Source organism: Nocardioides lentus, assembly GCF_039529515.1.
In the GTDB taxonomy this organism is placed as follows: Bacteria; Actinomycetota; Actinomycetes; order Propionibacteriales; family Nocardioidaceae; genus Nocardioides; species Nocardioides lentus.
Genome location: NZ_BAAAMY010000007.1, coordinates 123,578 through 180,033, shown reverse-complemented (window position 1 = coordinate 180,033; position 56,456 = coordinate 123,578). Strand labels below are relative to the sequence as shown.

The window sequence follows — 56,456 nt, the reverse complement described above, 5'->3', positions numbered from 1 at the left end:
CGGCGCGACCACTACAGTGAGCCGGTGCCCTCGCGAAGCCCCGCACGCCTCGTCGTGCTCGTCTCCGGCGCCGGCACCAACCTCGCGGCGCTCCTGGACGCCTGCGCCGACGACGCCTACGGCGCCCGCGTGGTCGCGGTCGGCGCGGACCGCTCCGGCATCGCCGCCCTCGAGCGCGCCGAGGCCGCCGGGGTGCCGACGTTCGTCCACCGGGTGCGCGACCACGACGACCGCGCCGCGTGGGACGCCGCGATGGCCGACGCCGTCGCCGCCCACGAGCCGGACCTGGTCGTCTCCGCCGGGTTCATGAAGCTCGCCGGGGAGGCCTTCCTCGCCCGCTTCGGCGGGCGCTACCTCAACACCCACCCGGCGCTGCTGCCGTCGTTCCCCGGGATGCACGGCGTCGCCGACGCCCTCGCGCACGGCGTGAAGGTCACCGGCGCCACGCTCTTCGTCGTCGACGCGGGCGTCGACACCGGCCCGATCGTCGCGCAGACCGCCGTGCCCGTCCTCGACGACGACGACGAGTCGACGCTGCACGCCCGGATCAAGGCCGCCGAGCAGGTGATGCTCGTCGACCACGTGGGCCGCCTGGCCCGCGAGGGCCTCCACCTCCTCCCCGCCCGGCCCGACAGGAAGGTCACCACCGCCCCATGAGCACCCTCACCCCCCGCACCGGAGAGGCCCGGGTGCCGCTGCGGCGGGCCCTGGTCTCGGTCTACGACAAGACCGGGCTGGAGGACCTCGTCCGCGGGCTCGCCGACGCCGGGGTGGAGCTGGTCTCGACCGGCGGCTCGGCGCGGCTCATCGAGTCCCTGGGGCTGCCGGTGACGCGGGTGGAGGAGCTGACGGGCTTCCCCGAGTGCCTGGACGGCCGCGTGAAGACGCTGCACCCGCGCGTGCACGCGGGGATCCTCGCCGACCGCCGGCTCGAGGACCACGTGGCCCAGCTCGCCGACCTCGACGTCGCGCCGTTCGACCTCGTCGTGGTCAACCTCTACCCGTTCGCCGACACCGTCGCCTCCGGCGCGGGCGACGACGAGTGCGTGGAGCAGATCGACATCGGCGGGCCCTCGATGGTGCGCGCCGCCGCGAAGAACCACCCCTCGGTCGCCGTCCTGACCAGCCCCGCGGCGTACGACGAGACGCTGACGGCGCTCGCCGACGGCGGCTTCACCCTCGAGCAGCGTCGACGCCTGGCCGCGCAGGCATTCGCCCACACCGCGGCGTACGACGTGGCCGTCGCGCAGTGGTTCGCGGGCTCCTACACCGCGGCCGGCGACCCCGACGGCGCCGGCTGGCCCGCGTTCGCCGGGACGCCGCTGACGCGCCGCGCGGTGCTGCGCTACGGCGAGAACCCCCACCAGGCGGCCGCGCTCTACGTCGACGGCACCGGCGGGCTCGCGGAGGCCGAGCAGCTGCACGGCAAGGAGATGTCCTACAACAACTACGTCGACACCGACGCCGCCTGGCGCGCCGCGCACGACCACCGCGACCCCGCGGTCGCGATCATCAAGCACGCCAACCCCTGCGGGATCGCGGTCGGCACCGACGTCGCCGACGCGCACGCCAAGGCGCACGCGTGCGACCCGGTCTCGGCGTTCGGCGGCGTGATCGCCGTCAACCGACCCGTCAGCGTCGCGATGGCCCGCCAGGTCGCGGAGGTCTTCACCGAGGTCGTCGTCGCCCCCGACTACGAGGACGGTGCCGTCGAGGTGCTGGCCGCCAAGAAGAACATCCGCCTGCTGCGCTGCGCCGACGCGCCGCCGGCCGCGACGGAGCGCCGCCCGATCTCCGGCGGCGAGCTGGCCCAGCGGCGGGACCTGCTCGACGCGGCCACCGACGGCGGCGGCGACGACCCGTCCTCGTGGACCCTCGCCGCCGGCGAGGCCGCCGACGAGGCGCTGCTGGCCGACCTCGCGTTCGCGTGGCGCGCGGTGCGCGCCGTGAAGTCCAACGCCATCCTGCTCGCCGCCGACGGCGCCTCGGTCGGTGTCGGAATGGGGCAGGTCAACCGCGTCGACTCCTGCCGCCTCGCGGTCGAGCGGGCCGGGGACCGCGCCGCGGGCTCCGTGGCCGCCTCCGACGCCTTCTTCCCCTTCGCCGACGGCCCGCAGGTGCTGCTCGACGCCGGCGTGCGCGCCATCGTGCAGCCCGGCGGCTCGGTGCGCGACGAGGAGACCGTCGCCGCCGCGCAGGCCGCGGGCGTGACGATGTACCTCACCGGCACCCGCCACTTCGCCCACTGACCGCCCCGGCCCCCCGGCCGTCCCGCACCCGCAGGAGCCCCCGATGACCGCAGCCACCCTCGACGGCACGGCGACCCTCGCCACGATCATGGACGAGCTGCGCGTGCGCGTCGCGGCGCTCGCCGAGCGCGGGGTCGTGCCCGGGCTCGCGACGGTGATGGTGGGGGAGGACCCCGGCAGCCAGTGGTACGTCGGGGCGAAGCACAAGGACTGCGCCAAGCTCGGGATCGCCTCGTTCCGCCACGACCTGCCGACCGGCACCACGCAGGCCGAGGTGGAGGCGGTCATCGACGACCTCAACGCGGACCCGGCCGTCCACGGCTTCATCGTGCAGCAGCCGACCGGCCTCGACGAGTACCGGCTGCTGTCGCGGGTGGCGCCCGAGAAGGACGTCGACGGCCTGCACCCGGTCAACCTGGGCAAGCTCGTGCTGGGCGAGGACGGTCCGCTGCCGTGCACGCCGGTGGGGTGCCTGGAGCTGCTGCGGCGCCACGGGGTGGAGCTCGCCGGCGCCGAGGTGGTCGTCGTCGGTCGCGGCCTGACCGTCGGGCGCCCGCTCGGGCTGCTGCTGACCCGTCGTACGGAGAACGCGACGGCCACGCTGTGCCACACCGGCACCCGCGACCTCGCCGCCCACGTGCGCGGGGCCGACGTCGTCGTCGCCGCGGCGGGCGTGCCGGGGATCATCACCGGCGACATGGTCAAGCCCGGCGCCGCCGTGCTCGACGTGGGCGTCTCGCGGGTCGACGGCAGGATCGCCGGCGACGTGGCCGCCGACGTGTGGGACGTCGCCGGCTGGGTCTCGCCCAACCCCGGCGGCGTCGGCCCGATGACCCGCGCGATGCTGCTGGCCAACGTCGTCGCCTCGGCGGAGCAGGACGCCGGCTGAGGCGTCCATGACCGATCCCGACGAGGCGCCCCCGCCCGACGAGGCCTCCCCGGGCGACGGCACGTCCCCGCCCGGTGGTGGCGACGAGCCCGACGAGGAGCCCCGGCGCTACCCCTCGACGATCGGCGGGGCGCTGTACCTGGTCGTCCTCGCCGTGACCGCGGCCGGCGTCGTCGTCGCCGGGATCGGTCCCTGGCGCACGGGGCTGCGCGTCGTCGCCGGTGCCCTGGTCGCGGCCGCCCTGCTGCGCCTCGCGCTCCGCACCCGCGACGCCGGCATGCTCGCGGTCCGCCACCGGGCCTTCGACGCCGCGCTCCTGCTGGCCCTCGGCGGCGCCATCGTCTTCCTCACCAGCAGCATCCCCGACCAGCCCCTGTGAGCAGCCGGCCCCGCCGGACGGGGATAGTCCCTGACGTTCTGGCCCGGCGGGGGCATAGTCCCTGACGTTCGGGCCCCGCGGGGGATGGTCCCCGACGTTCTGACCGCGGATCCGGCCGAATCGGGGTCCGAACGTCAGGGACTGTCCCGCGACCTGACCCGACTGCGGTCCGAACGTCAGGGACTATCCCGCGACCCGACCCGACCCGACCCGACCCGACCCGACCCGGGCCGGGCGGCGGCGACTTGCGGACGTACGACGGCCCGGGCCGGCGGTGGTCCGCCGGGCCCGGGCCGTCGTGGGGGCTCAGATCAGGCCGAGACCCTTGACCGCGTCGCGCTCCTCGGCGAGCTCGGCGGTCGAGGCGTCGATCCGCGAGCGGGAGAAGTCGTCGATCTCGAGACCCTGGACGATCTCCCAATCGCCGTCCCGGGTGGTGACGGGGAACGAGGAGACCAGGCCGGCGGGCACGTCGTAGGAGCCGTCGGACTGCACGGCCATGGACACCCAGTCGCCCTCGGGGGAGCCGGTCAGCCAGTCGCGGGCGGCGTCGATGGTGGCGCTCGCCGCGGAGGCGGCGGAGGAGGAGCCGCGGGCCTCGATGATCGCGGCGCCGCGCTTGGCGACGGTGGGGATGAAGTCGTTCTCGAGCCAGGCCTGGTCGCCGACGACCTGGGCGGCGTTGCGGCCGCCGACCTCGGCGTGGAACAGGTCGGGGTACTGCGTCGCGGAGTGGTTGCCCCAGATCGTCATCTTCGTGATGTCGGTGACGGGGGAGCCGGTCTTGGCCGCCAGCTGCGAGATGGCCCGGTTGTGGTCCAGGCGCGTGAGGGCGGAGAACCGCTCGGCCGGGATGTCGGGGGCGTTGCTGAGCGCGATCAGGGCGTTGGTGTTGGCCGGGTTGCCGGTCACGCCGATGCGCACGTCGTCCGCGGCGACGGCGTTGAGGGCCTTGCCCTGGGCGGTGAAGATCGCGCCGTTCGCCTCGAGCAGGTCGCCGCGCTCCATGCCGGGGCCGCGGGGCCGGGCGCCGACGAGCAGGGCCAGGTTGACGCCGTCGAAGACCTTCTCGGCGTCGTCGCCGATCTCGACGCCGGCGAGGGTGCCGAACGCGCAGTCGTCGAGCTCCATGACGACGCCCTCGAGCGCCTTCAGCGCCGGGGTGATCTCCAGCAGGCGCAGCTCGACCGGCCGGTCCGGGCCCAGCAGCGCGCCACTGGCGAGCCGGAACAGCAGGCTGTAGCCGATCTGGCCGGCGGCGCCGGTGACGGCGACCTTGAAGGGGGTTGCGCTCACGACATGCTCCTCAGAGGGGGTCAGGGACGACTCCGGCCGAACCTAGCAGCGCGCCCACCCGTCGACGCCGCGCGGCCCCGGGGCCTGCGATGCTCGGGGCATGCGTGGGGTCGGGCGACAGGACGGGACCGCAGCGGGCACGACGGCCGCGGCGTCGCGGCGGGCACCGCGGCTGACGCCGGGGGTACGGCGGGTGGCGGGGCTCCTCGCCGGGCTGGCGCTGCTCGCCGGCTGCGGCAGCACCCCCGCCGAGAGCCCCCCGACCGGCGTGGACGGGCTGAGGGTCCCCACCCCCGAGCCCGACCCCTCCGACTTCGTGGCCGAGGTCGACCACCCGCTCTTCCCGCTCGCCGAGGGCGGGGCGTGGCGCTACCGCGCCGCGGACGGCAGCGAGGTGGCCGTCGAGGTGGTCGGCGGCGACGTGGTCGCCGGGGTCGACGTCACGGTCCTCGACCGGGTCACCACCGACGCCGACGGCGAGGTGGTGGGGGAGCGACGCTCGGCGTACGCCGAGGACGCCGCGGGCAACGTGTGGTCCTTCGGCCGGCAGGTCCTCAGCGGACCGGGGGAGTCCTGGCGGGCGGGCGTCGACGGGGCCGAGGCCGGCCTGCTGGTGCCGGCCGCGCCGCGGGTCGGCGACGCCTGGCTGCAGCAGGAGTCGCCCGACCTGACCACCCGCGTCGAGGTGCTCGAGACCGACGCGGTGGTCGACGGACCCGACGGCGACGCCGCCGGGACCCTGGTCACCGAGGACACCGAGCGGACCGACGCCGGCGAGGAGTCGGTCGTCCGCTCCTACGCCCCCGGGCTGGGAGTGGTGCAGGTCGCGGACGCCGGCACCGGCGCGGTCCTGCTCGAGCTCGTGGAGCGCACCGGCTGAGCCGACGCCGGGGGCGATGGCCCCCGGCGCCCGCGGGACTCAGCCCTGGTCGCCGGGCCGCATGCGGGTGTGGCCGCCCTCGCCCTCGCCGGGCTGCTCCGGCTGGCCGTACGGCGGGGTCCGGCCCGGCTGCTCGTAGGGCTGCTCGTAGGGCTGGCCGCCCTGCTGCTGGCCGTCCCAGCCGCCCTGGTCGTAGGGCTGGCCGCCGTACTGCTGCTGGCCGTACTGCTGCTGGTCGTAGCCCTGCTGCCCGTACTGCTGGTCGTAGCCCTGCTGGCCCTGCCACCCCTGCTGCTGGCCGGGCTGCTGGCCGGGCTGCTGGCCGGGCTGCTGGTAGGCGTCGTAGCCCTGCTGGTCGTAGCCCTGCTGGCCCCAGCCGGCCTGACCCTGCTGGCCGGGCTGGTCGCCGTAGTAGCCCTGGTTCCAGCCGGCGTACTGCTGCGCGGGGTCCTGCTTCGAGCGCGAGCGACGCGGGCCGCTGCTCCGCAGCGCGGCCAGGCCGGAGCCGGCCACGGCGTCGCCGTCGCGGCCGAACAGCAGCGGGTAGAGCAGACCGGCGGCGACGGCCCCGAGGAGCGGCGCGAGGATGAACAGCCACAGGCTCAGCACCGGGTCGACGCCGGCGAACAGGTTGGTGCCGATCGAGCGTGCCGGGTTGGCCGAGCCGCCGGTCGCGCCGGCGCCCGCGTAGACCACGGCGCCGTAGCCGAGGCCGACGGCCAGCGGGGCGAGGCCCGCGAGCTGGTGACGGCGGTCGGTCACGGCCAGCACGAGCAGGGCGAAGAGCAGGGTGAGCACCAGCTCGAGCAGGAACGCCGCCCACCAGGCGAAGCCGCTGAAGCTGTCGCCGAACCCGGTCTGCCACAGGCTGTCCTGCGCGTCGGAGCGGTCGAAGCCGAGGATCAGGACGAGCAGGACGAGCCCGGCGACGACCGCACCCGCGACCTGCGCGGCGGCGTACAGGCCGGCGTCCTTCCAGGCGGTGCGCCCGGCGAGGGCGCTCGCGACGGTGACGGCCGGGTTGAAGTGGCCGCCGGAGACGCGGGAGAACGCGTAGCCGACCACCACCAGCGCGAAGGCGAAGGCCAGCGCGTTGGCGCCGAACCCGCCGAAGCCGCCCGCGTCGGAGGACCCCAGCGACGCCGCGGCGAAGGCCACCGAGCCGGCGCCGAGGAAGAGGAAGGCGAAGGTGCCCAGCGCCTCGGCGGCCAGGCGCTGCACGAGCACCGGGGAGTCGTCCGCGGGGGCCGCGGGCTCACCCGGGGAGGGGGTGGAGCTCGGGTTCGTCGTCATGGCCCGACCCTAGCGTTGCCCGGGCCCGCCGCAGGCTGGAAGGCTGAGGAGCGCGCGCGTCGACGCCGTCCGGTATCTTGACGTCAAGATGTCTGGCCGTGCCGCCCGTCGGCGCCGCGAGACCAGGGTCAGACCACCGATCGCCGATCATCAGGAGCCGTGCTGCGCATGTCCACGATCATCTACACGCACACCGACGAGGCGCCGCTGCTGGCGACGTACTCCTTCCTCCCGATCATCGAGGCGTACGCCGCGCAGGCGGGCGTCGAGGTGGAGACCCGCGACATCTCGCTCGCCGGCCGGATCCTCGCGGCCTTCGCCGACCGCCTGCCCGCCGACCAGCAGGTGCCCGACGCCCTCGCGGAGCTCGGCGCGCTCGCCGAGCGGCCCGAGGCCAACATCATCAAGCTGCCCAACATCTCCGCCTCCGTGCCGCAGCTCAAGGCCGCGATCACCGAGCTCCAGCAGCAGGGCTTCGACCTGCCCGACTACCCGGAGAGCCCGAGCACCGACGAGGACCGCGAGACCCGCGCCCGCTACGACACGGCGAAGGGCTCGGCGGTCAACCCCGTGCTGCGCCAGGGCAACTCCGACCGCCGCGCCCCCGCCGCGGTCAAGGGCTACGCCAAGAAGTACCCGCACCGGATGGGCGCCTGGAGCAGCGACTCCAAGACCGCCGTCGCCACGATGGGCAAGGACGACTTCCGCTCCAACGAGCTCTCGGTCGTCGTCGACGCCGACGACACGCTGAGCATCGTCCACGTCGCGGCCGACGGGACCGAGACCGTCCTCAAGGACGACGTGAAGGTCCTCGCCGGCGAGGTCGTCGACTCCACCTACATGGACGTCGCCGCCCTGCGTCGCTTCCTGACCGAGCAGATCGCCCGCGCCAAGGCCGAGGACGTCCTGTTCTCGGTGCACCTCAAGGCCACGATGATGAAGGTCTCGGACCCGATCCTCTTCGGCCACGCCGTGCAGGCGTTCTTCCCCACCCTCTTCGACCAGTACGGCGAGCAGCTGCGCGCTGCGGGCATCTCGCCCAACGACGGGCTGGGCGCCCTGCTCAACGCGACGAAGGACCTGCCGGACGGCGAGGCCATCGCGGCCGCCGTCGCGCAGGGCCTCGAGGACGGCCCCCGCATGGCGATGGTCGACGACCGCAAGGGCATCACCAACCTGCACGTGCCCTCCGACGTCATCATCGACGCCTCGATGCCGGCGATGATCCGCACCTCGGGCCACATGTGGGGCCCGGACGGCCAGGAGGCCGACTGCCTCGCGGTCATCCCCGACTCCTCCTACGCCGGCGTCTACCAGACGGTGATCTCCGACTGCCAGGCCAACGGCGCCTACGACCCGGCCACGATGGGCTCGGTGCCCAACGTCGGCCTCATGGCGAAGGCGGCCGAGGAGTACGGCTCCCACGACAAGACCTTCGAGGTCCCGGCGGCGGGCCGGATGGAGCTGCGCGCGTCCGACGGGACCGTGCTGACCGCCCACGAGGTGCAGCCGGGCGACGTGTGGCGCGCCTGCCAGACCAAGGACGAGTCGATCCGCGACTGGGTCAAGCTCGCCGTGACCCGGGCCCGCGCCAGCGACACCCCCGCGGTGTTCTGGCTCGACGAGACCCGCGCCCACGACACCAACCTGATCGAGAAGGTCCGCACCTACCTCGGTGACCACGACACCGACGGGCTGACGATCGAGGTCATGGCGCCGGCCGAGGCCTGCGCCTACTCGCTGGAGCGCATCCGCCGGGGTGAGGACACCATCTCGGTGACCGGCAACGTGCTGCGCGACTACAACACCGACCTGTTCCCGATCCTCGAGGTCGGCACGAGCGCCAAGATGCTCTCCGTCGTCCCGCTCATCAACGGCGGCGGGCTGTTCGAGACCGGCGCCGGCGGCTCGGCGCCCAAGCACGTGCAGCAGCTCGTGTCGGAGAACTACCTGCGCTGGGACAGCCTGGGCGAGTTCTTCGCCCTCGCCGCGTCGTTCGAGCACCTCGCGGGCTACGCCGACAACCCGCGCGCGCAGGTCCTCGCCGACACCCTCGACCGCGCCACCGGCACGTTCCTGGACCGGGACAAGTCGCCCACCCGCAAGATCGGGGGCATCGACAACCGCGGCTCGCACTTCTACCTGGCGCTGTACTGGGCCCAGGAGCTGGCCGGCCAGTCCGACGACGCCGAGCTCGCCGCCGCGTTCGGTCCGCTGGCCGAGAGGCTGACGGCCGCGGAGGACCAGATCGTCTCCGAGCTCAACGCCGTCCAGGGATCGCCCGCCGACATCGGGGGCTACTTCCGCCCCGACGGCGAGAAGGCCGACCGCGTGATGCGCCCCTCGGCGACCCTGAACGAGGCCCTCGCCTCGCTCTGATCGTCCGCCCGCCACGAGGCCCGGTGACCGTCAGGTCACCGGGCCTCGTCGCGTCCGCCCCCACCGCTCCCGCGGAGGCTCGGGACGGTCCGGCACGCCGCCGGGGGACCGGTCCCGACGACCCGAGGTTCGGTCAGCGGCGCCAGCGGGCGCGGCCGGTACGGCGGTCGCGCAGGCGGCCCGTGACGGTCCAGCCGCCGCGTTCGCCCTCGCCCTCGGGACGGGGGTCGAAGACGTTGCCGGGGCCGTCGGGCACGTCCGGGCCGCGCAGCAGCACGCGGTCGACCAGGGGCCGCGACAGCCGGTCGTACAGACCGGGCAGCAGGCGGTAGCCGGTGCGGGCGAGCAGCGCGCCGGGCCCCACGTGGACCGTGCGGCGCGGCCGCTCGAGCGCGGCCAGGCAGGCGCGCGCGACCCGCTCGGGCGGGACGACGGGGGGCGGCGCGTTGCCGGCGGCGCCGGCGTACGACCCGGCCTGGCGGTAGACCGGCGTGTCGATCGCACCGGGCACGACCAGGCTGACGTGGACGTCCTTCTCGGGGGAGGTCTCGATCTGCAGCGCGCGCACCAGCGCCGCCTGGCCCCACTTCGCCGCGCAGTAGGCGCTCATCCGGGGCACCGAGATCTCCGCGAGCAGGGAGCCGACGACGACGAGGTGACCGCCGCCGGAGCGTCGCATCGCCGGCAGCGCGGCGCGGGCGACGTTGGCGGTGCCGGCGACGCCGACGGTCACCATGCGCTCCAGCACCTCGGGGGGCAGCGCCTCGACGGCGCCGTACGCCATGGCCTGGGCCGTCGTCACGACCCCGTCCAGGCGTCCGTGGGCCCGGACGCAGAGGTCCACCGCCGCCTGCACGGCATCGGCGTCGGCCACGTCGGCCACGGCGTGGTGCTGCTCGCCGGGCAGGTCGGCGGCGACCGCCGCGAGCCGCGCCGCGTCCCGGGCGACCAGGACGACGTGGTCGCCCCGTTCCGCGAGCAGCCGGGCCGTGACGAGACCGATGCCGGAGCTCGCGCCGACCACCATGACGACGCGGGGCTGTGACATGACGCCCACGGTAGTGGCGCATCCCGCGCCCCCCGCCGGGGCACCGTCCACCTGTGCCCCGTGTCTGCCTCGTCACCGGCGCGTCGAGCGGCATCGGCCGCGCCGTCGCGCACGTCCTCGCCGCGTCCGGCGAGATCCTCGTCCTCGCCGCGCGCCGCGAGCAGGTGACCGAGGAGGTCGCCCAGGAGTGCCGCGACCGGGGCGCCGCGTCGGTCACCGTCTGCGCCACCGACGTCATCGACGACGACGCCGTCGCGCGGCTGGTCGCCACCACGACCGCGGCGTACGGACGGATCGACGCGGTGCTGCACTGCGCCGGCCTGGTCACCTACGGCACGTTCCTCGACACCGACCCGGCCGACTTCGACACCGTCGTCGACGTCAACCTCAAGGGTGCGGCCAACGTCGCCCGCCACACGCTGCCCGTCCTGCGCGAGCAGGGCCGCGGGACGCTGCTGCTGACCGGCTCGCTGCTCGGGCACGTCGCCGTGCCCGAGATGACCGCGTACGTCGTCAGCAAGTGGGGGGTGCGCGCCCTCGCGCGCCAGCTGAAGATCGAGAACGCCGACCTGCCCGGCGTGCGCATCGCCTACGCCGCCCCCGGCAGCGTCGACACCCCGATCTACGACAAGGCCCTCGACGACGGTGGGGCCACCAGCAAGCCGCCGCCGCCGGTGATGAGCGCCGAGAAGGTCGCCGGCCGCATCGTGCGCCACCTCGACGCCTACCGCCACGAGCTGCAGACCGCGGCGACCAACAACGTCGTGATCGCCGGGTTCGAGATCATGCCGTGGGTCTACGACCGCGCCATCGGCCCGGCCTTCCGGCTCCTGTCGCGCCGGTCCTGAGCCGACCCCGGGGCCGCGCCCCGGGAGGCCGCGGGCCGGCTCGTGGCCCCGTGATCACGCCCACACCCGCCGGGGTCGTCGGCGAATCGCGGAATGCGACGGCCCCCGGGCACGCTGGAGGCGGAGTCTGCTGCGTACGCCGTCAGCGCACCCGTCCTCCTGCTGTGCCCCCGGAAGGCTGCCCATGACGACCGTCACCCACGAGCGCCCGAGCGCCTCGACCCCCACCCCCGGCCCCCGCCGGGTCGCCCTCGCGATCCTCGCCCTGGCGACCGGCGGCTTCGCCATCGGCACGACCGAGTTCGTGACGATGGGCGTGCTGCCCGAGATCGCCGCCGGCGTCGGGGTGTCCATCCCCTCGGCGGGACACCTCGTGTCCGCCTACGCCCTCGGCGTCGTCGTCGGCGCCCCCGTCCTGGCCTACGTCGGGGCGCGACTGCCGCGCCGGTCCCTGGCGGTGGCCCTGATGGTCGCCTTCGTCGTGGGCAACGTCGGCAGCGCGCTCGCCGCGTCGTACGGGCTGCTCATGCTGTCCCGGTTCGTGGCGGGCCTCCCGCACGGCGCCTTCTTCGGCGTCGCCTCGCTGATCGCCGCCGGCCTCGTCGCGGACTCCCGCAAGGGCCGCGCGGTGGCGATGGTCATGCTCGGCCTGTCGGTGGCCAACGTCTTCGGCGTCCCCGCCGGCACCTGGCTCGGCCAGAACGTCGGGTGGCGCGAGGTCTACTGGCTCGTCGCGGTCCTCGGCCTGGTCACGGTCGTGCTGACCGTCGCCTGCGTGCCGCACACCCCCGGCGACCCGCACGCCTCGGGCCGGCGCGAGCTCACGGCGTTCGCGCGGCCCCAGGTCTGGCTGACCCTGGTCGCCGGGGCCGGCGGCTTCGGCGGCATGTTCGCCGTCTACACCTACATCGCCGAGACCGTGCGCACCGTCGGCGGCCTGGGCAGCGGCGCGGTGCCGCTGTTCCTGCTCGCCTACGGCCTCGGCATGGTCGCGGGCACCTGGGTCGCCGGCGAGCTCGCCGACTGGTCCGTGCTGCGCTCCCTGTTCATCGGCAGCGCCGGGATGGGCGTCTCCCTGCTCGCGTTCTTCGTGCTGGCCCCCGGCGGCTGGTGGGGCGTGCCGGCGGTCTTCGCGATCGCGGTCATGGCCTCGGTGCTGGCCGTGAACCTGCAGCTGCGACTGATGTCGGTCGCGGGGGAGGCCAAGACGCTGGGCGCGGCCATGAACCACGCCTCGCTCAACATCGCCAACGCCGCCGGCGCCTGGTTCGGCGGTCTCGTCATCACCGCCGGGCTCGGCTACCGGGCCCCCGCCCTCGTGGGCGTGGCGCTGTCGGTGTTCGGGCTCGTCGTCCTCACCGCCTCCGCCGCCCTCGAGCGGCACCAGACCACCGAGCGCGCCCGCATCGACGAGTGAGCGCCGCCGGGGCCTAGAGGCGGATCGAGCCCATCGCCTCGCGGACCTCGGCGAGGGTGGCCTCGGCGATCTCGTTGGCCCGGGCGTTGCCCGCCGCCAGCACCCCGTCGACGTACGACGGGTCCGCCTCGAGCGCTGCCCGGCGCTCGCGCAGCGGCGCGAAGTAGGTGTTGAGGGCGTCGGTGACGCGCTTCTTCAGCGCGCCCCCGCCGCCGTCGCCGATCTCCTCGGCGATCGCGGCCGGGTCGCCGCCCTCGCAGAGCGCGGCGAGCGTCAGCAGGTTCGACACCTCGGGGCGGTGCTCGGGGTCGAAGGTGATGTGCCGGTCGCTGTCGGTCTTGGCGCCCTTGACCTGCTTGGCGGTCTGGTCGGCGCTCATGCGCAGCTCGACGACGTTGCCCTTCGACTTGCTCATCTTGGTGCCGTCGGTGCCGAGGAGCAGCGGCACGCTGGACAGCAGCGCCTCGGGCTCGGGGAACGTCGGCCCGTAGCGCTCGTTGAAGCGGCGCGCGATCACCCGGGTCTGCTCGATGTGGGGCAGCTGGTCGCGGCCGACCGGCACGATGTTGCCCTTGCAGAAAAGGATGTCGGCCGCCTGGTGCACGGGGTAGGTGAGCATCAGGCCGCTGATCGAGGTGATGCCGGCGGTGGCCGCCTCGTCCTTGACGGTCGGGTTGCGCTGCAGCTCGGCGACGCTGACCAGGCTCAGGAACGGCAGCATCAGCTGGTTGAGGGCCGGGACGGCGGAGTGCGCGAAGACCGTCGACCGCTCCGGGTCGATGCCCGCGGCCAAGCCGTCGAGGAGCAGGTTGCGGGTGTTGCCGGCGAGGTCGCCGGCGACCTCGCGGTCGGTGATGACCTGGTAGTCGGCGATCAGCACCATGATGTCGGCGCCCGACTCCTGCAGCCGCAGGCGGTTGGCGATCGAGCCAAAGTAGTGCCCGACGTGCAGGGCGCCCGTGGGCCGGTCGCCCGTCAGCATCCGGAACTCCTCCGGGTGCTCGGCGAGGCGCTGCTCCAGGGCCTGGCTGCGGGTCAGGGACGCCTCGTAGGACTCGGTCACGAGGCACCACCCTACAAAGGCCGCGACCCTGACCGTCAGGTGAGGCAGTAGGGTTCGGCAGGTGCCCACCATCGGCGTCGCCGTCGCGATCCCGGAGCCCTGGGCGGGCCGTCTGCAGGACTACCGGGCGGCTCTCGGGGACCTGACCGCGACCTCGATCCCCACCCACATCACGCTCGTGCCGCCGACCGCGGTGGCCGGGGCGGACCTCGACGACCTGCACGCCCACCTCGAGTCCGCGGCCCGCACCGCGACCGGGTTCCGGGTGCACCTGCGCGGCACCGGCACCTTCCGTCCGGTCTCGCCGGTGGTCTTCGTCGCGCTCGCCGCGGGCATCTCGGCGTGCGAGCAGCTCGCCGACGCGGTCCGGCGCGGCCCGCTGGCGGGGGAGCTGAGCTTCCCCTACCACCCGCACGTGACCGTCGCCCACCACCTGCCCGAGGACCGGCTCGACCAGGCGTACGCCGAGCTGGCGTCCTTCGAGTGCGAGTTCGAGGTGTCCGACTTCCACCTCTACGTCCACGACGACGCGACCGGCTGGCAGTCGGTGCGGGCCTTCCCGCTCGGCCGCGTGGCCGTGAGGACCTGACGTGGCCGGCATCGGCGAGACCGTCCGGGTCCGGCTCAACGAGACCCGCATCCGGCGTCCCGCGGTCGACCACCTGCTGCGCACCCTCCAGCACTTCGGCCAGGTGCAGGGCACCGCGCAGGCCGGCGGCGTGACCTTCTTCGGCTTCCTGTCGGTCTTCCCGCTGCTGGCGCTCGCGTTCGCCGCGCTGGGCCTGATCGCCCGCACGACGGGCGCGTCGTTCGACCTGGTGCAGACCGTCAACGGCGTGCTGCCGGGCCTCCTGGGCAGCCGGCCGGGCCAGGTGCCGCTGTCGACGATCGAGACCGCCGCCGGTGCCGCGGCGGGCATCGGTGCCGTCGGGCTGCTGTACGCCGGGCTCAACCTGCTCTCGGGCATGCGCACGGCCCTGCTGATCGTCTTCGAGCAGCCGGTCGACGAGCGCCCGAACTTCTTCCTCGGCAAGGCCCGCGACCTCGTCGCCCTGCTCAGCCTGGGCGCGATCCTGCTGCTGAGCGTCGCGGTGTCGAGCATCGTCAACCTGCTCTCCAGCTACCTGCTGAGCCTGGTGGGTCTCGACGACGACCTGCAGTGGGCGCTGCGCCTGCTGACCGTGCCGATCGGCATCGCCGTCTCGACGGTGCTGTTCTACGCGCTCTTCACGCTGCTGGGCCGTCCGCTCGCCCCCTCGCGGGCCCTGTGGCAGGGCGCCCTGCTCGGCGCGGTCGGCTTCGAGCTGCTCAAGCAGCTCAGCAGCCTGCTCATCGGCTCCACCCAGAACCAGCCGGCGTTCGCGGTCTTCGGCGTCGCCCTGGTGCTGCTGGTGTGGATCAACTACTCCGCGCGCCTGACCCTGATCGCCGCCTCCTGGGTCCACACCAGCGACGGCGCGCGGCTGCTGCGCGAGCAGCGCGACGCCGCGGAGCAGGCCCGCAACGCGGCCACCGCGGTGCAGCTGCGCAAGCGCCCGCCGGCGGCCCCCAGCCCCGGCCCGCGCTCCTTCGCCGCGGGTGCGCTCAGCACGCTCGGCGCGACCCTGCTGCTGCAGCGCCGCCGACGCTTCCGGGCGAGGAACCGATGACGTTCCAGCGTCGCCACGCCGTCCTGCTGCTCGCGGTCGCCGCCTGGACCGTCCTGTCCTTCGGCAACTTCGCCGTCACCCTCTACGACGCGTGGTCGGCCGGCGAGGACCGCGCCACGTCGTACTGGGTCGCCCACACGGTGCTGATCGTCGTCAACATGGTCATCGCCGTGCTCCTCGGCTCGCTGGGCTGGCGGGCCTGGCGCGCCACCCGCCGCTGAGCGACCCCTCGCCCCGCCGTACGGCGGCGACACGGCGGGCCCACACGCACGACGACCCCGACACGCCGGCGATGACGGCGTGTCGGGGTCGGAGCGTCGTACGGCGCGGCTCAGTAGCCGTGCTTGATGGCGGTGCGCAGGTCCTTGTTGAGCTGCGAGATCACGTCGAGCGGGATCTCCTTGGGGCAGGCCGCGGTGCACTCGCCGATGTTGGTGCAGCCGCCGAAGCCCTCGTGGTCGTGCTGGGCGACCATGCTGACCACGCGGCTGTCGCGCTCGGGCTGGCCCTGGGGGAGCTCGCCCAGGTGGGTGATCTTGGCGCCCATGAACAGCGAGGCCGACCCGTTGGGGCACGCCGCGACGCAGGCGCCGCAGCCGATGCAGGTCGCGACGTTGAAGGCGCGGGTGGCCTTGTCGCGGGGGGCCGGGACCGAGTTGGCCTCGGGCGCCGAGCCGGTGTTGGCGGAGATGTAGCCGCCGGCCTGGATGATCCGGTCGAAGGCGCTGCGGTCGGTCACCAGGTCCTTGATCACCGGGAACGCGTCGGAGCGCCAGGGCTCGATGGTGATCGTGTCGCCGTCGGAGAACGAGCGCATGTGCAGCTGGCAGGTGGTGGTGACCTCCGGGCCGTGGGCCTGGCCGTTGATCATCAGGCTGCAGCTGCCGCAGATGCCCTCGCGGCAGTCGTGGTCGAACGCGACCGGCTCCTCGCCGGCGGTGTTCAGCTGCTCGTTGAGGCTGTCGAGCATCTCGAGGAAGCTCATGTCCTCGTCGACGTCGTCGACCTGGTACGTCTTGATCCCGCCCTTCGCCGACGGGTTCTCCTGGCGCCAGATCTTCAGGGTGAGGTTCACTTGTAGCTCCGCTGCTTCATCTCGATGGCGGTGTAGATCAGGTCCTCCTTGTGGAGCACCGGCGAGCCGTCCTCGCCGCCGAACTCCCAGGCCGCGACGTAGGCGAACTCCTCGTCGTGACGCAGGGCCTCGCCCTCGTCGGTCTGGGACTCCACCCGGAAGTGGCCGCCGCAGGACTCGCGACGGTTCAGCGCGTCGATGCACATCAGCTCGCCGAGCTCGATGAAGTCGGCCACGCGGCCGGCCTTCTCGAGGCTCTGGTTGAGGGAGTCGGCGGTGCCGAGCACCTTCAGGTCGGTCCAGAAGTCCTTCTTGAGCTCCCGGATCATGTCGATGGCCTTGCGCAGGCCCTCCTCGGAGCGCTCCATGCCGCAGAACTCCCACATGATGTGGCCGAGCTCGCGGTGGTAGGAGTCGGCCGACCGGGAGCCGTTGATCGACAGGAAGGTGTCGATCCGCTTCTCCACCGAGCGACGGGCCTCGACGACGGCCTCGTCGTCCTCGGTGATCTTCGTGAACGGACCGTCCGCGAGGTAGTCGCGGATCGTGTTCGGCAGCACGAAGTAGCCGTCGGCCAGACCCTGCATCAGCGCCGAGGCGCCGAGGCGGTTGGCGCCGTGGTCGGAGAAGTTGGCCTCGCCGGTGACGAACAGGCCGGGGATGGAGGACTGCAGGTGGTAGTCCACCCACAGGCCGCCCATCACGTAGTGCACGGCGGGGTAGATGCGCATCGGCACCTGGTAGGGGTTCTCACCCGTGATCCGCTCGTACATGTCGAAGAGGTTGCCGTACTTCTCGCGGACCGTGTCCTCGCCCATGCGCTCGATCGCGTCGGAGAAGTCGAGGTAGACGCCGCGGCGGAAGTCGCCGACCATCGGGCCGACGCCGCGACCCTCGTCGCACATGTTCTTGGCCTGCCGCGAGGCGATGTCGCGGGGCACCAGGTTGCCGAACGACGGGTAGATCCGCTCCAGGTAGTAGTCACGGTCCGCCTCGGCGATGTCGCGGGGGTCCTTGTCGCAGTCCTCGGCCTTCTTGGGCACCCAGATGCGGCCGTCGTTGCGGAGCGACTCGCTCATCAGCGTCAGCTTGGACTGGTGCTCGCCGGAGACCGGGATGCAGGTGGGGTGGATCTGCGTGAAGCTCGGGTTGGCCATGTAGGCGCCCTTGCGGTGCGCGCGCCAGGTGGCGGTGACGTTGCAGCCCATCGCGTTGGTCGACAGGAAGAACACGTTGCCGTAGCCGCCGGAGGCGAGCACGACGGCGTCGGCGAGGTGGGTCTCGACCTCGCCGGTCATCAGGTTGCGGGCGATGATGCCGCGGGCCACGCCGTCCTTGACGATCAGCTCGAGCATCTCGTGGCGGGTGTACTGCGTGACCGTGCCGGCCGCGACCTGGCGCTCCATGGCCTGGTAGGCGCCGAGCAGCAGCTGCTGGCCCGTCTGGCCACGGGCGTAGAAGGTGCGGGAGACCTGCACGCCGCCGAACGAGCGGTTGTCGAGCAGGCCGCCGTACTCGCGGGCGAAGGGGACGCCCTGCGCGACGCACTGGTCGATGATGTTGGTGCTGACCTCGGCCAGGCGGTAGACGTTCGACTCGCGGCTGCGGTAGTCGCCGCCCTTGACCGTGTCGTAGAAGAGGCGGAAGACGGAGTCGCCGTCCTCCTTGTAGTTCTTGGCCGCGTTGATGCCGCCCTGGGCGGCGATCGAGTGGGCGCGGCGCGGGGAGTCCTGGTAGCAGAAGGACTTCACGTTGTAGCCGGCCTCGCCGAGCGTGGCGGCGGCGGCGCCGCCGGCCAGGCCGGTGCCGACGATGATCACGTCGAGCTTGCGGCGGTTGGACGGGTTGACCAGGCGGTTCTCGAAGCGCCGGGTGGTCCAGCGGTCGGCGATCGGGCCGGTCGGGGCGACCGGGTCGACGAGCGGCTCGCCGGCGATGTAGTAGCCGTGGGCGTCGTCGGAGGTCTGCCGCGCCGCGTCGTTCAGCGGCGTGGAGCCGTCGTGGAGGGTGGATCCGGCCATGTGCGTCGCTCCCTAGGTGGTTCGACCAGCGAGTGTTCGTGGTGCGGGTGGTGCGGTGCTGCGGGTGCCGTGCGCCGGAGGGCTAGGAGATCAGCCCGGTGAGCACGCCGATCGGGATCAGCGAGTAGCCACCGGCGACCACCACGGCCACCAGGTACCCCGCGAGGTTCGCGTTGCGACGGGCGGCGGCGGAGTTGGTGAGGCCCAGGGTCTGCGCCGCGCTCCAGGTGCCGTGGCGCAGGTGCATCGCCAGCGCGGCCATCGCGACCAGGTAGATCGCGGCGACCCACCAGATCTCGAAGCTGCCCACCAGCCGCTCGTAGGGCGAGTCGGAGTTGCTGCCGGGGGTCACGACGCGCAGCGTGAAGTGGAGGATGTGGAAGACGATGAACAGCAGCAGGGCGGTGCCGCCCCAGCGCATCGTCTTCGACGACCAGGTCGAGTTGACCCGCTTCGTGTAGGTGTACTTCGTCGTCCGGGCCTTCGCCGAGCGGGCCCAGAGCGTGTAGGCGGCGTAGACGTGGCCCACCAGCGCGAGGATCAGGACGATGCGGATGATCCACAGCAGCCCCGCGTAGGGCAGCAGCGGCTCCCCGATCGTGCGCAGGTGCTCGGCGTACTCGTCGAACGCGGCCTGACCGCTGAACGCCTTGAGGTTGCCGTACATGTGCGCGAGGACGTAGCCGATGAAGATCAGGCCCGTCACGGCCATCAGCAGCTTCAACGCGATGGTCGAGCGCGTCGACCGTCCGTTCTTCACCAAAGTCGGGGTTGCCACGCCGGGTACGGTACCCCGGCGCCGCTGTCCCCACCCCATCTGCAGGGGTGTGACGAACCGCTCAGCGGCTCGCGGGTGCGCTCTCAGGCGGCGGGGTGCACGGCCCGGCCGACCACGGCCCGGTGGTGGTCGCCGACGAGCTCGTCGGTGGCGTCGGACCAGGGACGACGCGCCGCGTGCGCGCGGGCCCGGGCACCGGTCGCGGCGAGGGCCTCGGACCCGCCGTGGCGCACCAGCCCGCTGACCGCGCGGGCCAGGGCGCCGGGCGCGGCGGGGTCGTAGAGGATCCCGGTCCGCCCGTCGACGACGACGTCGACCGCGCCGCCGCGCGCCGGCGCCACGACCGGGAGGCCGCTCGCGGCGGCCTCGCGCAGCACGTGGGAGCAGGTCTCGGCCTCGCCCGGGTGGACCAGGAGGTCGAGGCTCGCGAGGGCGGTGGCCAGCTCGCCGCCGGTGAGGGTGCCGGTGAGGTGGGCGTGGGGCATCCGCGACCGGAGCCACTCGCGCTGCGGCCCGTCGCCGACGAGCACGGGCCGGATCCCCGGGACCGACGCCAGCTCCGGCAGCGCGCGGACGCCGTGGCGGCGGTGCAGGCCGCCGACGTACCCCACGACGAGCCGGCGACCGCCGCGCGAGCGGGCCATCGACCAGCGGTCGTGCAGGTAGGTGTCGCGCAGCTGCGGGCCGAAGGCGTCGAGGTCGACGCCGGGCAGCCACAGGTGGGCCTCCACGCCGAGGCGGTGGAGGTGCTCGACCATCCACCCGCAGCTGACGAGAACGCGGTCGGAGCGGTCGGCGACCTTGGCCCGCCAGACCGCGGCGGGGAGGTCGGGCAGCGGCGCGAGCTGCGCCAGCAGGGTGGGGACGCCGGCCCGGCGCGCGTGCTTGAGCGCCTTGCGGCCCAGCGTCCCGGGGGAGTGCACCTGCACCAGGTCCGGCGCCGACGACTCGAGGGCCGCGCGGACCTGGGCGCCCGGGCGGTCCCGCAGCCGGACCCGGTCGACGCGCGCCCCGCGGTAGGAGGCCAGACCGGGGCCCGGCGCGAGCACCTGCACCTGGTGGCCGTCGTCGACCAGGCGGTCCGCGACCCGTCGGACGGTCCCCGTCGCGGCGTCGACGGCCGGGTAGAAGGACTCGGTGACCAGGGTGATGCGCATGGCGCCAGCCTGGTCGGTGCGGACGACCCGGGTGTGGCCCCCACGTGGCCGGACGGTGAACCCCTCGACCGGGCGACGTCGCTGACGTCGCTGACGTCGCTGACGTCGCTCAGGCGACCCCGAGGGCGGCCAGCGCCGTCACCGCCCCACCCAGGACCAGGACGACGACGAGCACCAGCGCCACGATCTGCGTGCCGTTCATGCCGGTCATGGTGCCGTACGACGGTGCCGTAAACCTCACACTCGGTGGCCGACGTCACGTCGCGTCCCTAGGGTGCGTCCATGACCGACAGCGGCACCGCGGGGCGTCCGGACGGCGAGGTCGAGGGTGGGTTGGACGAGCCCGACGCGCTGCAGCCCGACCAGGGGAGCCTCGCGCTCGCCGACCCCGAGCACGACGACCACGACCGCACCGCGTGGGAGGCCGCCGCGGCGGCCGTGCTCCGCAAGGCACGGCGCCTCGGGGAGGACGACGAGGACGCCCTGGTCTGGGAGACGCTGACCCGCCGCACCCTCGACGGGATCGCCGTGCCGCCGCTCGGCACGCCCGAGCACCTCGACGACCCGGCCACCGAGGGGCGACCCACCCGGCGGGGCGACTGGGACATCCGCTCCTTCACCGACGCCGAGGCCGTCGCCGAGGACCCGGCGGCGGCCCACGAGCAGCTCGTGCTCGACCTCGAGGGCGGCGTCTCCAGCCTGTGGCTGCAGGCCGCGCCCGGCACCGACTGGGCCACGCTGCTCGAGGGCGTGATGCTCGACCTCGCGCCGGTCGTGCTCGACGCCCCGGCGGGCGAGGCGCTCGCGACCGCCCGCTCCTTCCTCGACCACGCCGGCGCCACGACCCTGGCGCCCGGCACCCAGCTCGGTGCCCGCCCGGACGACGACGACCTCGTCGAGGTGGCCCGGCTCGCCGCCGACGCGGGCGTGCTCGGGGTCGTCGCCGACGGCACCGTCGTCCACGACCGCGGTGCCTCGGACGTGCAGGAGCTGGGCTGGCTGCTGGCCGCCGGGATCCGCGCGCTGCGCACGCTCGAGGCGGCCGGGCTCGCGCCGGCGCAGGCGGCTCCGCTCGTGGAGCTGCGGGTGGCGGTGAGCGACGAGCAGCTGCCGTCCGTCGCCAAGCTCCGGGCGCTGCGGCGGCTCTGGACGCGCGTGCTCGAGGCCAGCGACGCGGCCGGCGCACCCGTGCGCGTCCACGCGGTCACCAGCCGGCCGATGATGAGCCGCTACGACCCCCACGTGAACATGCTGCGCACCACGGTCGCGGCCTTCGCCGCCGGCGTGGGCGGAGCGGAGGCCGTCACGGTGCTGCCGTTCGACGCCCCCCTCGGGCGTCCGGAGGCGTTCGGTCGCCGGATCGCCCGCAACACCAGCGCGCTGCTGATCTCCGAGAGCCACGTCGCCCGCGTCACCGACCCCGCCGGCGGGGCGTACGCCGTGGAGCGCCTCACCGACGACCTCGCCGTCGCCGCCTGGGCCGAGCTCGGCCGCATCGAGGCCGACGGCGCCGACCGGGACCCGGCGTTCGAGGACCGCCTCGCCGCGGTGGTCTCCGAGCGCGACCGCCAGGTCGCGACCCGGAAGCGGGCCCTGACCGGCCTCTCGGAGTTCCCGAGCCTCGACCTCGAGCAGCCCGAGCGCGCCCCGTGGGCCGCGTGGGACGAGGTCCGACCCTGGGGCGCGGCGTACGAGGCGATGCGGGACGACCCGCCCACCGGGCGCGTGTTCCTCGCGACCCTGGGCCCGGTCGCCGCCCACACCGCGCGCGCCACCTTCGCGACCAACCTGCTCGCCGCCGGCGGGGTCCGCGTCGACGCCGCCGGGCCCACCCAGGGCCCCGACGACCTCGTCGCCGCGTACGACGGCCAGGCGGTGGTCTGCCTCGCGGGCGCCGACGGCACCTACGCCGAGTGGGGCGAGGCCGCCGCGTCCGCGCTGCGTGACGCCGGGGCGTCCCGCGTCGTGGTGGCGGGGAGGCCCGCGGACTGGGCCGACGACTCCGCAGCGCTGGGCGTCGACGCCCTGGCCTTCCTGGACCGAGTGAGAGGAGCGCTGTCGTGAGCGTGCCCGAGAGCTTCGCCGACGTCCCGCTGACCGAGGGGCCCGGCGGTCCCGACGAGGCGCATGCCCCTCGACAGGCTCAGGAGCCGTGGACCAGCCCCGAGGGCATCGAGATCAGGCCGCAGTACGGCGAGGCCGACCTCGAGGGCCTCGACGCGCTCGCGACGTGGCCGGGGCTCAGCCCCTTCCTGCGCGGGCCCTACCCGACGATGTACACCACGCAGCCCTGGACGGTCCGGCAGTACGCCGGGTTCTCCACCGCCGAGGCCTCCAACGCCTTCTACCGGCGCAACCTGGCGGCGGGCCAGAAGGGGCTGAGCGTCGCCTTCGACCTCGCGACCCACCGCGGCTACGACTCCGACCACCCCCGCGTGCGCGGCGACGTCGGCATGGCCGGGGTGGCGATCGACTCGATCTACGACACCCGCACCCTCTTCGACGGCATCCCGCTCGACGAGATGAGCGTGTCGATGACGATGAACGGCGCGGTGCTGCCGGTGATGGCGCTCTACGTCGTGGCGGCCGAGGAGCAGGGGGTGAAGCCGGAGCAGCTCGCGGGGACCATCCAGAACGACATCCTCAAGGAGTTCATGGTCCGCAACACCTACATCTACCCGCCGGCGCCGAGCATGCGGATCATCTCCGACATCTTCCGCTACACCGCGGAGCGGATGCCGCGGTTCAACTCGATCTCGATCTCCGGCTACCACATCCAGGAGGCCGGGGCGACGGCCGACCTCGAGCTCGCCTACACCCTCGCCGACGGCGTCGAGTACCTCCGCGCCGGTCTCGACGCGGGCCTCGACGTGGACGCGTTCGCCCCCCGCCTCTCCTTCTTCTGGGCGATCGGCATGAACTTCTTCATGGAGGTCGCCAAGATGCGCGCCGCCCGCGCGCTGTGGGCGCGCCTGGTGCGGGAGTTCGGGCCGAGCAACCCGAAGTCGCTGTCGCTGCGCACCCACAGCCAGACCTCCGGGTGGTCGCTGACGGCGCAGGACGTCTACAACAACGTCGGCCGCACCTGCCTCGAGGCCATGGCCGCCACGCAGGGCCACACCCAGAGCCTGCACACCAACGCCCTCGACGAGGCGATCGCGCTGCCGACCGACTTCTCGGCGCGCATCGCGCGCAACACGCAGCTGCTGCTGCAGCAGGAGTCCGGGACCACCGGCACCATCGACCCCTGGGCCGGCTCCTACTACGTCGAGCGCCTCACCCACGACCTCGCCGAGCGCGCCTGGGCCCACATCACCGAGGCGGAGAAGGCCGGGGGGATGGCCGCCGCGATCGAGCAGGGCATCCCCAAGATGCGCATCGAGGAGGCGGCCGCCCGCACCCAGGCCCGCCTCGACTCCGGCGCGCAGAGCCTGATCGGGGTCAACACCTACCGGCTGCCCAGCGAGGACCGGCTCGACGTGCTGCGCGTCGACAACGAGGACGTGCTGCGCCAGCAGCTCGCCAAGCTGGAGCGGCTGCGGGACGAGCGCGACGAGGACGACGTGCGCCGCTCGCTGGAGGCGCTGAACAACGCCGCCGCGTCCGACACCGACCGCAGCAGCCTCGACGGCAACCTGCTCGCGCTGTCGATCGACGCCGCCCGCGCGAAGGCGACGGTGGGGGAGATCTCCGAGGCGCTGGAGAAGGAGTGGGGCCGGCACCGCGCCACCATCCGTACGATCTCCGGCGTGTACCGCGAGGAGGCCGGCGAGGCCGGCGACACCGCCGCGGTGCTCGCGGCCACCGAGCGCTTCGAGGAGGCCGAGGGCCGCCGGCCCCGGATCCTGGTCGCCAAGATGGGCCAGGACGGCCACGACCGCGGTCAGAAGGTCGTGGTCACGGCGTTCGCGGACCTCGGCTTCGACGTCGACGTGGGGCCGCTGTTCTCGACGCCGGAGGAGGTCGCGCGCCAGGCCGTCGACGCCGACGTGCACATCGTCGGGGTGTCCTCGCTGGCCGCGGGCCACCTGACGCTCGTGCCGGCGCTGCGCGAGGCGCTGGCCGCCGAGGGCCGTGAGGACGTCATGGTCGTCGTGGGCGGCGTCATCCCGCCCGACGACGTGCCGACGCTGGAGGAGATGGGCGCCGCCGCGGTCTTCGGGCCCGGCACGGTCATCGCGACGTCCGCGCTCGAGCTGCTCGAGAAGCTGTCCGCGCAGCTCGGTCACTGACCCCGTGGCCGACCTCGACCTCGACGCGCTCGCCGACGGTGTCCGCGCCGGCCGCCGCGCGTCGCTGTCGCGGGCGATCACGCTGGTGGAGTCCTCGCGCGCCGACCACCGGGCGGCCGCGCGCGAGCTGCTGACGCGCCTCACCCCCGGCGCCGGCCCGGGCCGCGCGCCGGCGGTGCGGGTCGGCATCTCCGGGGTGCCGGGCGTCGGCAAGTCCACCTTCATCGAAGCGCTCGGCTCGGACCTGACCGCGGCGGGCTCGAAGGTGGGCGTGCTCGCCGTCGACCCGTCGTCGGTGCGCACCGGTGGCTCCGTGCTCGGCGACAAGACCCGGATGGGCCGGCTGGCCAACGACCCCGGGGCCTACATCCGTCCCTCGCCGACCGCAGGCACCCTCGGCGGCGTCGCCCGGACGACCACGCAGGCGATGATCGTGCTCGAGGCCGCCGGTTACGACGTGGTGCTCGTGGAGACCGTCGGCGTCGGGCAGTCGGAGATCACCGTGGCCGGGATGGTCGACACTTTCTGCTTCCTCACCCTCGCGCGCACCGGCGACCAGCTGCAGGGCATCAAGAAGGGGATCCTCGAGATCGCCGACGTCGTCGCGGTCAACAAGGCCGACGGGCCCTCCGAGGCCGACGCCCGCGTCGCCGCGCGCGACCTGGCCCAGGCGATGCGGATGGTCCGTGGGCGCGGCGAGTGGGCGCCCCCGGTGGTCACCTGCTCCGCGCTGGAGGAGCGCGACGTCGACGAGGTCTGGCGCCAGGTCCTGGCCCACCGCGACCACCTCGGTGAGGCCGGGCTCCGCGAGAAGCGCGCCGGCCAGCAGCTCGACTTCACCTGGGCCCTGGTGCGCGACGAGCTCGACTCCCGGCTGCGCCGCTCACCCGGCGTACGGGAGGTGCGCGAGGAGGTCCGTGCCGCCGTGCTGGCCTCCGAGATGGCGGCTCCCGAGGCCGCGGACCGGCTCCTCGCGGCGTACGACGCCGACCGGCCGGGCCGCGGGGAGCCCGAGCCCGACCGGTAACCTGCACGATCGTGCCCGCCCGCGACGACCTCCGACTCCCGCCCACCGAGGAGCTGGTCGCGTTCCGGCGTGACCTGCACGCCCACCCCGAGCTGGCCTGGCAGGAGCGGCGTACGACGGGCGCCATCGCGGAGCGGCTGACCGCGGCCGGGATCCGCCACCGGCTGACCGAGCCGACGGGGCTGATCGCGGAGATCGGGTCCGACGGGCCCGTGGTGGTGCTGCGCGCGGACATCGACGCGCTGCCGCTGACCGACCGGGCGGGGGAGCCCTGGGCCAGCACGGTCCGGGGCGTGGCCCACGCCTGCGGCCACGACGTCCACACCACCGCGCTGCTGGGCGCCGCGCTGGCGCTCGCCGAGCTCGACGCGCGCACGCCGCTGCCGGGCCGCGTGCGGCTGCTCTTCCAGCCCGCCGAGGAGGTCATGCCGGGCGGGGCGAAGCGGCTGATGGCGCAGGGAGCGCTCGACGACGCCGTCCGGGCCTACGCCCTGCACTGCGACCCCACCCTCGACGTCGGCACGGTGGGCCTCAAGGTCGGCCCGCTCACCGGTGCCGCCGACGCGGTCGAGGTCCTGCTCTCCGGCCACGGCGGCCACACCTCGCGACCCCACCTGACCCAGGACCTCACCTTCGCGCTCGGGCACCTGGTGACCGGCCTGCCCGCGGCGCTGTCGCGTCGGCTCGACCCGCGCGCCGGCGCCACCCTGGTGTGGGGGCTCGTGCAGGCGGGCGCCACCCACAACGTGATCCCCTCCGAGGGCCGCGCGGCCGGCACCATCCGGATCCTCGACGCCGGCGCCTGGGCCGAGGCCGAGCGCCTCGTCAACGAGCTCGTCGGCGCCGTCGTCTCGCCGTACGGCGTCGAGGCGGAGGTCCGCTACACCCGCGGCGTCCCGCCGGTCGTCAACCAGACGGAGGCCGTCGGCCTGCTCGCCGACGCGGTCGGCGCCCAGCTGGGCCCCGACGCCGCGGTGCCCACCCTGCAGAGCCTCGGCGGGGAGGACTTCGGCTGGTACCTCCACACCGTCCCCGGCGCGATGGCGCGGCTCGGCACCCGCACCCCCGGCGGCCGCACCTACGACCTGCACCAGGGCGACCTCGTCGTCGACGAGCGCGCCATCGAGATCGGCGCCCGCGTCCTCGCCGACACCGCCGTGCGCACCCTCGCCGCCGAGATCGGCACCACGCCCGCCTGACGCGCCCGCCGCGGGTCGAGCCGCGTCAGCCCTTCGAGTACGGCAGGCCCACGGCCGCGGGTGCGCGCGAGCGACCGACGAGGCCGGCCACCGCGAAGATGGTCACGACGTAGGGCAGCATGAGCATGAACTGGCTCGGCACGGGGGAGCCCAGCACCGACAGGATGCCCTGGAGGCTGGAGGCGAAGCCGAACAGCAGCGCGGCGAGGGTCGCGCGGATCGGGTCCCACTTGCCGAAGATCACCGCGGCCAGCGCGATGTAGCCCGCGCCCGCGGTCATCTCCCGGTTGAAGCCCTGGGCGGCGACGAGGGTGTAGAACGCCCCGCCGGCGCCGGCGATCGCGCCGGCGACGAGCACGGTGCGGAAGCGGGTCCGGTTGACCGGGATGCCGACGGTGTCGGCGGCCTTGGGGTGCTCGCCGACGGCGCGGACCCGCAGGCCCCACCGGGTCCGGTAGAGCGCGAACGTCACGACGGCGACGACCACGTAGAGCAGGTAGACGATGGGGGACTGGCGGAACAGGATCGGGCCGACGAGCGGGATGTCGCCGAGCACCGGGATCGCGAGGCTCTGCAGACGCGGCGGGGAGTTCAGGTCCGGGTTGTCGGAGAGCACCTGCGCGAAGACGAAGCTCGTCACGCCGATCACCAGCACGTTGAGCACCACGCCGACGATGACCTGCTCCACGAGGTAGTTGATCGCGAAGAGCCCCAGCAGCGCGGCGACGAGGACCCCCGCGACGGCGGCGCCGACGATGCCGCCCCACGCGGAGCCGGTGAGCGAGCCCGCGACGGCCGCGGCGCACGCGCCGGCGAGGAGCTGGCCGTCGATGGCGATGTTGACCACGCCGGCGCGCTCACCGAGCACCCCCGACATCGCGCCGAAGACCAGCGGGACCGCGAGCGTCATCGCGCCGCCCAGCAGCCCGACCACGGGCACGGCACCGCCGGACGCGGCCCAGGCCAGGAACCCGACCATCGCGACGAACGCGAAGACCGCGGCCAGCCAGATCGGCGTACGGCGGTGCGCGCGGAGCCGGCGCGCGGACTCCGCCGTCAGCAGCGCGAGCACCACGACGACGGCCCAGGTGGTGCCGGTCGAGGGCACCTCCAGCACGGGCAGCTGAAACAGGTCCGAGCGCGTCGACAGCCGGAAGCCGGTGGTGCCGCCCTGGGGCGCCAGGCCGACCATCGCGGCCAGCGCGACGGTGAACACCGCGAACAGGACGGTCGTCTTGCGGCTGACGACCGCGATCACGGCCGGGGTGTCGTCCACGGCCGGGGTGGTCCCGGTGGAGGCGGGAGTTCTGCTGGGGGTGCTCACGCGGTGGCCCCCTTCCTGTTCAGCCGGAAGATCGCCCGGACCAGCGGAGGCGCTGCGATGAACAGCACGATGAGGGACTGGATGACCAGCACGATGTCGACCGGGATGCCCTGGGAGGCCTGCATCGAGAACCCGCCGGCCTTGAAGGCGCCGAAGAGCAGCCCCGCGCCGAGGATGCCCAGCGGGTGGGACCGGCCGAGCAGCGCCACGGTGATGGCGTCGAAGCCGATGCCGGCGTCGAGGTCCACCGTCACGCCGGTGGTCACGGTCCCGAGCACCTGGTTGGTGCCCGCGAGCCCGACCAGCGCGCCGGCGATGAGGAACGCGTAGACGTAGGTGCGGCCCACGTCGATCCCCGCCGCCTTCGCGGCGTGGGGGTTCTCGCCGACCGCGCGGAAGCGGTAGCCGAGCGCCGAGCGGTCCAGGATCCACCACACGACCGCGACGGCCACCAGCGCGAGACCGAAGCCCCAGTGCAGGTTGAACCGCACGCCGAGCATGTCGGGGAGCACGGCGGTGTCGGGGATCGGCGCGGACGTCGGGTTCACCGTGTCGGGGGCCTGCAGCAGCGCCTGGCGCGACAGGGCGTAGAAGACGAGGTAGAAGCCGACGTAGTTGAGCATGATCGTGACGATCACCTCGTGGGCGCCGGTCCGGGCCTTCAGCAGCCCGGCGAGCCCGGCCCACAGGGCCCCGGCGAGCATGCCCGCCAGCACCGCGAGCGGCAGGTGCACGAGCAGCGGCGCGTCGACGTTGACCGCGACCCAGCCGGCCGCGGCACCGGCGAGCAGCATCTGCCCACGGCCGCCGATGTTGAACAGCCCGGCGCGGAACGTCAGGCCGATGCCCAGACCCGCGGCGATGAGGGGACCGGCGAACTTCAGCGTCTCGGTGAGCGGCCGGATCGCGGTGACCGGGTCGTCGACGCGGGTGTTGTAGATCGAGCCGCGGAACAGCGCGCTGTAGGCCTCGCTGATCGCGAACCACGACGCCGAGAAGAAGTCGGAGGGCCGCGCGAAGACGTACGTCGCGGTGGCGCGGACGTCCTCGTCGGTGAACAGGATCATCACCGACCCGACGAGCACGGCCAGGAACACCGAGAGCACGCCGACCAGGGCGTTGCCGCTGGTGATGGAGCGCATCACCGTGTGCCACTGCCCGATCTCGGGCTCGCGGGGCTTCTCGAGCTCGTCCGGTGGCGAGTTCTGCGCCGCCGGGTCGAGGGCGTCGGTCTCGGCGCTGGTCGTCCCGGTCGCGCCGGTGGGCTGCTGCCCCTGCTGGTCGGTCACGCCACGGCTCCTGCGGGTCGTTCGCCGGTCATCATCAGGCCGAGCACGTCACGGGGGGTGTCCGCCGGGACGATCCCCACGATCCGGCCGCGGTACAGGACCATGATCCGGTCGGCGAGGGCCACCACCTCGTCGAGCTCGGTGGAGACGACGAGCACCGGGATCCCGGCGTCGCGGGTGGCCACGATCTGGTGGTGGATGAACTCGATCGACCCGACGTCCACGCCGCGGGTCGGCTGGGCGGCCACGAGCAGCCGCAGGTCGCGCGAGAGCTCCCGCGCCACGACGACCTTCTGCTGGTTGCCGCCGGACAGGTTGCCGGCCCGGGTCTCGATCCCGGGGGCGCGGACGTCGTACTCGGCGAGCTTCTCGCGGGCGAAGGCGTCGCGGACCGCGCGCCGCAGGCCGCCGAAGCGGCTGGTGAACGGCCCGGAGAAGGAGCGGTCGAGCATCAGGTTCTCGGCGATCGAGAACGAGCCGACCAGGCCGTCGACCTGGCGGTCCTCGGGCACGAAGCCGACCCCGGCGTCGAGCACCTGGCGCACGCTGCGGCCGACCAGCTCCCTGCCGTCGAGGAGGATGGAGCCGCGGACGTGGTCCTGGAGGCCGACGATCGCCTCGGTCAGCTCGGTCTGGCCGTTGCCCTGGACCCCGGCGACGGCCATGATCTCGCCGGCGCGGACGGTGAAGGACACGTCGTTGACGTGGACGAGCCCGGTGACGTCGGTGACGGTGAGGCCGTCCACGACCAGGGCGTCGTCGCCCAGCGTGGGCGGCTGCTTCTGCACGGTCAGCTCGACCGGCCGTCCGACCATGAGCGAGGCCAGCTCGGCGTTGCTCGCGGTCGGCTCGGCCTCGCCGACGACCTTGCCGAGGCGGATCACGGTGATCCGGTCCGCGACCTCGCGGACCTCGCGGAGCTTGTGGGTGATGAAGACGATGGCGGTGCCGGCCTCGCGGAGCTGGCGCATGATGCCCATCAGCTCGTCGGTCTCGCGGGGCGTCAGCACGGCGGTGGGCTCGTCGAAGACCAGCACCTGCGCGTCGCGGGAGAGGGCCTTGATGATCTCGACGCGCTGCTGGGCGCCGACGGGGAGGTCCTCGACGACGGCGTCGGGGTCGATGTCGAAGCCGAACCGGGCGGAGATCTCGCGGACGCGCTCGCGGGCGGCGTCGACGTCGAGGGTGCCGCCGAGACCGGTGGTCTCGTTGCCGAGCATCAGGTTCTCGGCGACGGTGAAGACGGGCACGAGCATGAAGTGCTGGTGCACCATGCCGATCCCGGCGGCGATCGCGTCGCCGGGTCCGTCGAAGCTCTGGGTGACGCCGTCGAGCACGATCTCGCCCTCGTCGGCGGTGTAGAGGCCGTAGAGGACGTTCATCAGCGTCGACTTGCCGGCGCCGTTCTCGCCCAGGAGGCAGTGGATCTCACCGGGCTCGACGGTGAGCGAGATCCGGTCGTTGGCCACCAGGGCGCCGAAGCGCTTGGTGATGTCGCGCAGGGCGAGCTGCATGGGGTGGGTCCTCGGGGGCGGGGCGACGGGGTGGTGACAGGGGGCGGGGGGGGCCGGCGGCGGGAACGGTACGGGGGGAGGTCGACCGAGGTCGACCTCCCCCCGCCGGGCTCACTGGTTGAGGTAGGACTCGACCGTGATCTCGCCGTCGATGATCTGCTGGCGCACGTCGTCCAGCTCGCCGGCGAGCGAGTCGGAGATCTGGGACTCGAAGTCGTGGAACGGGGCCAGGCCCACGCCCTCGTTCTCCAGGGTCCCGACGTAGGGCTCGCCGTCGAAGGAGCCCTCACCGGCGGCCAGGACGGCCTCGTAGGTCGAGACGTCCATGCCCTTCTGGACCGAGGTCAGGACCAGGTCGCCGATGTCGGGGTCGGTCTCGAAGAGGTCGGCGTCCACGCCGATCAGCGCCACGTCGCGGTTGGAGTCGGCGATGGCGGTGACGGCGCCCTCGTAGATCGGGCCGCCGACGGGCATGATCACGTCGACGTCCTGGTCGAGGATCTGGGTGGCGGTGTTGGTGGCCGCCGGGCCCTCCTCGAAGCCGCCGGTGAAGCTGCCGTTCTCGCCGTCCCAGCCGACGAGCTCGACGTTCTCGCCCTTCTCCTCGTTGTAGTACTCCACGCCCTGGCGGAAGCCGTCCATGAAGATCGTGACGGTCGGGAAGGGCTCGCCGCCGTAGGTGCCGACCTTGCCGGTCTCGGAGAAGTCCGCGGCCGCGTAGCCGGCCAGGAAGGCGGCCTCGGCGGTGTTGTAGAGCAGGGGCTTGACGTTCTCCGCGTCCTTCTCGCCGTCGAAGTCGGCGTCGGCCGCGTCGTCGATGAGGAAGTAGTCGATCTCGGGGTTCGCGTTGGCGGACTCGATCGTCGCCGCGGACAGCGCGAAGCCGACCGAGACGATGCCGGTGCAGCCCTCGGCCACCAGGTTCTCCAGGTTGGGCGCGAAGTCGTTCTGGCTGTTGGACTCGACCTCGGTCACCTCGACGCCGAGCTCGTCGGCGGCCTGCGTGATGCCCTCGAAGCCGAGCTGGTTGAACGAGCGGTCGTCGAACCCGCCGGCGTCGGAGACGATGCACGGCTTGTAGTCGCTGCCGCCGCCCTCGCCGCCGCCGCTACCGCTCTCGGGGCTCTCCTCGGGGGCCTCGCCACAGGCGGCGAGCGCGCCCAGCATCGCGACCGCGGCCACGCCGCCGATGACCGGCTTCCTCAACTTCTTCACGTGCTTCCTCCAGGGAGCTCCAACGCGCCCCGGCGGGGCGACGGCGCCCGCACGGTATCCGCCCGCGAGGGGTCACAGGGAGTCCCGAGGGCCCTCCTGGCGCAGTGTTTATCGAGTTGGGACGTTCGCGGCCCCGCAGGCGGCGGGCGCCCGGTTTGTCAGCGCCCGACGCATGGGTGAGGCTGCACTCCCGCCCACCCCGCGAGAGCAGGAGCCGCCGCATGAGCACCCCCTCCAGCGACACCGGTCACGGCGCCGGCGGCGACGCCGCGCCCGAGGAGCCCGAGGGCGGCTGGGAGGCCCTGCGGGCCCGCGCCGTCGAGGCCGCGACGCACGCCTACGCGCCGTACAGCGGCTTCCCCGTGGGGGCCGCCGCCCGGGTCGACGACGGCCGGGTGGTCGCGGGCTGCAACGTCGAGAACGCCGGCTACGGCGTGACGCTGTGCGCCGAGTGCGGGCTGGTCGGCCAGCTGCACCTGTCCGGCGGCGGACGGCTGACCCACTTCGTGTGCGTCAACGGCGCCTCCGAGGTGATCATGCCGTGCGGCCGCTGCCGCCAGCTGCTGTGGGAGAACGGCGGGGCGCCGCTGCGCCTGATGACCCCCGAGGGCGTCCTCACGATGGCCCAGGTGCTCCCGCAGGCCTTCGGGCCCGAGGACCTGCACCGCGTCTGAGCGGCGCCGTGCGGGTCAGCCCGCCACGGGCGCCGTGCGCGGGGCCAGGGCGGCGCCGAGCGCGGCCATGCCCAGCAGCAGCACCACCAGGGCGGTGAGCCCCCCGGTCACGGAGGCCAGCACCGCCAGGAGGGCCCCGCCGATCCCGATGACGACGGCCTGCGCGAGCTGGTCGGCGAGCTGGGCGGCCGAGGAGTGGAAGCCGACCCGCTCGGGCGCGGACGCGGCCAGCAGCAGGAACGACAGCGACGAGAAGCCGAGTCCCATCCCGGTGCCGGCGAGGGCCCACAGCGGCAGCGCGAGCCACGGCACGCCCCAGGTCGGGGTCACCAGCAGCAGCCCGGCCAGGGCCAGCCCGACGCACGCGAACCCGGCGCGCAGCAGCACCGGACGCGACAGCTCGGGGCGCCGTCCCTGCCACGCCGACGACGCCGACCACCCGAGCGAGCCCACGATCAGCGGTAGCCCGGCCGCCGTCAGCGACCAGCCGTGCACCTCGGTCAGCATCAGCGGCAGGAAGGCCGTGGCGGTGAAGAACGCGCCGCTCAGCAGGCCGCGGCCCGCCACGACGGCGGCCACGCCACGGCGGGCCAGCAGGGTGCCGCGCGGCACGAGGACCCGGACGGCGGGCAGCAGCACCGCGAGGGCCAGGACCCCGACCAGGCCGCCCGTGAGCGGGGTGGTCGCGGTGTGGTCGGCGGCCCAGCTGACCGCCGCCACGGCGGTGGCCGCGACCACCGCCGCCGGCACCAGCCCGCGCCGCGCGGCGGCCGGCCGGGACGGCGGCTCCTGGCGTCGTGCGACCGGCGCCACGAGCACGAGGGCGAGCACGACGAGCGGCAGCAGGCCGCCGAACACCCACCGCCACGACGCCTGCTCGGCCAGCAGCCCGGCCACCGGCGGGCCGACCAGCGAGGGCACCACCCACGCCGAGGAGATCAGCGCGAAGACGGCGGGGCGGGCCGCGGGGCTGTAGACCAGCGCCACGAGCACGTAGACCGCGACCCCCTGGGCGCCGGCCCCGGCACCCTGGAGCACGCGTCCGACCAGCAGCACCGGCAGCGACGGGGCGAGCGCGGCGACCAGCAGGCCCGTCCCGAAGAGGACCGGGGCGCCGAGCAGCACCCGGCGCGGGCCCCGGGCGTCGCACCAGCGGCCGCCGGCGACCGTGCCGACCACCGTCGCGGCGGCGAAGGCCACGAAGGGCCAGGAGTAGTCGCGCACCGAGCCCAGGTCCGCGACCAGCGCCGGCATCGCGGTCCCCACGCCCATCGCCTCGAACGCGACCAGGCTGATCAGCAGCACGATGCCCACCGTCACCGCGCGGCGCCGGGGGCCGAACAGCTCGTCGCGGATGCCGGGCGGCGCGGTCGTCGTCACGGCGTCCAGGGTGCGACCTCGAGCCCGGTCGAGGTCAAGCGGGCCTCGGTCGGGGCGCCGGGTGGGGGCGGTAGGTTCGGCCGCTCGCGGCAACGGCGTCGCGACGTACGACGAGGAGGGTCCGCGTGACGGAGGCGCACGACGCGGTCGAGGTGATCGCCACCAAGCGGGACGGCGGCGCGCTCAGCGACAGCCAGGTCGACTGGGTGGTGGACGCCTACACCCGGGGCGTGGTGGCCGACGAGCAGATGTCGGCGCTGGCGATGGCGATCCTGCTCAACGGGATGGGTCGCGACGAGATCTCGCGGTGGACGGCCGCGATGATCGCCTCCGGCGAGCGGATGGACTTCTCCGGCCTGTCGCGCCCCACGGCCGACAAGCACTCCACCGGCGGGGTCGGCGACAAGATCACGCTGCCGCTCGCGCCGCTGGTCGCGGCCTGCGGGGTCGCGGTGCCGCAGCTGTCCGGCCGCGGGCTGGGCCACACCGGCGGCACCCTCGACAAGCTCGAGTCGATCCCCGGCTGGCGCGCGGCGCTCGGCAACGACGAGATGATGCGTCAGCTGGAGGACGTGGGCGCGGTCATCTGCGCCGCCGGCTCCGGGCTGGCGCCCGCCGACAAGAAGCTCTACGCGCTGCGCGACGTCACCGGGACCGTCGAGGCCATCCCGCTCATCGCCTCCTCGATCATGTCCAAGAAGATCGCCGAGGGCACGGGCGCGCTGGTGCTCGACGTCAAGGTGGGCTCCGGCGCCTTCATGAAGGACCTGGCGAACGCCCGCGAGCTGGCCGAGACGATGGTGGCGCTCGGCACCGACGCCGGCGTGCGGACCGTCGCGCTGCTCACCGACATGGACACCCCGCTGGGGCTGACGGCGGGCAACGCGCTCGAGGTCCGCGAGTCCGTCGAGGTGCTCGCGGGCGGTGGTCCGGCGGACGTCGTCGAGCTGACCCTCGCCCTCGCGCGCGAGATGCTCACGGCCGCCGGCCACGGCGACGTCGACCCGGCGGACCGGCTCGCCGACGGCTCGGCCATGGACGCCTGGCGCCGGATGATCGCCGCGCAGGACGGCGACCCGGACGCCGCCCTGCCGACCGCCCGCGAGACCCACGTGGTCACCGCCCCGGCGACCGGCACCCTGACCCGGCTCGACGCGATGGCCGTCGGCCTCGCCGCGTGGCGCCTCGGGGCCGGCCGCGCCACCCAGGGCGAGACCGTCCAGGCCGCCGCCGGCGTCGAGATGCACGCCAAGCCGGGCGACGCCGTCCGCGCGGGGGAGCCGCTGCTGACGCTCCACACCGACACCCCCGAGCGCTTCGGGCGCGCCCTCGCCGCCCTCGAGGGCGGCGTCGACGTCGCCGACACGGCGTACGAGGCGACGCCGGTGGTCATCGACCGCGTGGGCTGACGCGCCGGCCCCGGGGCCGGGCGCGGGCGCGGTCGGGTCGGACGCGGCCGCCCGGGCTCAGGCGTGGGTGGTGACGCCGTCGCCCATCAGCATCGTGGCGCCGCCGGTGGCGAAGTTCTCGACGTCGGCGACCGTCCGCCTGCCGTGGTCGCTGCCCATGGCCGCGCCGAACGCGTCGGCGTCGGTGAAGGTCAGGTTGGCGACCAGGTAGGTGTCGGGCTCCGCGCCGTCGGGGCCCGGGCCGGGCTTGAAGGTGGTGTACGACGTCAGGCCCGACAGACCGTTGGCGAGCGGCACGTGGGTCTCGGCGTAGTAGGCGTCGAACGCCGCGGGGTCGGCGGGCCGGCCGTACAGGACGGTGAGCTGGAAGGTCATGGCCGGGACAGTACGCCCGGAGGGCGCGCCCGGACAGCACGCCGGGGAGCGCACGCCGGGCGCCGGCGGATCAGGCCTTCAGCAGCAGGGCGAGGGTCTCCGCGACACAGGCGGGCTTGTCCTCGCCGTCGATCTCGATGGTGTGCCTCATCGCGACCTGCAGGCCGTGGGACACCTCGGTGACGTCGCCGAGCGCGAGGTGGTCGCGCACCCGCGAGCCGACCGTCACGAACTGCGGGAAGCGCACCTTGTTGAGCCCGTAGTTGAGCGTCGGGCCCGAGAGGTCGAACCGGGCGACCTTCGCGCCCAGGAACGGGATCAGCGACAGCGTCAGGTAGCCGTGCGCGATGGTGGTGCCGAAGGGCCCGGACGCGGCGCGCTCGGTGTCGACGTGGATCCACTGGTGGTCCTCGGTGGCGTCCGCGAAGACGTTCACCCGGTCCTGGGTGATCTCGAACCAGTCGGAGGTGCCGATGTCGGTCCCGGCGGCGGCGGAGACCTCGTCCAGGGAGCTGAAGGTGCGCATGCGCCGAACCTAGATCATCGCCGTGCGGGGCGGCAGGCCGGAGAACGTGGCACGCGCGGTCGTGCGCCCTCCGAGGTCGCGCACCGACGCGGTCCACGAGCCGTCCGGAGCGGGGTCGGCGCGGGCGACGAGGCCCTGGTGGTCGATCAGCGGCGCCACCAGCCGGTAGTCGCAGACCAGCCCCGGCCGGGTCCGTACGCCGGCCGCGCGGGCGGCCTCGGCCATCGCCAGCGCCTGCAGCGGGCCGTGGGTCACCAGACCGGGGTAGCCCTCGGTGCGTCGGGCGTGGTCGCGGTCGTAGTGGATGCGGTGGCCGTTGTAGGTCAGCGCCGAGTAGCGGAACAGCAGGGTCGGGGTGACCGGCCACGGCCGGTCGCCGGCGGCGAGCGGCACCGGGACGACGGGCTCGGGGGCGGGCGGCTCGCCGACGGCGGGCGCCTCCCGGTAGAGCAGGTCCTGGCGCTCCACGAGCACCACCTCGCCGCGCTGGGAGACGACGTGGTCGACGGCGACGAGGTCCATCGGGCCGGACCGGCCCTGCTTCGCGACGGGCGGCCGGGCCCGCGAGCGGCGGGTCGCGACCTCGCCGAGGCGCAGCGGTCCGCGCACCTCCACCCGGCCCCCGGCCCACATCCGCCGCCGCCCCGGCCCCGGCGGCGCGACGCTGCCGCCGCGCACCGGGTGGCCGTCGGGCCCGAGGTCGGCGCTGCGGGGCCGGTCGAGCAGCACGCACCAGTGCCACGCCAGCGGCAGCGCGCCGTCGTCGGGCGCGGGCACGTCGAGCAGCGCGGCGAGGGCCTCGGCGACGTCCGGGGCGACGACCCCGGTGACCTCGGTGGCCCCGGTGATGCCCGGCGCCGGGTCGGTCCCGGTCACGGGGCGCGGTCGAGCAGCACCCGCGCGCGGGCGAGCACGGGGGCGTCGACCATGCGGCCCTCGTGGGCGAACGCCGCCCCGGTCGGGTGCGCCCCCGCCGCGTCGAGCACGCCGCGGGCCCACGCGAGGTCCTCGTCGGAGGGCGTGAAGACCCGGCGCACGACCGGCACCTGCGCGGGGTGGATGCAGAGCTTGGCGCCGAAGCCGAGCCGCCGCGCCCGGTCGGCGTCGGCCGCGACCAGCGCCTCGTCACGGACGTCGGTGGTGACCCCGTCGACGGGCGCCGCGAGGCCGGCCGCCCGCGAGGCGACGACCAGCACCGAGCGGGGGTGCGCGAGCGTGGCCGGCTCCTCCTCGGCGCCGATGTCGAGGGAGTAGTCGACCGAGCCGAAGGCGAGGCGGGTCACGCCCGGCGACGCGGCGATCGCGGCCGCGCCGAGGACGCCGCGGGCCGACTCGACGAGCGGGACGAGGCCGGCACCGTCCGGCAGGACGGCGAGGACCCGGCGCACGTCCTCGGGGTCCTCGGCCTTCGGCAGGACGACGCCGCGCAGGCCGGCGGCGTCCGGGGCGACGACCAGGGCGGCGAGCGCGGCGAGGTCGGCGTCGTGCCACGGCGTGCCGGCGGCGTTGACCCGGACCCAGCCCGTGCCGCCGGCGTCGAGCCAGGCCACGACGGCCTCGCGCGCGGCGCCCTTGTCGTCACCGCCGACGGCGTCCTCGAGGTCGAGCACCACCTCGGCGGCCCCGGCGGCGGCGGCCTTGTCGAAGCGCTCCGGGCGGCTCCCGGGCACGAACAGCCATGCGGTCACGGTCGGTCTCCTCCAGGGACGGGGACAGGGACGGGAAGGGGGATCGGTGCGGGTGGGGCCATCGTCGCGGATGCGGTCCGGAGCCGGTCCGGCTGGGATGATCCGACCCATGCCCGACCAGCTCTCCCGCGACGACGTACGACGTGCACCGAAGGTCCTGCTGCACGACCACCTCGACGGCGGGCTGCGGCCCGCGACCGTCCTCGAGCTCGCCGCCGAGATCGGCCACGAGCTGCCCGCGGACACGGTGGAGGGCCTCGCGACGTGGTTCGCCGAGTCGTCCGACTCGGGTTCGCTGGAGCGCTACCTGGAGACCTTCGACCACACCGTCGCGGTGATGCAGACGGCGGCCTCGCTCACCCGCGTGGCACGCGAGTGCGTCGAGGACCTCGCCGCCGACGGCGTGGTGTACGCCGAGGTGCGCTGGGCCCCCGAGCAGCACGTCGAGGGCGGTCTCAGCCTCGACCACGCGGTCGCCTGCGTGCGCGACGGCTTCGCCGAGGGCATGGCCGCCGCCGAGGCGGCCGGCACCCCGATCGTGGTGCGTCAGCTGCTGACCGCCATGCGGCACCAGGCCCGCTCCAAGGAGATCGCCGAGCTGGCCGTGTCGTGGCGCGACGACGGCGTCGCCGGCTTCGACATCGCCGGCGCCGAGGCCGGTCACCCGCCGACCCGCCACCTCGACGCGTTCGAGTACCTGGCCCGCGAGAACGCCCACTTCACCATCCACGCCGGCGAGGCGTTCGGGCTGCCGTCGATCTGGCAGGCGATCCAGTGGTGCGGCGCGGACCGGCTCGGCCACGGCGTGCGGATCGTCGACGACATCACCGTGCACGAGGACGGCTCCGTCGAGCTCGGCGGGCTCGCCTCCTACGTGCGCGACAACCGGATCCCGCTGGAGATGTGCCCGGCCTCCAACGTGCAGACCGGTGCGGCCGCGTCGATCGCCGAGCACCCGATCGGGCTGCTGCGCGACCTGCGCTTCCGGGTCACGGTCAACACCGACAACCGGCTGATGAGCCGCACCTCGATGACCGACGAGATGTGGTCCCTGGTCGAGGCGTTCGGCTACTCCGCCGCCGACCTGCGCTGGTTCACCATCAACGCGATGAAGTCCGCCTTCCTGCCCTTCGACGCGCGCCTCGCGATCATCGACGGGGTCGTCAAGCCGGGGTACGCCGCGCTCGGCGCCTGAGCGACCGTCCGCGGGTCAGTCCCCGACCGGCTGCAGGTCGGCGGGGACCGCGACGGGCGTGCCCTCGACGCGGAGGCCGTCGGCGGGCGGTGGGGCGTCGAGGCACCGCGACGACCCCAGGGCGGGCACGTCGGGGTCCGCGGCGGGACCCTCGGGGACGGGCACCGTCACCTCCCACGCGGTCCGGCGCCCGGTCGCGGCGTCCTGCACCAGCCGGGCGACGGCGGTGCCGTGGTCGGTGACCAGGCGGAGCCGCACGTCGACCGCGCCGCCGCCGCAGGCCGCCCACGTCGGCTCCCAGGCGCCGGTGCCGCCGACCATGTCGTCGACGACGCCGGCGAGGTCGTCCGCGACCGTCCCCCGCGCGGGCGCGACGGCCCGGTCGTTGTCACCGGTGCGGAGGGTGGGCAGGCGCACCTCGGCGCCCACGGCGGCCGCCCAGGGGTCCGCGGCGAGGTCCTCCAGCAGCGCGCGGTCGTCGGCGTCCGGCTCGTCGCGCTCCCACCCCACGGCGGCGGGCCCGTCCTGGGCGGCGTCACCGGGCAGCGGCTCCTCCGGCGGTGCGACCAGGTCGGCGACGGGGACGCCCGCCCCCGCGGAGCCGCCGTCGAGGCAGGTGCGCGCCGCCGGCGCGGGGAGCGGCCAGGAGCCGTCGGCGTGGTGGGGCACGACGCCGTCGACGGTGGTCGTCGCCGTGGGCGCGGCGTCGCCGCCCGCGGGCTCGGCGGTCACGGTCGCGAGCACCTGGTCGTCGAGCCCGTCGCCGCGCGCGACCTGCGCGACGACGCGCGTCGGACGGCAGTCGGCGGTCAGGAGGGTCCAGCCGCCGTCGACGGCGGCGCCGACCTCGCGGGCCACCGCCGCGGCCGGCGACCCGTCGTACGTCGTGGTGCGGGAGCCGACGGAGCGCTCGACGGAGCCGTTCGTGCCGTAGACGTACGTCGGCACGGCGGCGTCGGCGGGCGCCAGCCACGGGTCGGCCCAGGCCCGCTCCGCGCGCGCCAGGTCGACCGGTCCGCTCGCCAGGTCGGTCTCCTGGCGCGTGCACCCGGCGCCGGCCGTGGCGACCGCCGCCAGGGCGAGCACGCCCGCCAGGGCGCGGGCGCGCCGGGGGGGCCGAGGACGACCGGGACGCGAGGCCGTCACCGGGGCACCACCGCGGTCCAGGCCTGGTCCCAGCCCGAGGTGCCGAGGTCGTTGCCCTCGAACTCGTCGCGGCTGATGGTCGTGGTGCTCCCGGAGGCGGGGTCGTAGACCTCCAGGGAGTCGCCGTCGGTGCCGGTGACCAGCACGACGTGGCGGGGGGACCACTCGTCGCCGATGTAGAGGGGGACGGCGTGACCGTCCTCGCTCGCCCGCTGCACCGCGTCGAAGGTGCGGCCCGGGTCGGAGGGGTCGACCACGTCGTTGCCGTACTCGCTGCCCGGCACCCCGGCGTGCGCGTTCATCTCGCTCGCGGCACCCCACGGCGGCGTCCCGAGGAACGACGGCCAGGGCTGCTGGGGCTCGCCCTCGGGGGAGGTCGCGTCGTTGGTGAGGGTCTTGACCCGGAAGGACTCGTCGTCGAAGCGCTCCTCGAAGCTGCGCGGGTCGGTCTCGCCGGTCTCGGGGTCGTAGCCGGTCCGCATCCACATCGCGTAGGCCGGGTCGTTGAGCATCCGGGCCATCACCAGCGACGACGAGCCGCAGGTCGTCTGGTCGGGCTGCGTGACGTCGTCGGAGGGGCTGGTCAGCGGGTCCATCCGCTCGATGTCGCGGCGGTCCATGGTCCGCAGGTGCTGCAGGTAGCGGGTGAGCGCCGCGCCGGCGAGGCCGCCCCCGACCCCGGCGAGGATGGCCGCGCGCTCCGCGTCGCTGCGGGCCGAGGCGAGCGCCTCGCGCAGCTCGCGCTGCTGGCCGGGGGAGAGCTCGGCGAACCGGTCCTCGTAGCGCGCCAGCGCCGCCCCGGACAGCAGGCCGCGGTCGTCGTCCCAGCCGTTGAGCAGGTCCACGGTGCTGATCCCGCCGGCGGTGGGCAGCCGGGTGGGCAGCTCGACGGCGTCGAGGGCCCGCCGGATCGCACGGTCGGCGGCGAGGACGAGCTCCGCGGCGTCCTCGTAGGCGCCGAGGGTCTCCCGGACACCGTCGACGACGAGGCCGCGGCGCCGGGTGAGGAGGTCGTAGGCCTCCCAGGGCAGCAGGTCGGACCAGGAGATCTCGAGGTTGTCGAGGATCTTCTCCCGGCCGGCGCGGTGGGCGTCGCGGACTCCCGTCATGTCGCCGGTCAGGCCCTCGAGGGTGCCCTCGACGCTGTCGCAGGCCGTGCGGACGGACCGGACGCGGCCCGACAGCTCGGTGACCGAGGAGCGGAAGGAGTCACCCGAGCCACCCTCCCAGACCGCGGTCGAGACGTGGAACGGGACGCGGACGAGGTCGGCGGTGGCCGAGTCGGCGCGCTGGTCGAGCATCCGCCAGCCGGTCCGGGCGGAGGTCAGGGCGGCCGGGTCCGGGTCGGGCGGCAGCATCGTCGCCGTGGCCGCCTGCCCCACCAGCTCGACGAGCCGGCCGACCGTGTCCCACGGGGGCCAGAGGTCGAGCTCCTGGACGGTCGCCAGCAGGGAGCGGAGGTCGGCGAGCCGGTCGGAGTAGAACTCCGGGTCGGTCGGCACCCACCCGGCGCTCACTGTCCGCCCCCGGGACCGGTGAGGGAGTTGAAGGCGCCGGCCGAGGCGCCGTCGGTGGCCTCGAAGTCGGCGATGCACTCCTCGATGCCGGCGCCGAACTCCCGCAGCACCGAGGCGACGACCTGCAGCGACCCGTGGACGTCCGAGGCCGCGGCGGACAGGCAGTCCTGCAGCGGCCCGAGGTCGCTGCCGGCGGCGGCCTCGGTCCAGCTCAGGGCGGAGCGGACCTCGTCGGCCGCGCTCTCGCCGTACTGCCATCCGTCGCGGATGCCTGCGGGTCGGAGCTCGATCGCCATGCCGGGACGCCTGCCCGTCACCGGACCCGGTCAAACCCGCGGCCCGCCGCGCGGCGGGCCCCGGGCCGGGCTCAGGGCGTGCGGGAGAAGGGGAAGAAGCCCTTCGGCTCGGACAGCCCGAGGCCGGCGGTGACGAAGAAGTCCCCGGCCGCGGGACCCGTCGTCGCGGTGGCCAGGCCCCGGGGGAAGGACGTGCCCTGGAAGGCCTGCACCGAGGTCAGGTCGGAGCGCCGCACGACGCTGACCACCCGGTCCGGCGGCTGCTGGGAGTGGGTCGCGAAGAGCAGCCGGCCGTCGCCGGAGGCGATGAGGTCCGGTCCGCCCTCGTTGCCGGGCGCGATGTTGCGCACCCGCTGCAGCCGGCCCCGGGTCGCGGAGACCACCGCGACGCGGGCGTCGGCGTCGCCGTAGGCGTAGGCGGTGCGCCCGACCATCGCGACCGACTCGACGTCGAAGGGCAGGTCGAGGCGGGCGCGGACGATGCGCGGGCGGGCCGGGTTGGACGTGTTCGCGACGGTGACGTCGCCGACCAGCGCGTTGGCGGTCACCACCCGGTCGCCGTCGCGGCTGACCGCGATGCCCTGCGGGAACGTGCCGGTGTCGAAGCGGGCCACGGGCTGCGGCCTGGCCGGGTCGCGCAGCGACAGCACCCGGACGCCGTTGCCGCGCCCGGTCGGGAAGCCCGAGCCGTAGGCGACGTAGAGGTGCCTGCCGTCCGGAGCCACGACGACGTCGAGCGCATCGGTGGGGGTGCGGGTCGACACCACGCGGGCGAGGCGGGGGCGCTGGCGGCGGACGTCGACGACGTAGAGCTGCTGGTCGTTGACGACGTAGGCCCACCGGCCGCCGCGGCGGACGGCGATGTCGGTGCCGAAGACGTTGCCGGTCCGGCCCACGACCGGTGACGGACGGCGGGTCACGTCGAGGACGGCGAGCCGGTCCTCGTCGAGCGCGAACGCCCGGCGTCCGCTCGACGAGACCGCGAGGTCGCGGGGGAACGTGTTGGGTCCGGAGACCTGCGTGCCCGGGTCGGAGGCGAAGGTCGCGGCCTCCGCGCGCGGGCCGCCCCGGGCGTCGCCGAGGGCCCGGAGCGCGGGGGACGTCGCCGCCCCGGGGCCGTCGGGAGCACCGACGGCGGGACCGGTGAGCGTCGTCAGTCCGGCGGCGAGGGCGAGGACGGGGGCGGCGAGGCGCGCGGCGCGGTGACGGTGCACGCGGTTCATCATGTCCGGAGGCGGGCCGCCGGGGGAAGGGCCGGCACGGGGTCGCCCCGTCCTCGGGGTGCTCTCAGCGCGGCGCGACGACCGCCCACAGGTGGTCCCAGCCGGACAGGCGCAGGCGGGACCGTACGGCGTCGTCCCGGCCCCGCAGGACGCGCTCGCCGCGGGCGGGGTCGTAGAGCAGTCGGTCCCCGAGACCGGTGCCGGGGTCGGGGGCCAGGACGAGGACGACGTGGCGGGGCAGGGTGGCGCTGCCGACGAACAGCGCGGAGCCGGGCACGCCGGCGTCCCAGCCGGCGCCGGGCCGGCCGCGCGCGGCGACGACGCGGTGGGGCCCGGGGAGCAGCCTCGCGACCTCCCAGGGCGGGGTGCCGAGCAGCCGCGGCCAGGCGCGCACGCGGCGGTGGGTCGCGAGGACCTCGTCGGCGAAGCGGGGCCCGGCCGTCGCGGCGTACGCCGGGTCGTCGAGCATCCGGGCCACCACGACGCAGGACGGACCGCAGGTGTACCGGTCGGGCTGGCGCAGCCCCGATCCCCACGGGAGGCGGGGCGACGGCCCGGCGCCGGACCCGGGCCGGGACGAGGTGCTCACCGGTGCGCGGCGGCCAGCAGCCGGGCCACCCGCGCCGCGGCCTCGCGCAGCCCGACGGGCTCGCAGCCCTTCGCGACGGCGTCGGCCACGACCCGGCGCTGGTCGCGCATCAGCGCCAGGCCCCGACGCACGAGCACGGGCGGCGGCTTGCGGTGCTCGCGCAGGTCGCGCTGCAGGCGCAGGGCGAAGGTGACGGCGGCGGGCCGTCGGACGCAGAGGGCGGCGGCGAGCACCCCCGCCTCGCGCAGCGGCCCGACCACGTCGGGCGCGAACAGGCCCTCCGCGACCACGAGCCCGGCCCCGTCGAGCGCGAGGTGCTGGGTGCCGCAGCGGCCGTCGTGGGCGATGTCGTAGACCGGCACGTCGACCCCGCCGGTGCGGCACAGCTCGACCAGGGCGGCGACGGCCTCGGCGGGCAGCCACGAGTCGGGGTGGTCCCAGTCGACGATGCCGCGGTTGGGACCGTGGTCGATCACCGGCAGCGTCGGGTCCCCGGCGGACTTGTAGAAGTCGTCGAGCCGCAGCACCGGCAGGCCGTGGTCGGCGGCCAGGCGCTGCGCGAGCCGGGACTTGCCGGACCCCGAGGGTCCGGCGAGGACGACGACCCGCGCAGCGACCACGACTCAGACGCCCGTCGGGTGCCAGACGGTCTTGATCTCGACCAGGTCCGTCATCGCGGACAGGGTCGGCTCCGCCGTCCAGTCCGGCTCGGCGGCCGGGGCGCGGCGCACCCGCTTGAGGTTGTCGGCCGCGGCCACCTCCAGCGCCGTGGCCAGCGCGGCGTCGCCGGCGACGCCGACGAGGTCGATCGCGTCCACGTCCATGTGGGAGGCCAGCCACGGGCCCACGCTCGCGGCGTCCCCGGTGAGGATGTTGACCACCCCGCCCGGCACGTCGGAGGTCGCGAGCACCTCGCCGAGGGTCACGGCGGGCAGGGGCCGGGCGAAGGACGACACGGCGACGACCGTGTTGCCCACGGCGATCGTCGGCGCGATCGCGCTGACGAGCCCGAGCAGCGAGGAGTCCTGCGGTGCGAGGACCGCGACGACCCCGGTCGGCTCGGGGGTGGAGAGGTTGAAGAACGGTCCGGCGACCGGGTTGCCGTTGCCGACGACCTGGGTGAGCTTGTCGGTCCACCCGGCGTACCAGACGAGCCGGTCGACGACCGCGTCGACGACCCGGCCGGCGGCGCTCTCGGAGAGGCCCTCGGCCGTGCGGACGTCGGCGACGAACTGCGGGCGCCGGTCCTCAATCATCTCGGCGACGCGGTAGAGCACCTGCCCGCGGTTGTACGCCGTGCGGCCGGCCCAGCCGGGCTGGGCCTTGCGGGCCGCGACGACGGCGTCGCGGGCGTCCTTGCGGGAGGCGAGCGAGGCGTTGGCCACGAAGGCCCCCTTGCTGTCGGTCACCGCGTAGGAGTGACCCGACTCCGAGCGGGGGAACGCCCCGCCGACGTACATCTTGTAGGTCTTGCGGACACCGATCCGGGCGCCGCCGGTCGTGTCGCGGGACTTCGCGCGCGCCATCACTCGCCGCCCTTCAGGTAGGCCGCCAGCCCGTGCCGGCCGCCCTCGCGGCCGTGGCCGGACTCCTTGAAGCCGCCGAACGGGCTGGTGGGGTCGAACTTGTTGAACGTGTTGGCCCAGACCACGCCGGCCCGCAGCCGGTTGGCCATGTCGAGGATCAGCGAGCCCTTCTCGGTCCAGACCCCCGCGCTCAGCCCGTACGGCGTGTTGTTGGCCTTCGCGACGGCCTCGTCGGGCGTGCGGAAGGTCAGGACACTGAGGACCGGCCCGAAGATCTCCTCCCGCGCGATGCGGTGGGCGGTCGAGACCTCGGTGAACAGCGTCGGCGGGAACCAGAAGCCCCGCTCGGGCAGCTCGCACGGCGGGCTCCAGCGGCCCGCGCCCTCGGCCTCGCCGGCGTCGGAGAGGTCGCGGATGCGCGCGAGCTGCGCGGCGGAGTTGATGGCGCCCACGTCGGTGTTCTTGTCGAGCGGGTCGCCGACGCGCAGGGTCGCCATCCGGCGCTTGAGCCGGTCGAGGAAGTCCTCGGCGATGCTCTCCTGCACCAGCAGGCGCGAGCCCGCGCAGCAGACGTGGCCCTGGTTGAAGAAGATGCCGTTGACGACGCCCTCGACGGCCTGGTCGACGGGCGCGTCGTCGAAGACGACGTTGGCGGCCTTGCCGCCCAGCTCGAGGGTGACGCGCTTCTCGGTGCCGGCGACGGCGCGGGCGATGGCCTTGCCGACGGCGGTCGAGCCGGTGAAGGCGATCTTGTCGATCCCCGGGTGGTCCACGATCGCCTGGCCGGTCGCGCCGGCCCCGGTGACGATGTTGACGACACCGGCGGGCAGGTCGGCCTGCTGGCAGATCTCCGCGAACAGCAGCGCGGTCAGCGGGGTGGTCTCGGCCGGCTTCAGCACGACGGTGTTGCCGCAGGCCAGCGCCGGGGCGATCTTCCACGCCAGCATCAGCAGCGGGAAGTTCCAGGGGATCACCTGGCCGGCGACGCCGAGCGGGGTCTCGCCGTAGCCGGAGTGCTTCAGCTTGTCGGCCCAGCCGGCGTAGTAGAAGAAGTGCGCGGCCACGGTCGGCACGTCGACGTCGCGCGCCTCGCGGATCGGCTTGCCGTTGTCGAGGGTCTCCAGGACCGCCAGCTCGCGGGAGCGCTCCTGGATGATCCGCGCGATGCGGAACAGGTACTTCGCGCGCTCGGAGCCCGGCATCCGCGACCACACGCGGTCGTAGGCGCGCCGGGCGGCGGCCACGGCGGCGTCGACGTCGGCCGCGGAGGCCTCCGCGACCTCGGCGAGGACCTCCTCGGTGGCCGGGTTGATCGTGGTGAAGCCCGTGCCGTGACCGTCGCGGAACTCGCCGTCGACGAACAGGCCGTAGGAGGCCCGGAGGTCGACGATGCCCGTCGACTCGGGCGCGGGGGCGTAGTCGAGGTCCATCAGTCCACCGTCACGTAGTCGGGGCCGGAGTAGCGGCCGGTCGCCATCTTCTGGCGCTGCAGGAGCAGGTCGTTGAGGAGCGTCGAGGCGCCGAAGCGGAACCAGTCCGGGTCGAGCCAGTCGCGACCCGCGACCTCGTTGACCGTCACCAGGAACTTGATCGCGTCCTTCGTGGTCCGGATCCCGCCGGCGGGCTTGACGCCGACCTGGGTGCCGGTCGCGGCGCGGAAGTCGCGCACGGCCTCGAGCATGACCAGGGTCACCGGCAGCGTCGCGGCCGGCTGGACCTTGCCGGTGGAGGTCTTGATGAAGTCGCCGCCGGCCAGCATCGCCAGCCAGGAGGCGCGCCGCACGTTGTCGTACGTCGCGAGCTCGCCGGTCTCGAGGATCACCTTGAGGTGGGCGGCCCCGCCGTCGGGGCGGGCGCAGGCCTCCTTGACCGCCACGATCTCCTCGAGGACCTGGGCGTAGTGGCCGGAGAGGAAGGCGCCACGGTCGATGACCATGTCGATCTCGTCGGCACCGGCCGCGACGGCGTCGCGGGTGTCGGCGAGCTTGATCTCGCGGGACGCCCGTCCGCTGGGGAAGGCGGTGGCGACCGCGGCGACCTTGACGCCGGAGGCGCCGAGCGTCTGCTTCGCGGTGGCGACGAGGTCGGGGTAGACGCAGACCGCGGCGGTCGCGGGGCAGGTCGGGTCGCCGGGGTCGGGCCGCTGGGCCTTGCTGGCGAGCGCCTGGACCTTGCCGCGGGTGTCCTGGCCCTCGAGCGTGGTCAGGTCGACCATGCGGATGGCCAGGTCGATGGCCTGGGCCTTCGCGGTCGTCTTGACGGAGCGGGTGGAGAGCATGGCGGCGCGCGCCTCGGCGCCGACACGGTCGACACCGGGGAGCCCGTGCAGGAACCGGCGCAGCGACGCGTCGTCGCGCGTCACGTCCGCGAGGTCCCCTCCCGTCCGGGTGGTCGTGCTGCCGGCTCGGGCGCCGGCGTCGGTCGAAGTCACCGCGACAGGATAGGGGTGGCCGTCCGCGGCCCTGAATTGGACAAATCGTCGCCACCGGGGCTCGCCGACGGCAGGTGTCCGGGGCTCGCCTAGCCTGGGGCCGTGGCGCGGCAGCAGGAGGGGACCGAGCGGTTCCCGGGCACCGGCGGGCTGACGATGCCCGTGGTCGGCGGGGCGCTGATCGGGCTCCTGGTCGTGGCGTCGGTCGTCGACGGGATCGAGCGGTTCGACGTCCCCGTCCTCGCCGGAGCGCTCCTCGCGGCGGTCGTGGTGTGGCTGGTCTTCGTGCGCCCCGGGGTGCGGGTCGAGGGCGACGCGCTCGTGCTGCGCGGCTCCCTGGGGGAGACCGCGGTGCCGCTGGCGGCGATCGAGCGGGTCACGATCACGCGGATGCTGGTCGTGCAGGCCGGGGCCCGGCGCCACGTGTCGACCGCGCTGTCGCGGACCCTGCGCAGCACGATGCTCTCCGGCGGGGTGGCGGCCCCGCGCTCGAGCCCGCTGGGACCCCTCGGGTCCGTGGGGCGACCGGGCCGCGACGAGGCGGTCGCGCCGGGCGCGGCGGGCCCGGGCGGGCCCGCCGCGGAGTCCGCGCACGACGCGCTCGGCCGGTCGGCGTACCCGGACTTCGTGGAGGATCGCCTCGCCCACCTCGCCGACGCCGCGCGGGTGCGGGCGGGGATCCGGCCGATGTCGGAGGCCCAGGAGGCCCTCGCGGCCGACGTACGACGGGTGTGGTCGCCGGTCGCGCTGGGCGCGCTGGGCGGGTCCGCGGCCGTGTTCGTGCTCAGCCTGCTGCTGACCTGAGGGGCACGCGGGGCCGGCGGCTACAGCCCGGCGGCCTCGACCAGGTCGGCGCGGATCGCGTCGAGCCGTCCGGCCGCGGCGATGCGGGCGGCGCCCACCGCGTCGCGGCGCACCTCCTCGTCGGTCTCGTCCACGGCGCAGTCGACGTCGACGACGACCTCCAGGTAGCACTTCAGCTTGGGCTCGGTGCCGCTCGGGCGCACGACGACGCGGCCGCCCTCGGCGAGGCGGTAGCGCAGGCCGTCGGTGGGCGGGAGGTCGGGGGAGCCGACGGCGAGGTCCTCCGCGGAGGTGACCGCGAAGCCGCCCATCGAGGTCGGCGGGGTGGCCCGCAGCCGGTCGAGGGTGGCCCCGATCAGGGACAGGTCGGTGACCCGCACCGACACCTGGTCGGTGGCGTGCAGGCCGTGGCCGATGGCGAGGTCGTCGAGCAGGTCGAGCAGCGTGCGGCCGTCGGCCTTGGCCTGCGCGGCCAGCTCGCACAGCAGCAGCAGCGCGGAGACGCCGTCCTTGTCGCGCACGTGCTCGGGGTCCACGCAGTAGCCCAGGGCCTCCTCGTAGCCGAACGCGAGGCCCTCGACGCGGCCGATCCACTTGAAGCCGGTGAGGGTCTCGGCGTACCCCTGGCCGGCGTCCTCGGCCAGGCGCCCGAGCAGCGACGACGACACGATCGAGGTGGCGTAGACGCCCTGGGCGCCGCGGCGCAGCAGGTGGGAGGCCAGCAGCGCGCCCACCTCGTCGCCGCGCAGCATCCGCCAGCCGCCCTGCTTGCTGTGCGGGGTGGCGGGCGCCGGGACGGCGGCGGCGCAGCGGTCGGCGTCGGGGTCGTTGGCCACGACGAGGTCGGCGCCGACGCGGGCCGCGAGCTCCATCGCGAGGTCCATCGCGCCGGGCTCCTCGGGGTTGGGGAACTCGACGGTGGGGAAGTTGGCGTCCGGCTCCTCCTGGGCCTCGACGACGTGGGGGGCCGGGAAGCCGGCCTGCTCCATCACGGTCGCGACCGTCGAGCCGCCGACCCCGTGCAGCGGCGTGTAGACCGTGACCAGGTCGCGGGGCCCGTCGGCGGGCAGGCCGGCGACGGTGTCGAGGTAGCGGTCCAGCACCTGCTGGTCGAGCACCTCTCCGCCGTCGCCGCGCGGCACCTGGGTGACCGGTCCGACCGCGGCGATCCGCTCGGCGATGCCGGCGTCGGCGGGCGACACGATCTGGCTGCCGTCGCCGAGGTAGACCTTGTAGCCGTTGTCGGCGGGCGGGTTGTGGCTCGCGGTGACCATCACCCCGGCGACGCAGCCGAGCTCGCGGATCGCGTAGGCCAGCACCGGCGTGGGCAGGGCCTCGGGCAGCGTCAGCGCGCGGAGCCCGGCGCCGGTGACCACCTCGGCGGTGTCCTGCGCGAAGCGCCGACTGCCGTGGCGGGCGTCGTAGCCGATGACGACGGAGTCGCCGGGGCGTGCGCCCTGGTCGCGCAGGTAGGCCACGAGCCCGGCGGCGGCGCGGGTGACGACGACGCGGTTCATCCGGTTCGGGCCCGCCCCGAGGCGACCCCGCAGGCCCGCGGTCCCGAACTCCAGGGTGCCCGCGAACCGGTCGCTCAGGTCGCCGTACGCCGCCTCGTCACCCGCGTCCACGGCCGCCAGGACCTGCTCCAGCTCGCCCCGGGTCCGCTCGTCGGGGTCCTCGGCTAGCCACGTCCGCGCGCGAAGGATCAGGTCGGCGTCGGGCGAGAAGGCGGGGTCCGTGCTCATGCTGCGCACCGTAGCGGCAGGCCCCGGCGCACCCCGCGGAGCCGTCCGCGCTGTCCGGCGTCGTCCGGCGCGGGCACCGCGCGCCAGGATGGGCGGGTGGACGACCCGGTGGACGACCCGGTGGTGACGCGGCTGCGCGCGGCGGGCTGCGTGTACGCCGAGGAGGAGGCCGCGCTGCTGCGGGACGACGACCCCGACGCACGGACGCTTCGGCGGCGGGTGGCGCGTCGCTGCGCGGGGGAGCCGCTGGAGCAGGTCCTCGGCTGGGTCGACCTCGGCGCGCTGCGCCTGCGGGTGGCGCCCGGGTGCTTCGTGCCCCGCCAGCGCACGCTGCTGCTGGTCGACCGGGCCCTGGCCGAGGCCCGGGCGCGGGTGCGGCCGGTCGTCGTCGAGGCGTACGCCGGGGTCGCACCCGTGGCGGGCCACGTCGCGCACGCCGTGCCCGACGCCGACGTGCACGCCTGCGAGCTCGACCCGGCGGCGGCCCGGGCGGCGGCGGTCAACCTGGGGGCCGGCGGGTCGGTGCACGTCGGCGACGGGCTCGACGCCATGCCCGCGGTGCTGCGGGGGCGGGTCGACGTCGTCGCCGCGGTCGCGCCGTACGTGCCGGACGGGGCGTGGGACCTGCTGCCCCACGAGGCCCGCGACCACGAGCCCGCCGCCGCGCTGCTGGGCGGCGCGGACGGGCTGGACCACGTCCGGCGTCTGCTCGGCGACGCGGTGGGCTGGCTGGCCCCGGGCGGCGTCGTGCTGGTCGAGGTGGGCGCTGACCAGGCGGAGGCCGCGGTGGCGGCGGCGACCGGTCACGGCCACCGCGCGTCGTGCGTCTCCGACGACGAGGCCCGCACCGCCGTCGTGCGGGCGGTGCGGGCCCCGACCGACCGGGCGGGCTGAGGGGCCCGGGGCCGTCAGGCGTCGATGCTGCTCATGTCGCCGTAGCGGGCCCCGGCCACGGCGTCGCGCGGCACGGCGGTCTCCAGGGCGGCCAGGTCGTCGGCGGTGAGCTCGACGTCGAGGGCCCCGAGGTTCTCCTCGAGGTAGCGCACCCGCTTGGTGCCCGGGATCGGGACGACGGACAGGTCGGTCGTCTGCTGGGCGAGCACCCAGGCCAGGGCGAGCTGGCCGGGGGTGCAGTCCTTCTGCCGGGCGAGGTCGCGCACGGCCTCGACGAGGCGGAGGTTGGCGTGGATGTTGTCGCCGGAGAAGCGCGGGAAGTACTCGCTGCGGCGTCGGTCCTCGGCGTCCAGGTCGTCGGGCGAGGTGATCGCCCCCGTGAGCAGCCCGCGGCCGAGCGGCGAGTACGGCACGAGGCTGATGCCCAGCTCGCGCAGCACCGGGGCGATGTCGTCCTCGAGGTCGCGGGTGAACAGCGAGTACTCGGTCTGCAGCGCCGTGATCGGGTGCACCGCGTGGGCGCGACGGATCGTCGCGGCCGAGGCCTCCGAGAGCCCGAGGTGACGCACCTTGCCGGCGCTCACGAGGTCGGCCATCGCGCCGACGGTCTCCTCGATGGGCACGTCGGGGTCGACGCGGTGCTGGTAGTACAGGTCGATGGTCTCCACGCCCAGGCGCTCCAGGGAGGCGTCGCAGGCGCTCTTGACGTACTCCGGGCGCCCGTTGATGCCGACCCGCGAGCCGTCGGCGCGGCGCTCGTTGCCGAACTTCGTGGCCAGCTGCACCTCGTCGCGCCGACCGGCGACGGCGGCGCCCACGAGCTTCTCGTTGGTGAACGGGCCGTACATGTCCGCGGTGTCGAGGAACGTGGCCCCGAGGTCGAGCGAGCGGTGGATGGTGCGCGTCGCCTCCGCCTCGTCGCGGGTGCCGTAGAACTCCGACATCCCCATGCACCCCAGCCCGAGGGCGGAGACGGTGAGGGGTTCGACGCTGCCGAGGTTTCGTGTGTCCATGCCCGTCCCAACCGGGGCCGCCGGCGGTGTGTTCCCCGTCTCAGCCGGGCCAATCGGCGGGTCCGGTCGGCGGGGCCAATCGGCGGGGCCGGTCGGCGGGTCCGGTCGGCGGGTCCGGTCGGCGGGTCCGGTCGGCGGGGGCCGGTCAGCCGCGGTCGAGGGCGGGGCGCTGGTGCTCGGGCCCGGCGAACGGTCCCCCGACGACGCCGACCTCGGCCTCGTCCGCGTCGCGCGGCTCGATCGCGGCGGCGAAGCGCTCCGCGTCGTCGCGCGGCGCGTAGCCGAGCGCCCGGCCCGGCTCCAGGTCCCACCAGCCGCGGGTGTTGGCGGACACGCCGTACAGGACGGCGTACCCGGGTGCGGGGGCGGCGAGGCACGCCTCGACCATCCGGACGGCGTCGTCGTGGCTGAGCCAGGTCGCGAGCTGGCGGGTGGTGGTGGGCTCGGGCAGGAAGGAGCCGATGCGGCAGGACAGCACGTCGAGGCCGTAGCGGTCGGCGTACAAGCTGAGCAGGGCCTCCGCGGCGACCTTGCCGACGCCGTAGAAGGTGTCGGGCCGGGGGCGGGCGTGCGCGGTCAGGAGCCCGTCGTCCAGCCCGTCGTCCAGCTCCGCGCGGGGCGTGCGGCCGACGGCGTGGTTGGAGGAGGCGTAGACCATCCGGCCCACCCCGTGGGCGACCATCGCGTCGAGCAGCGCGCCGGTGGTGACGACGTGGCTGGTCAGCGCGCCGGGCAGGGACTCCTCGCCGGGGTAGCCGGCGAGGTGCACCACCGCGTCGAGGGCCTGGGCGCCGACGGCGGCGTGGACGGCGTCGGGGTCGGTGCAGTCCGCGACGTGCCAGCGGGTGGTCGTGCCCTCGGGGGCGGGGTGCAGGTCGAGGCCGACGACGTCGTGTCCGGCGGCGACGAGCGCCGGGACCACCACGGTGCCGATCGAGCCGGCGGCGCCGGTGACGAGGACCCGGCAGGAGGCGGTGGCCATCGTCGCGCTCAGATCGCCGGGACGATGCGCGCGAGCAGGTCGCCCATGCGGCCCGCGGCGGCGCGTCCGGCCTCGAGGACCTCGGCGTGGTCCAGGGGGGCGTCGCTGATGCCGGCGGCCAGGTTGGTCACCAGGCTGATGCCGAGGACCTCCATGCCCGCCTCTCGGGCCGCGATCGCCTCGAGCGTCGTGCTCATCCCGACGAGGTGACCGCCCATCCGCTTGACCATCTGCACCTCGGCCGGCGTCTCGTAGTGGGGGCCGGGGAACTGGGCGTAGACCCCCTCCTCCAGCGAGCCGTCGATCTCGCGGCACAGCGCGCGCAGCCGCGCGGAGTACAGGTCGGTGAGGTCGATGAACGTCGCGCCCTCCAGCGGGCTGGTCGCCGTCAGGTTGAGGTGGTCGCTGATCAGCACCGGGGTGCCCGGCACCCACCGCTCCTCGAGCCCGCCGCAGCCGTTGGTCAGCACGATCGCGCGGCAGCCCGCGGCCGCCGCGGTGCGCACGCCGTGGACGACCGGTGCGGTGCCGAGGCCCTCGTACAGGTGGGTGCGGCCCGCGAAGACGAGCAGCCGCGTGTCGCCCGCCCTGACCGAGCGCACCGTGCCCGCATGGCCCTCGACCGCCGGCGGCGCGAACCCGGGCAGCTCCGTGGTGCGGACCTCCGCGACCGTCTCGCCGAGGAGGTCCACCGCCGGCAGCCACCCCGACCCGAGCACGACGGCCACGTCGTGGGCCTCGACCCCGGTCGCCTCCGCCAGGGCCGTCGCCGCTGCCTGTGCCTGCTGCTTCGCGTCGCTCACGCGGGTGACTCTAGGGCGTGGTCGACCGTGGTCGATCGCTGCTCCTGCGGGACACCGATCGACCACGGTCGGGGCATCGCGGACAGCGTCTCAGCGCGCCCGTCCACCCGCGGGCGCGGAGGATCTCCGCGATCGCGTCGGCGGTCCGGCACTCGTCGCCGACGACCTGGCCCCACCAGAGGCGCAGCGTGAGGAGGCCCTGGGCCGCGGCGACGACGTCGCGGGCGAGGTCGCGCTCTCGGTCGTCCGCGTGCTCGTGGTCGAGCCGGCCGTCCAGCTCGACCACCACGCCGAAGCGCCGGTACTCGACGTCGCGGTAGACGACGCCGCGAGCGGAGGACCGGACCTGCCGGTCGCCGGTGGGTAGGCCGTGCGCGCGCTCCACCCGGCGCAGGTAGGCCTGCTCGAGCACCGAGCAGGCCCCGGAGGCCACGTCGTCCAGCACGGCGCGCAGGAGGGCCCGCCGCGGCAGGCGAGAACGACGTTCCAGCGCCTCGCGCATCCGTGCCGGGGTCGTCCGGCGCGAGGAGACCGCCTCGGCGAGCACCGCGATCGCGGCGCGCTCGTCGCGCGCGGCGGACGCGACGTCCAGCGCTGCCTGCTCCACGCGCTGGCGGGGTGGGCGGCGGTGCCACTCGACGGAGTCGTCGAGACAGCGGGTCCGCCTGAGCCGGACTCCAGGCGGTGGGGTGAGCTTGCGCTCCGCGGCGACGAGGACCGTCACCGGGGCCCCGACCGACCGGCCACGGCCGACGCCGGCGGCGGCGAGGGCCGAGGCGCCGAACAGGGCGGCGGGGCTCGCCCACAGCACCGCCGCCCACGCGAGCTGGTCCGGTGTGGGCAGGCCGGTGTGGTCGACGTACACGCCGGGATGGATCCGCACGAGGAGGCGATGGCGCAACCACGAGCGGACCTGCACCCCACGCGCGCCGCAGGCGAGCAGCTGCGCGCGACTGACGACCCCGGCCTGAGCGCGGCACAGCTCGGCGACGTCGGGGGGTAGGACCGGCACCCCGCAAGCCTGCGCGGACGGTGGGCCTGCCGCCACCGGTCTTCCACAGCCCCGACCGTGGTCGACCGGTGCCTCCCAGGAGCAGCGATCGACCACGGTCGACGTACGGCGGGCTGACGGGAGCGCACCGCCCCGTGCGTCGCGGCTCGCCGGACGGAATAGGCTGGCCGGGTGAGCCACTTCGACGTTCTCGTCCTCGGCGCGGGCCCCGGTGGCTACGTCGCCGCCATCCGCGCCTCGCAGCTCGGCAAGAGCGTCGGCGTCATCGAGGAGAAGTACTGGGGCGGGGTGTGCCTCAACGTGGGCTGCATCCCCTCCAAGGCGCTGCTGCGCAACGCCGAGCTGTCGCACATCCTGACCCACGAGAAGGACACCTTCGGGATCAGCGGCGACGTGACCATGGAGTTCGGCGCGACCCACGCCCGCAGCCGGAAGGTCTCGGACTCCATCGTCAAGGGCGTCCACTTCCTGATGAAGAAGAACAAGATCACCGAGGTCCACGGCTGGGGCACGATCACCAGCCCGACGTCGGTGTCGGTGAAGGGCTCCGACGGGGAGACCACCGAGCACACCTGCGACACCCTGATCATCGCGGCGGGCGCCACCACGCGGCTGATCCCGGGCACCTCGCTGTCCGAGCGGGTCGTGACCTACGAGGAGCAGATCCTCACCGACCAGCTCCCGGGCTCGATCGTCATCGCCGGCTCCGGCGCGATCGGCGTCGAGTTCGCCTACGTGCTGAAGAACTTCGGGGTCGAGGTGACCATCGTCGAGTTCCTCGACCGCATGGTCCCGACCGAGGACCCGGAGGTCTCCAAGGAGCTCCTCAAGCAGTACAAGAAGCTGGGCGTCGACGTCCGGCTCAACACGAAGGTCGAGTCCATCGACGACTCCGGCGACACGGTCACCGTGACGGTCTCGAAGGACGGCAAGACCGAGGTCATCGAGACCGACAAGGTCATGCAGGCCATCGGCTTCGCGCCGCGCCTCGAGGGCTACGGCCTGGA

Annotated in this window: 52 protein-coding genes; 21 read left to right on the top strand and 31 right to left on the bottom strand. The window is 74.6% G+C overall.

Annotated elements, in window-relative coordinates; genetic code table 11:
* Positions 1–24 precede the first annotated feature (24 nt).
* Genes purN through ABD158_RS15220 form a run of 4 tightly spaced genes read left to right on the top strand, consistent with a single transcriptional unit; the run spans position 25 to position 3,517 of the window.
* Positions 25–657: a phosphoribosylglycinamide formyltransferase gene (gene purN, locus ABD158_RS15235; protein WP_344008411.1), complete on the top strand. Its 633-nt coding sequence runs from the start codon at positions 25–27 to the stop codon at positions 655–657.
* Positions 654–2,249, top strand: a complete 1,596-nt coding sequence (purH, locus tag ABD158_RS15230; protein WP_344008410.1) for a bifunctional phosphoribosylaminoimidazolecarboxamide formyltransferase/IMP cyclohydrolase — start codon at positions 654–656, stop codon at positions 2,247–2,249. Before purN ends, purH begins: the two co-directional genes overlap by 4 nt.
* A gap of 43 nt (positions 2,250–2,292) precedes the next feature.
* Complete coding sequence (locus tag ABD158_RS15225) at positions 2,293–3,138, top strand: bifunctional methylenetetrahydrofolate dehydrogenase/methenyltetrahydrofolate cyclohydrolase (protein ID WP_344008409.1); 846 nt, start codon at positions 2,293–2,295, stop codon at positions 3,136–3,138.
* A 7-nt stretch (positions 3,139–3,145) separates the two neighbouring features.
* The gene (locus tag ABD158_RS15220) at positions 3,146–3,517 is read left to right on the top strand and encodes a DUF3017 domain-containing protein (RefSeq protein WP_344008408.1); all 372 of its coding nucleotides are present in this window, start codon (positions 3,146–3,148) and stop codon (positions 3,515–3,517) included.
* Positions 3,518–3,823: 306 nt separating this feature from the next.
* On the opposite strand, the gene ABD158_RS15215 is transcribed toward ABD158_RS15220, so the two are convergent.
* A complete protein-coding gene (locus ABD158_RS15215) occupies positions 3,824–4,813 on the bottom strand; it encodes a malate dehydrogenase (RefSeq protein ID WP_344008407.1) in 990 nt (329 codons plus the stop codon).
* 193 nt (positions 4,814–5,006) lie between these two features.
* On the opposite strand from ABD158_RS15215, the gene ABD158_RS15210 reads away from it, so the two are divergent.
* The gene (locus tag ABD158_RS15210) at positions 5,007–5,693 is read left to right on the top strand and encodes a hypothetical protein (RefSeq protein WP_344008405.1); all 687 of its coding nucleotides are present in this window, start codon (positions 5,007–5,009) and stop codon (positions 5,691–5,693) included.
* Positions 5,694–5,732: 39 nt separating this feature from the next.
* Here the strand turns inward: ABD158_RS15210 and ABD158_RS15205 are convergent, their stop codons facing one another.
* The gene (locus ABD158_RS15205) at positions 5,733–6,986 is read right to left on the bottom strand and encodes an MIP/aquaporin family protein (protein WP_344008404.1); all 1,254 of its coding nucleotides are present in this window, start codon (positions 6,984–6,986) and stop codon (positions 5,733–5,735) included.
* A 168-nt stretch (positions 6,987–7,154) separates the two neighbouring features.
* On the opposite strand from ABD158_RS15205, the gene ABD158_RS15200 reads away from it, so the two are divergent.
* Entirely contained in the window at positions 7,155–9,365 is a 2,211-nt protein-coding gene (locus ABD158_RS15200; RefSeq protein ID WP_344008403.1) for an NADP-dependent isocitrate dehydrogenase, read from the top strand.
* A 133-nt stretch (positions 9,366–9,498) separates the two neighbouring features.
* On the opposite strand, the gene ABD158_RS15195 is transcribed toward ABD158_RS15200, so the two are convergent.
* Positions 9,499–10,413, bottom strand: coding sequence for an SDR family NAD(P)-dependent oxidoreductase (locus ABD158_RS15195; RefSeq protein WP_344008402.1), 915 nt, complete (start codon positions 10,411–10,413; stop codon positions 9,499–9,501).
* A 53-nt stretch (positions 10,414–10,466) separates the two neighbouring features.
* Here ABD158_RS15195 and ABD158_RS15190 point away from each other — a divergent pair, with 53 nt between their 5' ends.
* Together ABD158_RS15190 and ABD158_RS15185 are read left to right on the top strand one after the other, a co-directional pair.
* Complete coding sequence (locus tag ABD158_RS15190; protein ID WP_344008401.1) at positions 10,467–11,261, top strand: SDR family NAD(P)-dependent oxidoreductase; 795 nt, start codon at positions 10,467–10,469, stop codon at positions 11,259–11,261.
* Between the two features lie 184 nt (positions 11,262–11,445).
* On the top strand, positions 11,446–12,678 hold the full coding sequence (locus ABD158_RS15185; RefSeq protein WP_344008399.1) for an MFS transporter: 1,233 nt from the start codon (positions 11,446–11,448) through the stop codon (positions 12,676–12,678).
* Between the two features lie 13 nt (positions 12,679–12,691).
* On the opposite strand, the gene trpS is transcribed toward ABD158_RS15185, so the two are convergent.
* Positions 12,692–13,741 carry a tryptophan--tRNA ligase gene (gene trpS / locus ABD158_RS15180; protein ID WP_344008398.1) on the bottom strand — a complete coding sequence of 350 codons (1,050 nt, stop codon included), beginning with the start codon at positions 13,739–13,741 and terminating at the stop codon, positions 12,692–12,694.
* Between the two features lie 61 nt (positions 13,742–13,802).
* Between trpS and ABD158_RS15175 the strand changes: the two genes are divergently transcribed.
* From ABD158_RS15175 to ABD158_RS15165, 3 genes are read left to right on the top strand one after another with little or no spacing between them, the layout of a single operon-like run.
* Positions 13,803–14,330 carry a 2'-5' RNA ligase family protein gene (locus ABD158_RS15175; RefSeq protein ID WP_344008397.1) on the top strand — a complete coding sequence of 176 codons (528 nt, stop codon included), beginning with the start codon at positions 13,803–13,805 and terminating at the stop codon, positions 14,328–14,330.
* 1 nt (position 14,331) lies between these two features.
* Positions 14,332–15,390 (top strand): YihY/virulence factor BrkB family protein, encoded by a 1,059-nt coding sequence (locus ABD158_RS15170; RefSeq protein WP_344008396.1) that lies wholly within the window; start codon positions 14,332–14,334, stop codon positions 15,388–15,390.
* Positions 15,387–15,611 (top strand): SCO4848 family membrane protein, encoded by a 225-nt coding sequence (locus tag ABD158_RS15165; RefSeq protein ID WP_344008395.1) that lies wholly within the window; start codon positions 15,387–15,389, stop codon positions 15,609–15,611. The genes ABD158_RS15170 and ABD158_RS15165 overlap by 4 nt, the downstream gene beginning before the upstream one ends.
* A 110-nt stretch (positions 15,612–15,721) precedes the next feature.
* Here the strand turns inward: ABD158_RS15165 and ABD158_RS15160 are convergent, their stop codons facing one another.
* The 4 genes from ABD158_RS15160 to ABD158_RS15145 all read right to left on the bottom strand — a co-directional run bounded on the left by ABD158_RS15160 (position 15,722) and on the right by ABD158_RS15145 (position 20,421).
* Positions 15,722–16,465, bottom strand: a complete 744-nt coding sequence (locus ABD158_RS15160; protein WP_344008394.1) for a succinate dehydrogenase/fumarate reductase iron-sulfur subunit — start codon at positions 16,463–16,465, stop codon at positions 15,722–15,724.
* Complete coding sequence (locus ABD158_RS15155) at positions 16,462–18,486, bottom strand: fumarate reductase/succinate dehydrogenase flavoprotein subunit (protein ID WP_344008393.1); 2,025 nt, start codon at positions 18,484–18,486, stop codon at positions 16,462–16,464. The genes ABD158_RS15160 and ABD158_RS15155 overlap by 4 nt, the downstream gene beginning before the upstream one ends.
* A gap of 82 nt (positions 18,487–18,568) precedes the next feature.
* On the bottom strand, positions 18,569–19,264 hold the full coding sequence (locus tag ABD158_RS15150; RefSeq protein WP_344008392.1) for a succinate dehydrogenase cytochrome b subunit: 696 nt from the start codon (positions 19,262–19,264) through the stop codon (positions 18,569–18,571).
* An 83-nt stretch (positions 19,265–19,347) separates the two neighbouring features.
* The gene (locus tag ABD158_RS15145; RefSeq protein ID WP_344008391.1) at positions 19,348–20,421 is read right to left on the bottom strand and encodes a glycosyltransferase; all 1,074 of its coding nucleotides are present in this window, start codon (positions 20,419–20,421) and stop codon (positions 19,348–19,350) included.
* 282 nt (positions 20,422–20,703) lie between these two features.
* On the opposite strand from ABD158_RS15145, the gene ABD158_RS15140 reads away from it, so the two are divergent.
* From ABD158_RS15140 to ABD158_RS15125, 4 genes are read left to right on the top strand one after another with little or no spacing between them, the layout of a single operon-like run.
* Positions 20,704–22,485, top strand: a complete 1,782-nt coding sequence (locus ABD158_RS15140) for a methylmalonyl-CoA mutase family protein (RefSeq protein WP_344008390.1) — start codon at positions 20,704–20,706, stop codon at positions 22,483–22,485.
* Positions 22,486–22,514: 29 nt separating this feature from the next.
* A complete protein-coding gene (gene scpA / locus ABD158_RS15135) occupies positions 22,515–24,653 on the top strand; it encodes a methylmalonyl-CoA mutase (RefSeq protein ID WP_344008596.1) in 2,139 nt (712 codons plus the stop codon).
* A gap of 4 nt (positions 24,654–24,657) precedes the next feature.
* On the top strand, positions 24,658–25,680 hold the full coding sequence (gene meaB / locus ABD158_RS15130) for a methylmalonyl Co-A mutase-associated GTPase MeaB (protein WP_344008389.1): 1,023 nt from the start codon (positions 24,658–24,660) through the stop codon (positions 25,678–25,680).
* 11 nt (positions 25,681–25,691) lie between these two features.
* Entirely contained in the window at positions 25,692–26,879 is a 1,188-nt protein-coding gene (locus tag ABD158_RS15125) for an amidohydrolase (RefSeq protein WP_344008388.1), read from the top strand.
* A 25-nt stretch (positions 26,880–26,904) separates the two neighbouring features.
* On the opposite strand, the gene ABD158_RS15120 is transcribed toward ABD158_RS15125, so the two are convergent.
* From ABD158_RS15120 to ABD158_RS15105, 4 genes are all read right to left on the bottom strand, one after another.
* Positions 26,905–28,203, bottom strand: coding sequence for an ABC transporter permease (locus ABD158_RS15120; protein ID WP_344008387.1), 1,299 nt, complete (start codon positions 28,201–28,203; stop codon positions 26,905–26,907).
* A complete protein-coding gene (locus ABD158_RS15115) occupies positions 28,200–29,492 on the bottom strand; it encodes an ABC transporter permease (protein ID WP_344008386.1) in 1,293 nt (430 codons plus the stop codon). Before ABD158_RS15115 ends, ABD158_RS15120 begins: the two co-directional genes overlap by 4 nt.
* Positions 29,489–31,006, bottom strand: coding sequence for an ABC transporter ATP-binding protein (locus ABD158_RS15110; protein ID WP_344008384.1), 1,518 nt, complete (start codon positions 31,004–31,006; stop codon positions 29,489–29,491). The genes ABD158_RS15115 and ABD158_RS15110 overlap by 4 nt, the downstream gene beginning before the upstream one ends.
* A 111-nt stretch (positions 31,007–31,117) precedes the next feature.
* A complete protein-coding gene (locus ABD158_RS15105; protein WP_344008383.1) occupies positions 31,118–32,221 on the bottom strand; it encodes a BMP family lipoprotein in 1,104 nt (367 codons plus the stop codon).
* Positions 32,222–32,442: 221 nt separating this feature from the next.
* Here ABD158_RS15105 and ABD158_RS15100 point away from each other — a divergent pair, with 221 nt between their 5' ends.
* On the top strand, positions 32,443–32,895 hold the full coding sequence (locus ABD158_RS15100; protein WP_344008382.1) for a cytidine deaminase: 453 nt from the start codon (positions 32,443–32,445) through the stop codon (positions 32,893–32,895).
* 15 nt (positions 32,896–32,910) lie between these two features.
* Here the strand turns inward: ABD158_RS15100 and ABD158_RS15095 are convergent, their stop codons facing one another.
* Positions 32,911–34,368 carry an MFS transporter gene (locus tag ABD158_RS15095; RefSeq protein WP_344008381.1) on the bottom strand — a complete coding sequence of 486 codons (1,458 nt, stop codon included), beginning with the start codon at positions 34,366–34,368 and terminating at the stop codon, positions 32,911–32,913.
* 32 nt (positions 34,369–34,400) lie between these two features.
* Here ABD158_RS15095 and ABD158_RS15090 point away from each other — a divergent pair, with 32 nt between their 5' ends.
* Positions 34,401–35,684 (top strand): thymidine phosphorylase, encoded by a 1,284-nt coding sequence (locus ABD158_RS15090; protein WP_344008380.1) that lies wholly within the window; start codon positions 34,401–34,403, stop codon positions 35,682–35,684.
* Between the two features lie 57 nt (positions 35,685–35,741).
* On the opposite strand, the gene ABD158_RS15085 is transcribed toward ABD158_RS15090, so the two are convergent.
* From ABD158_RS15085 to ABD158_RS15070, 4 genes are all read right to left on the bottom strand, one after another.
* Positions 35,742–36,059: an EthD family reductase gene (locus ABD158_RS15085; protein ID WP_344008379.1), complete on the bottom strand. Its 318-nt coding sequence runs from the start codon at positions 36,057–36,059 to the stop codon at positions 35,742–35,744.
* Positions 36,060–36,129: 70 nt separating this feature from the next.
* Positions 36,130–36,585, bottom strand: a complete 456-nt coding sequence (locus ABD158_RS15080) for a MaoC family dehydratase (protein WP_344008377.1) — start codon at positions 36,583–36,585, stop codon at positions 36,130–36,132.
* 9 nt (positions 36,586–36,594) lie between these two features.
* Positions 36,595–37,461: an FAS1-like dehydratase domain-containing protein gene (locus ABD158_RS15075; RefSeq protein ID WP_344008375.1), complete on the bottom strand. Its 867-nt coding sequence runs from the start codon at positions 37,459–37,461 to the stop codon at positions 36,595–36,597.
* Entirely contained in the window at positions 37,458–38,273 is an 816-nt protein-coding gene (locus ABD158_RS15070; protein ID WP_344008374.1) for an HpcH/HpaI aldolase/citrate lyase family protein, read from the bottom strand. The genes ABD158_RS15075 and ABD158_RS15070 overlap by 4 nt, the downstream gene beginning before the upstream one ends.
* A 109-nt stretch (positions 38,274–38,382) precedes the next feature.
* Here ABD158_RS15070 and ABD158_RS15065 point away from each other — a divergent pair, with 109 nt between their 5' ends.
* Entirely contained in the window at positions 38,383–39,468 is a 1,086-nt protein-coding gene (locus ABD158_RS15065) for an adenosine deaminase (protein WP_344008373.1), read from the top strand.
* 15 nt (positions 39,469–39,483) lie between these two features.
* Here ABD158_RS15065 and ABD158_RS15060 read toward each other — a convergent pair whose 3' ends face one another.
* The 9 genes from ABD158_RS15060 to deoC form a co-directional block, all read right to left on the bottom strand.
* Positions 39,484–40,554, bottom strand: a complete 1,071-nt coding sequence (locus ABD158_RS15060) for a hypothetical protein (protein ID WP_344008372.1) — start codon at positions 40,552–40,554, stop codon at positions 39,484–39,486.
* 56 nt (positions 40,555–40,610) lie between these two features.
* Complete coding sequence (locus tag ABD158_RS15055) at positions 40,611–42,131, bottom strand: hypothetical protein (RefSeq protein ID WP_344008371.1); 1,521 nt, start codon at positions 42,129–42,131, stop codon at positions 40,611–40,613.
* Positions 42,128–42,427, bottom strand: a complete 300-nt coding sequence (locus tag ABD158_RS15050; RefSeq protein WP_344008370.1) for a hypothetical protein — start codon at positions 42,425–42,427, stop codon at positions 42,128–42,130. The genes ABD158_RS15055 and ABD158_RS15050 overlap by 4 nt, the downstream gene beginning before the upstream one ends.
* Before the next feature lie 71 nt (positions 42,428–42,498).
* Entirely contained in the window at positions 42,499–43,641 is a 1,143-nt protein-coding gene (locus ABD158_RS15045; RefSeq protein WP_344008369.1) for an LVIVD repeat-containing protein, read from the bottom strand.
* Positions 43,642–43,714: 73 nt separating this feature from the next.
* A complete protein-coding gene (locus ABD158_RS15040) occupies positions 43,715–44,239 on the bottom strand; it encodes a hypothetical protein (protein WP_344008368.1) in 525 nt (174 codons plus the stop codon).
* Positions 44,236–44,859, bottom strand: a complete 624-nt coding sequence (locus ABD158_RS15035) for a uridine kinase family protein (protein ID WP_344008367.1) — start codon at positions 44,857–44,859, stop codon at positions 44,236–44,238. The genes ABD158_RS15040 and ABD158_RS15035 overlap by 4 nt, the downstream gene beginning before the upstream one ends.
* Before the next feature lie 3 nt (positions 44,860–44,862).
* Positions 44,863–45,765, bottom strand: a complete 903-nt coding sequence (locus ABD158_RS15030) for an aldehyde dehydrogenase family protein (protein WP_344008366.1) — start codon at positions 45,763–45,765, stop codon at positions 44,863–44,865.
* Entirely contained in the window at positions 45,765–47,195 is a 1,431-nt protein-coding gene (locus ABD158_RS15025) for an aldehyde dehydrogenase family protein (RefSeq protein WP_344008365.1), read from the bottom strand. The genes ABD158_RS15030 and ABD158_RS15025 overlap by 1 nt, the downstream gene beginning before the upstream one ends.
* Positions 47,195–48,196, bottom strand: coding sequence for a deoxyribose-phosphate aldolase (gene deoC, locus ABD158_RS15020; protein ID WP_344008364.1), 1,002 nt, complete (start codon positions 48,194–48,196; stop codon positions 47,195–47,197). The genes ABD158_RS15025 and deoC overlap by 1 nt, the downstream gene beginning before the upstream one ends.
* A 102-nt stretch (positions 48,197–48,298) precedes the next feature.
* On the opposite strand from deoC, the gene ABD158_RS15015 reads away from it, so the two are divergent.
* A complete protein-coding gene (locus tag ABD158_RS15015) occupies positions 48,299–49,000 on the top strand; it encodes a hypothetical protein (protein ID WP_344008363.1) in 702 nt (233 codons plus the stop codon).
* Positions 49,001–49,020: 20 nt separating this feature from the next.
* Here the strand turns inward: ABD158_RS15015 and ABD158_RS15010 are convergent, their stop codons facing one another.
* Entirely contained in the window at positions 49,021–50,745 is a 1,725-nt protein-coding gene (locus ABD158_RS15010) for a phospho-sugar mutase (protein ID WP_344008362.1), read from the bottom strand.
* A 96-nt stretch (positions 50,746–50,841) separates the two neighbouring features.
* On the opposite strand from ABD158_RS15010, the gene ABD158_RS15005 reads away from it, so the two are divergent.
* On the top strand, positions 50,842–51,639 hold the full coding sequence (locus tag ABD158_RS15005; protein ID WP_344008361.1) for a class I SAM-dependent methyltransferase: 798 nt from the start codon (positions 50,842–50,844) through the stop codon (positions 51,637–51,639).
* Positions 51,640–51,653: 14 nt separating this feature from the next.
* Here the strand turns inward: ABD158_RS15005 and ABD158_RS15000 are convergent, their stop codons facing one another.
* The 4 genes from ABD158_RS15000 to ABD158_RS14985 form a co-directional block, all read right to left on the bottom strand.
* Positions 51,654–52,652, bottom strand: a complete 999-nt coding sequence (locus ABD158_RS15000) for an aldo/keto reductase (RefSeq protein ID WP_344008360.1) — start codon at positions 52,650–52,652, stop codon at positions 51,654–51,656.
* Between the two features lie 145 nt (positions 52,653–52,797).
* On the bottom strand, positions 52,798–53,634 hold the full coding sequence (locus ABD158_RS14995; RefSeq protein ID WP_344008359.1) for an NAD-dependent epimerase/dehydratase family protein: 837 nt from the start codon (positions 53,632–53,634) through the stop codon (positions 52,798–52,800).
* Between the two features lie 8 nt (positions 53,635–53,642).
* Positions 53,643–54,437, bottom strand: a complete 795-nt coding sequence (locus tag ABD158_RS14990; RefSeq protein ID WP_344008358.1) for a purine-nucleoside phosphorylase — start codon at positions 54,435–54,437, stop codon at positions 53,643–53,645.
* Between the two features lie 10 nt (positions 54,438–54,447).
* Positions 54,448–55,449 (bottom strand): DUF559 domain-containing protein, encoded by a 1,002-nt coding sequence (locus tag ABD158_RS14985; protein WP_344008357.1) that lies wholly within the window; start codon positions 55,447–55,449, stop codon positions 54,448–54,450.
* A gap of 171 nt (positions 55,450–55,620) precedes the next feature.
* On the opposite strand from ABD158_RS14985, the gene ABD158_RS14980 reads away from it, so the two are divergent.
* Positions 55,621–56,456 (top strand): dihydrolipoyl dehydrogenase family protein (locus tag ABD158_RS14980; protein WP_344008356.1); only part of this gene is annotated, 836 nt, incomplete at its 3' end.

Excerpts from the sequence above, each read along its gene's own strand:
- purH (WP_344008410.1), top strand. The coding sequence starts at position 654 with ATGAGCACCCTCACCCCCCGCACCGGAGAGGCCCGGGTGCCGCTGCGG.
- ABD158_RS15225 (WP_344008409.1), top strand. The coding sequence starts at position 2,293 with ATGACCGCAGCCACCCTCGACGGCACGGCGACCCTCGCCACGATCATG.
- ABD158_RS15220 (WP_344008408.1), top strand. The coding sequence starts at position 3,146 with ATGACCGATCCCGACGAGGCGCCCCCGCCCGACGAGGCCTCCCCGGGC.
- ABD158_RS15205 (WP_344008404.1), bottom strand. The coding sequence starts at position 6,986 with ATGACGACGAACCCGAGCTCCACCCCCTCCCCGGGTGAGCCCGCGGCC.
- ABD158_RS15200 (WP_344008403.1), top strand. The coding sequence starts at position 7,155 with ATGTCCACGATCATCTACACGCACACCGACGAGGCGCCGCTGCTGGCG.
- ABD158_RS15195 (WP_344008402.1), bottom strand. The coding sequence starts at position 10,413 with ATGTCACAGCCCCGCGTCGTCATGGTGGTCGGCGCGAGCTCCGGCATC.
- ABD158_RS15185 (WP_344008399.1), top strand. The coding sequence starts at position 11,446 with ATGACGACCGTCACCCACGAGCGCCCGAGCGCCTCGACCCCCACCCCC.
- ABD158_RS15165 (WP_344008395.1), top strand. The coding sequence starts at position 15,387 with ATGACGTTCCAGCGTCGCCACGCCGTCCTGCTGCTCGCGGTCGCCGCC.
- ABD158_RS15155 (WP_344008393.1), bottom strand. The coding sequence starts at position 18,486 with ATGGCCGGATCCACCCTCCACGACGGCTCCACGCCGCTGAACGACGCG.
- ABD158_RS15145 (WP_344008391.1), bottom strand. The coding sequence starts at position 20,421 with ATGCGCATCACCCTGGTCACCGAGTCCTTCTACCCGGCCGTCGACGCC.
- ABD158_RS15140 (WP_344008390.1), top strand. The coding sequence starts at position 20,704 with ATGACCGACAGCGGCACCGCGGGGCGTCCGGACGGCGAGGTCGAGGGT.
- ABD158_RS15110 (WP_344008384.1), bottom strand. The coding sequence starts at position 31,006 with ATGCAGCTCGCCCTGCGCGACATCACCAAGCGCTTCGGCGCCCTGGTG.
- ABD158_RS15100 (WP_344008382.1), top strand. The coding sequence starts at position 32,443 with ATGAGCACCCCCTCCAGCGACACCGGTCACGGCGCCGGCGGCGACGCC.
- ABD158_RS15085 (WP_344008379.1), bottom strand. The coding sequence starts at position 36,059 with ATGACCTTCCAGCTCACCGTCCTGTACGGCCGGCCCGCCGACCCCGCG.
- ABD158_RS15080 (WP_344008377.1), bottom strand. The coding sequence starts at position 36,585 with ATGCGCACCTTCAGCTCCCTGGACGAGGTCTCCGCCGCCGCCGGGACC.
- ABD158_RS15065 (WP_344008373.1), top strand. The coding sequence starts at position 38,383 with ATGCCCGACCAGCTCTCCCGCGACGACGTACGACGTGCACCGAAGGTC.
- ABD158_RS15050 (WP_344008370.1), bottom strand. The coding sequence starts at position 42,427 with ATGGCGATCGAGCTCCGACCCGCAGGCATCCGCGACGGATGGCAGTAC.
- ABD158_RS15030 (WP_344008366.1), bottom strand. The coding sequence starts at position 45,765 with ATGGCGCGCGCGAAGTCCCGCGACACGACCGGCGGCGCCCGGATCGGT.
- ABD158_RS15025 (WP_344008365.1), bottom strand. The coding sequence starts at position 47,195 with ATGGACCTCGACTACGCCCCCGCGCCCGAGTCGACGGGCATCGTCGAC.
- ABD158_RS15010 (WP_344008362.1), bottom strand. The coding sequence starts at position 50,745 with ATGAGCACGGACCCCGCCTTCTCGCCCGACGCCGACCTGATCCTTCGC.
- ABD158_RS15000 (WP_344008360.1), bottom strand. The coding sequence starts at position 52,652 with ATGGACACACGAAACCTCGGCAGCGTCGAACCCCTCACCGTCTCCGCC.
- ABD158_RS14995 (WP_344008359.1), bottom strand. The coding sequence starts at position 53,634 with ATGGCCACCGCCTCCTGCCGGGTCCTCGTCACCGGCGCCGCCGGCTCG.